At 63.6% G+C, this 56,753-nt stretch carries 49 protein-coding genes and 2 tRNA genes (2 of these 51 running past the window's edge); 22 read left to right on the top strand and 29 right to left on the bottom strand.

Going from position 1 to position 56,753, the window contains the following annotated elements; translation table 11 throughout:
* Positions 1-438, top strand: the end of a protein-coding gene (locus PSELUDRAFT_RS18400) for a feruloyl-CoA synthase (protein WP_088968201.1). The gene continues 1,443 nt to the left of window position 1, outside the view; only the last 438 of its 1,881 coding nucleotides appear in the window; the start codon falls outside the window, past its left edge; its stop codon occupies positions 436-438.
* A gap of 1,090 nt (positions 439-1,528) precedes the next feature.
* Here the strand turns inward: PSELUDRAFT_RS18400 and PSELUDRAFT_RS18405 are convergent.
* From PSELUDRAFT_RS18405 to PSELUDRAFT_RS18415, 3 genes are all read right to left on the bottom strand, one after another.
* A complete protein-coding gene (locus PSELUDRAFT_RS18405) occupies positions 1,529-2,182 on the bottom strand; it encodes a dihydrofolate reductase family protein (RefSeq protein WP_088968202.1) in 654 nt (217 codons plus the stop codon).
* A 351-nt stretch (positions 2,183-2,533) separates the two neighbouring features.
* Positions 2,534-2,962, bottom strand: a complete 429-nt coding sequence (locus PSELUDRAFT_RS18410) for a molybdopterin-binding protein (RefSeq protein WP_088968203.1) — start codon at positions 2,960-2,962, stop codon at positions 2,534-2,536.
* 163 nt (positions 2,963-3,125) lie between these two features.
* On the bottom strand, positions 3,126-4,058 hold the full coding sequence (locus PSELUDRAFT_RS18415) for a LysR family transcriptional regulator (protein WP_088968204.1): 933 nt from the start codon (positions 4,056-4,058) through the stop codon (positions 3,126-3,128).
* Positions 4,059-4,286: 228 nt separating this feature from the next.
* Here PSELUDRAFT_RS18415 and PSELUDRAFT_RS18420 point away from each other — a divergent pair, with 228 nt between their 5' ends.
* The 6 genes from PSELUDRAFT_RS18420 (at position 4,287) to PSELUDRAFT_RS18445 (ending at position 8,373) form a co-directional block, all read left to right on the top strand.
* On the top strand, positions 4,287-4,940 hold the full coding sequence (locus PSELUDRAFT_RS18420; protein WP_088968205.1) for a hydrolase: 654 nt from the start codon (positions 4,287-4,289) through the stop codon (positions 4,938-4,940).
* A 104-nt stretch (positions 4,941-5,044) separates the two neighbouring features.
* Positions 5,045-6,895: an amidohydrolase gene (locus tag PSELUDRAFT_RS18425; protein ID WP_088968206.1), complete on the top strand. Its 1,851-nt coding sequence runs from the start codon at positions 5,045-5,047 to the stop codon at positions 6,893-6,895.
* Between the two features lie 18 nt (positions 6,896-6,913).
* The gene (locus PSELUDRAFT_RS18430; protein WP_088968207.1) at positions 6,914-7,135 is read left to right on the top strand and encodes a DUF1427 family protein; all 222 of its coding nucleotides are present in this window, start codon (positions 6,914-6,916) and stop codon (positions 7,133-7,135) included.
* Positions 7,136-7,137: 2 nt separating this feature from the next.
* On the top strand, positions 7,138-7,293 hold the full coding sequence (locus tag PSELUDRAFT_RS18435) for a XapX domain-containing protein (RefSeq protein WP_088968208.1): 156 nt from the start codon (positions 7,138-7,140) through the stop codon (positions 7,291-7,293).
* Positions 7,290-7,688, top strand: coding sequence for a DoxX family protein (locus PSELUDRAFT_RS18440; protein ID WP_088968209.1), 399 nt, complete (start codon positions 7,290-7,292; stop codon positions 7,686-7,688). The genes PSELUDRAFT_RS18435 and PSELUDRAFT_RS18440 overlap by 4 nt, the downstream gene beginning before the upstream one ends.
* Complete coding sequence (locus PSELUDRAFT_RS18445; RefSeq protein ID WP_088968210.1) at positions 7,675-8,373, top strand: YoaK family protein; 699 nt, start codon at positions 7,675-7,677, stop codon at positions 8,371-8,373. Before PSELUDRAFT_RS18440 ends, PSELUDRAFT_RS18445 begins: the two co-directional genes overlap by 14 nt.
* 156 nt (positions 8,374-8,529) lie before the next feature.
* Here PSELUDRAFT_RS18445 and PSELUDRAFT_RS18450 read toward each other — a convergent pair whose 3' ends face one another.
* The 6 genes from PSELUDRAFT_RS18450 to PSELUDRAFT_RS18475 form a co-directional block, all read right to left on the bottom strand.
* Entirely contained in the window at positions 8,530-9,474 is a 945-nt protein-coding gene (locus PSELUDRAFT_RS18450; RefSeq protein ID WP_088968211.1) for an ornithine cyclodeaminase family protein, read from the bottom strand.
* Between the two features lie 364 nt (positions 9,475-9,838).
* Positions 9,839-10,783: an ornithine cyclodeaminase family protein gene (locus tag PSELUDRAFT_RS18455; protein WP_088968212.1), complete on the bottom strand. Its 945-nt coding sequence runs from the start codon at positions 10,781-10,783 to the stop codon at positions 9,839-9,841.
* The gene (locus tag PSELUDRAFT_RS18460) at positions 10,780-11,751 is read right to left on the bottom strand and encodes a threonine/serine dehydratase (protein ID WP_088968213.1); all 972 of its coding nucleotides are present in this window, start codon (positions 11,749-11,751) and stop codon (positions 10,780-10,782) included. Before PSELUDRAFT_RS18460 ends, PSELUDRAFT_RS18455 begins: the two co-directional genes overlap by 4 nt.
* A 286-nt stretch (positions 11,752-12,037) precedes the next feature.
* Complete coding sequence (locus tag PSELUDRAFT_RS18465; protein WP_231895261.1) at positions 12,038-13,078, bottom strand: adenosine deaminase; 1,041 nt, start codon at positions 13,076-13,078, stop codon at positions 12,038-12,040.
* Between the two features lie 108 nt (positions 13,079-13,186).
* Positions 13,187-13,277, bottom strand: a tRNA-Ser gene (locus PSELUDRAFT_RS18470).
* A 56-nt stretch (positions 13,278-13,333) separates the two neighbouring features.
* Positions 13,334-13,424 (bottom strand) — tRNA-Ser (locus PSELUDRAFT_RS18475).
* A 241-nt stretch (positions 13,425-13,665) separates the two neighbouring features.
* Between PSELUDRAFT_RS18475 and PSELUDRAFT_RS18480 the strand changes: the two genes are divergently transcribed.
* The 4 genes from PSELUDRAFT_RS18480 to serS all read left to right on the top strand — a co-directional run bounded on the left by PSELUDRAFT_RS18480 (position 13,666) and on the right by serS (position 18,833).
* Complete coding sequence (locus tag PSELUDRAFT_RS18480; RefSeq protein WP_088968214.1) at positions 13,666-15,258, top strand: NAD+ synthase; 1,593 nt, start codon at positions 13,666-13,668, stop codon at positions 15,256-15,258.
* A 121-nt stretch (positions 15,259-15,379) separates the two neighbouring features.
* Positions 15,380-15,985 carry an outer membrane lipoprotein chaperone LolA gene (lolA, locus tag PSELUDRAFT_RS18485; protein WP_088968215.1) on the top strand — a complete coding sequence of 202 codons (606 nt, stop codon included), beginning with the start codon at positions 15,380-15,382 and terminating at the stop codon, positions 15,983-15,985.
* A gap of 3 nt (positions 15,986-15,988) precedes the next feature.
* Positions 15,989-17,296, top strand: coding sequence for a replication-associated recombination protein A (locus PSELUDRAFT_RS18490; RefSeq protein WP_088968216.1), 1,308 nt, complete (start codon positions 15,989-15,991; stop codon positions 17,294-17,296).
* A 250-nt stretch (positions 17,297-17,546) separates the two neighbouring features.
* The gene (gene serS / locus PSELUDRAFT_RS18495) at positions 17,547-18,833 is read left to right on the top strand and encodes a serine--tRNA ligase (RefSeq protein WP_088968217.1); all 1,287 of its coding nucleotides are present in this window, start codon (positions 17,547-17,549) and stop codon (positions 18,831-18,833) included.
* Between the two features lie 98 nt (positions 18,834-18,931).
* On the opposite strand, the gene fdhA is transcribed toward serS, so the two are convergent.
* Together fdhA and PSELUDRAFT_RS18505 are read right to left on the bottom strand one after the other, a co-directional pair.
* Positions 18,932-20,128, bottom strand: a complete 1,197-nt coding sequence (gene fdhA / locus PSELUDRAFT_RS18500; protein WP_088968218.1) for a formaldehyde dehydrogenase, glutathione-independent — start codon at positions 20,126-20,128, stop codon at positions 18,932-18,934.
* Between the two features lie 281 nt (positions 20,129-20,409).
* A complete protein-coding gene (locus PSELUDRAFT_RS18505; protein WP_231895262.1) occupies positions 20,410-22,920 on the bottom strand; it encodes an EAL domain-containing protein in 2,511 nt (836 codons plus the stop codon).
* Between the two features lie 307 nt (positions 22,921-23,227).
* On the opposite strand from PSELUDRAFT_RS18505, the gene PSELUDRAFT_RS18510 reads away from it, so the two are divergent.
* The 4 genes from PSELUDRAFT_RS18510 to PSELUDRAFT_RS18525 all read left to right on the top strand — a co-directional run bounded on the left by PSELUDRAFT_RS18510 (position 23,228) and on the right by PSELUDRAFT_RS18525 (position 30,637).
* Entirely contained in the window at positions 23,228-23,968 is a 741-nt protein-coding gene (locus tag PSELUDRAFT_RS18510; protein ID WP_157725179.1) for a hypothetical protein, read from the top strand.
* A 278-nt stretch (positions 23,969-24,246) separates the two neighbouring features.
* Complete coding sequence (gene hrpA, locus PSELUDRAFT_RS18515) at positions 24,247-28,197, top strand: ATP-dependent RNA helicase HrpA (protein WP_088968220.1); 3,951 nt, start codon at positions 24,247-24,249, stop codon at positions 28,195-28,197.
* 78 nt (positions 28,198-28,275) lie between these two features.
* Positions 28,276-29,436, top strand: coding sequence for an HD-GYP domain-containing protein (locus PSELUDRAFT_RS18520; RefSeq protein ID WP_088968221.1), 1,161 nt, complete (start codon positions 28,276-28,278; stop codon positions 29,434-29,436).
* 37 nt (positions 29,437-29,473) lie between these two features.
* Positions 29,474-30,637 (top strand): HD-GYP domain-containing protein, encoded by a 1,164-nt coding sequence (locus PSELUDRAFT_RS18525; protein ID WP_088968222.1) that lies wholly within the window; start codon positions 29,474-29,476, stop codon positions 30,635-30,637.
* 75 nt (positions 30,638-30,712) lie between these two features.
* Here PSELUDRAFT_RS18525 and PSELUDRAFT_RS18530 read toward each other — a convergent pair whose 3' ends face one another.
* The 13 genes from PSELUDRAFT_RS18530 to PSELUDRAFT_RS18590 all read right to left on the bottom strand — a co-directional run bounded on the left by PSELUDRAFT_RS18530 (position 30,713) and on the right by PSELUDRAFT_RS18590 (position 42,767).
* On the bottom strand, positions 30,713-31,444 hold the full coding sequence (locus tag PSELUDRAFT_RS18530; protein WP_088968223.1) for a pseudouridine synthase: 732 nt from the start codon (positions 31,442-31,444) through the stop codon (positions 30,713-30,715).
* Between the two features lie 60 nt (positions 31,445-31,504).
* Positions 31,505-32,674: a flagellar hook-associated protein FlgL gene (gene flgL / locus PSELUDRAFT_RS18535; protein WP_088968224.1), complete on the bottom strand. Its 1,170-nt coding sequence runs from the start codon at positions 32,672-32,674 to the stop codon at positions 31,505-31,507.
* Between the two features lie 14 nt (positions 32,675-32,688).
* The gene (flgK, locus tag PSELUDRAFT_RS18540; RefSeq protein WP_088968225.1) at positions 32,689-34,674 is read right to left on the bottom strand and encodes a flagellar hook-associated protein FlgK; all 1,986 of its coding nucleotides are present in this window, start codon (positions 34,672-34,674) and stop codon (positions 32,689-32,691) included.
* 65 nt (positions 34,675-34,739) lie between these two features.
* The gene (gene flgJ / locus PSELUDRAFT_RS18545) at positions 34,740-35,657 is read right to left on the bottom strand and encodes a flagellar assembly peptidoglycan hydrolase FlgJ (protein WP_088968226.1); all 918 of its coding nucleotides are present in this window, start codon (positions 35,655-35,657) and stop codon (positions 34,740-34,742) included.
* A 99-nt stretch (positions 35,658-35,756) separates the two neighbouring features.
* Positions 35,757-36,854 (bottom strand): flagellar basal body P-ring protein FlgI, encoded by a 1,098-nt coding sequence (locus PSELUDRAFT_RS18550; RefSeq protein ID WP_088968227.1) that lies wholly within the window; start codon positions 36,852-36,854, stop codon positions 35,757-35,759.
* Positions 36,855-36,868: 14 nt separating this feature from the next.
* The gene (locus tag PSELUDRAFT_RS18555; RefSeq protein WP_088968228.1) at positions 36,869-37,549 is read right to left on the bottom strand and encodes a flagellar basal body L-ring protein FlgH; all 681 of its coding nucleotides are present in this window, start codon (positions 37,547-37,549) and stop codon (positions 36,869-36,871) included.
* Between the two features lie 42 nt (positions 37,550-37,591).
* Positions 37,592-38,371 carry a flagellar basal-body rod protein FlgG gene (gene flgG / locus PSELUDRAFT_RS18560; protein ID WP_088968229.1) on the bottom strand — a complete coding sequence of 260 codons (780 nt, stop codon included), beginning with the start codon at positions 38,369-38,371 and terminating at the stop codon, positions 37,592-37,594.
* Positions 38,372-38,396: 25 nt separating this feature from the next.
* The gene (locus PSELUDRAFT_RS18565) at positions 38,397-39,134 is read right to left on the bottom strand and encodes a flagellar basal body rod protein FlgF (protein WP_088968230.1); all 738 of its coding nucleotides are present in this window, start codon (positions 39,132-39,134) and stop codon (positions 38,397-38,399) included.
* Positions 39,135-39,160: 26 nt separating this feature from the next.
* Positions 39,161-40,462, bottom strand: coding sequence for a flagellar hook protein FlgE (gene flgE / locus PSELUDRAFT_RS18570; protein WP_088968231.1), 1,302 nt, complete (start codon positions 40,460-40,462; stop codon positions 39,161-39,163).
* A gap of 19 nt (positions 40,463-40,481) precedes the next feature.
* Positions 40,482-41,174 carry a flagellar hook assembly protein FlgD gene (locus PSELUDRAFT_RS18575; RefSeq protein WP_088968232.1) on the bottom strand — a complete coding sequence of 231 codons (693 nt, stop codon included), beginning with the start codon at positions 41,172-41,174 and terminating at the stop codon, positions 40,482-40,484.
* Between the two features lie 20 nt (positions 41,175-41,194).
* Entirely contained in the window at positions 41,195-41,605 is a 411-nt protein-coding gene (gene flgC, locus PSELUDRAFT_RS18580; protein ID WP_088968233.1) for a flagellar basal body rod protein FlgC, read from the bottom strand.
* A 2-nt stretch (positions 41,606-41,607) separates the two neighbouring features.
* On the bottom strand, positions 41,608-42,015 hold the full coding sequence (flgB, locus tag PSELUDRAFT_RS18585) for a flagellar basal body rod protein FlgB (protein WP_088968234.1): 408 nt from the start codon (positions 42,013-42,015) through the stop codon (positions 41,608-41,610).
* A gap of 332 nt (positions 42,016-42,347) precedes the next feature.
* Complete coding sequence (locus PSELUDRAFT_RS18590) at positions 42,348-42,767, bottom strand: OsmC family protein (protein ID WP_088968235.1); 420 nt, start codon at positions 42,765-42,767, stop codon at positions 42,348-42,350.
* Between the two features lie 105 nt (positions 42,768-42,872).
* Between PSELUDRAFT_RS18590 and tsaD the strand changes: the two genes are divergently transcribed.
* From tsaD to PSELUDRAFT_RS18605, 3 genes are all read left to right on the top strand, one after another.
* Positions 42,873-43,898, top strand: coding sequence for a tRNA (adenosine(37)-N6)-threonylcarbamoyltransferase complex transferase subunit TsaD (gene tsaD, locus PSELUDRAFT_RS18595; protein ID WP_088968236.1), 1,026 nt, complete (start codon positions 42,873-42,875; stop codon positions 43,896-43,898).
* 142 nt (positions 43,899-44,040) lie between these two features.
* Positions 44,041-45,960 carry an ATP-binding cassette domain-containing protein gene (locus PSELUDRAFT_RS18600; protein ID WP_088968237.1) on the top strand — a complete coding sequence of 640 codons (1,920 nt, stop codon included), beginning with the start codon at positions 44,041-44,043 and terminating at the stop codon, positions 45,958-45,960.
* Between the two features lie 80 nt (positions 45,961-46,040).
* On the top strand, positions 46,041-47,168 hold the full coding sequence (locus PSELUDRAFT_RS18605; protein ID WP_088968238.1) for a M14-type cytosolic carboxypeptidase: 1,128 nt from the start codon (positions 46,041-46,043) through the stop codon (positions 47,166-47,168).
* A gap of 67 nt (positions 47,169-47,235) precedes the next feature.
* On the opposite strand, the gene PSELUDRAFT_RS18610 is transcribed toward PSELUDRAFT_RS18605, so the two are convergent.
* The 3 genes from PSELUDRAFT_RS18610 to PSELUDRAFT_RS18620 form a co-directional block, all read right to left on the bottom strand.
* Positions 47,236-48,885 (bottom strand): hypothetical protein, encoded by a 1,650-nt coding sequence (locus PSELUDRAFT_RS18610; RefSeq protein ID WP_088968239.1) that lies wholly within the window; start codon positions 48,883-48,885, stop codon positions 47,236-47,238.
* A 141-nt stretch (positions 48,886-49,026) separates the two neighbouring features.
* On the bottom strand, positions 49,027-49,350 hold the full coding sequence (locus PSELUDRAFT_RS18615) for an H-NS family nucleoid-associated regulatory protein (RefSeq protein WP_088968240.1): 324 nt from the start codon (positions 49,348-49,350) through the stop codon (positions 49,027-49,029).
* Between the two features lie 91 nt (positions 49,351-49,441).
* Positions 49,442-50,431: a folate-binding protein YgfZ gene (locus PSELUDRAFT_RS18620; RefSeq protein ID WP_162291274.1), complete on the bottom strand. Its 990-nt coding sequence runs from the start codon at positions 50,429-50,431 to the stop codon at positions 49,442-49,444.
* 99 nt (positions 50,432-50,530) lie between these two features.
* Between PSELUDRAFT_RS18620 and PSELUDRAFT_RS18625 the strand changes: the two genes are divergently transcribed.
* Positions 50,531-51,403 carry a DMT family transporter gene (locus PSELUDRAFT_RS18625; protein ID WP_231895263.1) on the top strand — a complete coding sequence of 291 codons (873 nt, stop codon included), beginning with the start codon at positions 50,531-50,533 and terminating at the stop codon, positions 51,401-51,403.
* Between the two features lie 82 nt (positions 51,404-51,485).
* On the opposite strand, the gene PSELUDRAFT_RS18630 is transcribed toward PSELUDRAFT_RS18625, so the two are convergent.
* Positions 51,486-51,926 (bottom strand): hypothetical protein, encoded by a 441-nt coding sequence (locus PSELUDRAFT_RS18630; RefSeq protein ID WP_088968243.1) that lies wholly within the window; start codon positions 51,924-51,926, stop codon positions 51,486-51,488.
* Positions 51,927-51,961: 35 nt separating this feature from the next.
* Positions 51,962-52,858 (bottom strand): LysR family transcriptional regulator, encoded by an 897-nt coding sequence (locus tag PSELUDRAFT_RS18635; protein WP_088968244.1) that lies wholly within the window; start codon positions 52,856-52,858, stop codon positions 51,962-51,964.
* 313 nt (positions 52,859-53,171) lie between these two features.
* Here PSELUDRAFT_RS18635 and PSELUDRAFT_RS18640 point away from each other — a divergent pair, with 313 nt between their 5' ends.
* From PSELUDRAFT_RS18640 to acs, 3 genes are all read left to right on the top strand, one after another.
* Positions 53,172-53,480 (top strand): DUF485 domain-containing protein, encoded by a 309-nt coding sequence (locus PSELUDRAFT_RS18640; protein ID WP_088968245.1) that lies wholly within the window; start codon positions 53,172-53,174, stop codon positions 53,478-53,480.
* Entirely contained in the window at positions 53,477-55,156 is a 1,680-nt protein-coding gene (locus PSELUDRAFT_RS18645) for a cation acetate symporter (protein ID WP_088968246.1), read from the top strand. Before PSELUDRAFT_RS18640 ends, PSELUDRAFT_RS18645 begins: the two co-directional genes overlap by 4 nt.
* Positions 55,157-55,228: 72 nt before the next feature.
* Positions 55,229-56,753: the 5' portion of an acetate--CoA ligase gene (gene acs, locus PSELUDRAFT_RS18650; protein WP_088968247.1), read on the top strand. Its footprint extends 443 nt past the window's final position; the window shows 1,525 of its 1,968 coding nt (coding positions 1-1,525); it begins with the start codon at positions 55,229-55,231; its stop codon lies beyond the right edge, outside the window.

Here is a 56,753-nt window from a genome sequence, read left to right on the forward strand (position 1 = left end):
ACCTTCGTCAGCGTCGGCCCCTTGCGGGCCAGGGTGATCAGCGAAGGCGCGCCGTATGTGCTCGATGCCGTGGTTACCGGCCTGGACCGCGATGAAATCGGCCTGCTGCTGTTCCCCAGGCTGGAGCACTGCGCCAGCCTGGCAGGGCTGGCAGAACCAGCCGGCGCGGAAGCGATACTGTCACATGCCGCGGTGCGCGCCTGCTTTGCCGCACTGCTACGCAGCCTCAACCGGCAGGCCACCGGCTCCGCCAGCCGCATCAGCCGCCTGTGCCTGATGACGGAAGCACCAAGCATCGACCACGGAGAAATCACCGACAAGGGCTCGATCAACCAGCGCGCGGTGCTGAATCGGCGGTCGGCACTGGTAACGGCCATGTATGCCGGCAACAGCCCGCACCTGATCCTGGCGCCTGGGTGGACTGTCCCGGTACGGTAGATAAATTCCTGCCTCACGCCGACGCCCGTTCAAGGCCCCGGAACTGATGCCGCCCAGGTGACTGTTGCGGCGGCCGAACGGACAAAGCTTCACCGGCCACACCGACGGATTGCCCCAAGGTTGGCCGCAAGACAAAACACCCCGTCAGCAATGCTGGCGGGGTGTTTTTGTGTGGGAGGGCGCTATGGGAAAAGAGCTGCTCAGAACAGACTACTGAGTTATGCAGAAGTGGAAGTTGCTTCTACCTATGGTAGCCCATACACCATGGGAAAATGGATATTCAACATGGCAGTTGATAGGAGGTTGCATCATTTGGCAACTAGCTTCCCAGTAAATTCGCATTGAGCGCCATGATACTGAGAACAATGCTCTTCCGATACTGTAGCGGTCTTACCAGACTTATCTAATTTAATGGTAAGAGTGCATTGCGCCTCCGCGGGAAAAGCAGGTTTGTATGGACGAATTTTTAGGGATTGCCCGTCCGAAGTTCCGATTCCAGAAAATGCACCGCTGCACCCCGGAGTGCCAACGCTGATTTCAGCGGCCACTACTCTTTCGTTGTCCCCGATGGTAATGGTACGGAGCAACATATTCCAAGGCCGGTAGGCAACGTACTCACCCCATAAACGCTGCAATAATGGATCCGCCTGCGTTGATAAACAAAAGAGACCAACAAAACATCCAACGATTAGCTTACGCATAAATAGCACTGAGGTACCTAACATTGTTTTAGGGAGACAGTGCTGCCGCGCCGCATAGGGACTGCTGCATTACATCGCCTCCGAGCAAGGATGAGATGGAACCGCTTGGCTGCTGGTAATCATCGGAACTTACCGTATGCATTTACCGCATTTACTCACCTGAAAACCGGTACCGAATCTCTGCCACCGTTAACGCTCGATCAAGATACAGGGCCAGTTGAGCGAGCGCTTACGGCTTAAGCACAAAAGCTTACTGACAGAGAAAATATATGTCAATTGTATATATTATGTGATTCCACCACTTGCGTACCACTGCAGGGCGAAGCGCTACAGCCATCAAGGCAGCCCATTCATCAGCGCATCAGCCTGCAACAAGTGATCAGGCCCCGTTATACCCCCTTCCGCTGCAGCACGACATGCGTCGCCTTCTCAGATGCGACGAATTCAACGCACTCGTAGCCCAGCGCTCGCAAATCCAGCCCAGCGAACAGCGGCTCTCCCCGGCCGAGCAGCACCGGCGAGATGGCGATGTGCAGCTCATCAATGAGGCCCTCCCGCAGGTATTGCCGGATGGTGGCCGGCCCGCCGCCGATGCGCACGTCCATGCCGGCTGCTGCCTCGCGGGCACGGTCGAGTGCCTCGCGGATGCCACCGGTGATGAAGTGGAATACGGTGCCGCCTTCCATGTCGATGGCGGGCCGGGCATGGTGGGTCAGGACAAAGACGGGAACGTGATACGGCGGGTTGTCGCCCCACCAGCCTTTCCAGGCTGTATCCAGCCAGGCCCCGCGAATGGGACCGAACATATTGCGCCCCAGGATCCAGGCCCCGACATTGCGAAAGCCGCGGGCGGCGAAATCATCGTCCAGCCCGGTGCTGCCGTCGTCCTTGCCGAACAAGGCCTGCTGGAAGGTGCGGGTCGGGAGTAGCCACTGGTGCAGTTCCGTGCCGCCAACGCCCAGCGGGTTGTTGAGATCCTGATCCGGGCCAGCGCCATAGCCATCAAGCGAGATGGTGAAGCCCTCAACGCGAACTCGTGTCATCGTGTGCCTCCATTCGGGTGCCTGGCAGGTCAACAAGGGGCGCAGCAGCGCTGCTGCCGGGCACAAGCCGTGGTTTTCACCGCGACGCCTTGCCGCGCGGTGCCGGCATAACGCTTCGTGCGTCAGCTATCCATGCCGGGCAGCCGGGACACGGGGCGTCACCGTCTGGTCACACCATAGTCTCTACCCGCCATAGCCGCCAATCCGCTTTCCCGGCCCGCAAACGCCTTGCGGCCAACCCCAAAGCTTGGCCGCACGGCAAAACACCCCGCCAGCGTGGCTGGCAGGGTGTTTTTTGCATCGGGCGCTGAATGGAAAGGCCGGTTCAGCGCCGGTATTCCGTGCTGTCGCTCAGGCCTTGACGCCAACAATCACGTGGGAAGCCTTGAAGAAGGCACTGACCGGCTTGCCGGCAGCCAGGCCCAGGCCATCCGCGCTTTCCTGGGTGATGATGGCCACCAGCTTGTCGCCGCCGTTAAGGCTGATTTCCACTTCGGTATTGACCGCGCCCGGGCGCACGGCGGACACGGTGCCTTCCAGGCGGTTGCGGGTGGACAGCTTGATGCCGGAATCCGGCTTGGCCAGGATCACCCACGGCGCCTTGATGATGGCCAGCGCGTCGCAGCCTACCTTCAATGCCAGATTCTCGGTGCTCTGGCGGGTGATGACGGCGGTGATGATGTCGCCGCCCGGCAGGGTGATGTCCACCTCGTCGTTGATTGCGCCCTGCTTGATGGCGCTTACCTTGCCGGCGAACTGGTTACGGGCGCTGGTCAGCATATCTGCTCCTTGATGTCTGGCTGGTGTGTGGGCAAGGCGCTGGCTGCGCCTTGTCATAAATATCCGCGCAGTATAGGCCAGCCGGCCCGCCCTGCCTGTACCTCCTTCGGCGTAGTTGCCGGCGGAAGGTTGGCCGCATGCTTTCCCGTGCCGCCCGCGCTGGCTAGGCCAAAGGCGCCGCCGCCAGCATCTTGACGATCAGCTCGTCGTTGATGAAATCCCCCTGCGACAGCTTCTCCACCCACCACTGCACGCCCAGGCCGGCATCGCCGGTATTCCAGGCGGCAAAGAACTGCTTGTGCGCCCGCGGCTCCTTCACCTCCTTGACCTTGAGCTTGCCCAGGTCCACGCAGTGCTGCACCAGGCAGCTGGGCAGAAAGCCACAGCCCACCCCGGCCAGCACCGCCTGCAGCTTGGCCTCCAGATTGGGCACCAGCAGGAAGTCCTGGCCGATCTGCAGCTCCAGCGGGCGCGGCAGGCCATGCCGCGAGGTGTCCTGGATTTCCACCAGCCGGTACTGGCCGATCTCGGAGCGATCCAGCGGCTGCTCGGCATCGGCCAGCGGGTGGCCGGGCGCCACGGCAAAGGCGGACTGCACCTGCCCGATGGCGCAGCTGGAGAAGCCGGGCAGATTGGGTGCCCGATCCAGCGCGCCTATGGCCAGGTCCGCCCGGCCATCCAGCAGCGCATCCCACGGCCCGCCCGATACTTCGTGGCTGAACAGCAGCCGGGTTTGCGTGTTTTCGCCGTAGAAGGTGGCGATGTAGGGCAGCAGGATGCGGAACGGCAGGATCACGTCCACCGCGATGCGCAGCTCGCTCTCCCAGCCGGCCTCGATCTTCCTGGCGCGCCGCTCCAGCGCGATCGCCCCGCGCAGCAGCCGCCGTCCGTCCTCCAGCACCGCCCGCCCGGTGGGCGTCAGCTTTGCCTTGAGGCCGCTGCGGTCGAACAGGGTCACCCCCAGGTCGTCTTCCAGCTTGCCCACCATGTAGCTGATGGCGGAAGGCACCTTGAACAGCGCCTCCCCGGCGGCGGCAAAGGAGCCGTGCCGGTCGATGGCATCCAGCACTTCCAGCGCGTCCAGGCTCAGTTTCATCTCGCTCTCCCTCTCGATTAGCCAGCAGCGTAGCGCGCCGGCAAGCGGCTGACCATGGGGGTCGAAAACTTCGATCAGCCCGGTCGAAACTGTCCGCTTGTCCACTCCTGGCGGCAACACTAGATTTCAGCGGCAAGACACAGCGGCGGCATGAGGTGCCGGGCGCCGGTCTTTTTTTTGCAGCAGCTTTTGCCACGCCACCACCCACCACCACACCAGGAGTCAACCATGCCCGTTGCCAAACCCCAAGCCGGCCAGACCTTGCTCGACCCCAGCAACCACACCCTGATCATGATCGACCACCAGTCGCAAATGGCATTTGCTACCAAGTCGATCGACCCGGTACAGCTGCGCAACAACACCGCACTGGTGGCCAAGGCGGCCAGGGAGTTCAAGGTCTCCACCATTCTGACCACGGTGGCCGAGAAGTCCTTCTCCGGCCCGCTGTTCCCGGAAATCACCTCGGTGTTCCCGGACGTGGCTGCCATCGACCGCACCACCATGAATACCTGGGAAGATGGCCGCATCGCCGAGCGGGTGAACGCCATCGGCAAGGACAAGATCGTGCTGGCCGGCCTGTGGACCTCGGTGTGCATCGTCGGCCCGGCGCTGTCGGCGCTCGACCAGGGCTTTCAGGTCTACGTGATTGCCGATGCCTGCGGCGACGTGAGCAGCGAAGCGCACGAACGCGCGATGGAGCGCATGGTGCAGCTGGGCGCACGCCCGATGACCTCGCTGCAGTATCTGCTGGAGTTGCAGCGTGACTGGGCGCGGGGCGAAAGCTACAACGAAACGGTTGCCACCTCGATTGCGCACGGCGGCGGCTATGGCCTGGGCCTGATCTACGCCAAGACCATGTTCGGCGCCAGCGAAGGCCACTGAGTCCGCAGCCTTCCCGTTTACGGCACAAAGTCCTTGCGCGCGGCGCAAGGACTCTACCCCTCCCGGGCCGGCCACCACGGCCGGCTCCTTCTGGAGACACACCCATGAGTGCAGATCTGATCCTGTTCAACGGCCGCTTCCACACCGTGGACCGCGCCCGGCCCGAGGCCAGCGCCGTGGCAATCAAAGGCGACACGTTCCTGGCAGTGGGTGCAGAGAGCGATGTAATGCGGCACCGCTCGGATGCAACGCGGATGGTGGACCTGGGCGGCAGAACGGTGATTCCCGGCCTGAACGACTCGCACCTGCACCTGATCCGCGGCGGCCTCAACTACAACCTGGAGCTGCGCTGGGAAGGCGTGCCGTCGCTGGCCGACGCCCTGCGCATGCTGAAGGAACAGGCCGAACGCACCCCCAACCCGCAGTGGGTGCGCGTGGTGGGCGGCTGGACCGAGTTCCAGTTTGCCGAGCGGCGCATGCCCACCCTGGATGAAATCAACGCCGTGGCGCCCGATACGCCGGTGTTCATCCTGCACCTGTACGACCGCGCGCTGCTCAACCGCGCCGCGCTGCGTGCCGTGGGCTACACCAGGGACACCCCCAACCCGCCGGGTGGCGAGATCCAGCGCGACGCCGCCGGCAACCCCACCGGCATGCTGATCGCCCGCCCCAACGCCACCATCCTGTACGCCACCCTGGCCAGGGGGCCGAAGCTGCCGCTGGAATACCAGGTGAACTCCACGCGCCAGTTCATGCGCGAACTGAACCGCCTGGGCCTGACCAGCGCCATCGATGCCGGCGGCGGTTTCCAGAACTACCCGGAAGACTACGATGTGATCGCCGAGCTGGCGAAGAACAAGCAGCTGACCATACGCATCGCCTACAACCTGTTCACCCAGCGCAAGGGGCAGGAGCTGGAAGACTTCCAGCAGTGGAGCAAGCTGGTCACCCCCGGCCAGGGCGACGACTTCTACCGCCACAATGGCGCCGGCGAGATGCTGGTGTTTTCCGCCGCCGACTTCGAGGACTTTCTCGAACCGCGCCCCGAGCTGCCGCCGGACATGGAAGACGAGCTGGAAAAAGTGGTGCGCCACCTGGTGGCCAAACGCTGGCCGTTCCGCCTGCACGCCACCTACGACGAATCCATCAGCCGCATGCTGGACGTGTTCGAGAAGGTAAACCGCGATATTCCCTTCGATGGCCTGCACTGGCTGTTCGACCATGCCGAAACCATCTCGCCGCGCAATATCGAGCGGGTGCGCACACTGGGCGGCGGCATCGCCATCCAGCACCGCATGGCATTCCAGGGCGAATACTTCGTGGAACGCTACGGCGCGCAGGCCGCCAGCCATACCCCGCCGGTAGCCCGCATGCTGGAGATGGGCGTGCCGGTAGGCGCCGGCACCGACGCCACCCGCGTGGCCAGCTACAACCCGTGGACGGCGCTGTACTGGCTGGTTTCCGGCTGCACCGTGGGCGGGCTGCCGCTGTACGACGAGCAGAACCGGCTGTCGCGCGAAACCGCGCTGGAGCTGTGGACGGCGGGCAGCGCCTGGTTCTCCAGCGAACAGGGCAAGAAAGGCCGGATCAAGGCCGGCCAGCTGGCCGACCTGGCGGTGCTGTCGGCGGACTACTTCAGCGTCACACCGGAGGCAATCAAGGCCATCGAATCGGTACTCACCGTGGTGGGTGGCAACATCGTCTACGGCGCGGACGAGTTCACCCCGCTGGCGCCGCCGCCGCTGCAGGTGCTGCCGGACTGGGCGCCGGTGCGCAGCGTGCCCGGCCACTACCGCGCTGCGGCCAACCTTCAGCACGCCGCGCTGCCGCACCAGTGCCTGGGTGCCTGCGCCGTGCACGCGCATGCGCACGACAAGGCGCGCAAGTCCACGGTGCCGGTATCCGACTTTGCCGGCTTCTGGGGCGCCTTCGGCTGCAGCTGCTTTGCCTTCTGAGCCGGCACGGGAGCGAACATGAACCATCGAAAAATCCTGCTCGGCCTGGCGCTGTCGCTGCTGGTAGGCGCTGGCAGCCGGCTGGGCGGCATCCCGGCGCCATCGCCGCCGGCACTGTCCGGCGCGCTGCTGGTATTCATGATGAGCCTCGGCTACTACCTGGTGGACCGCTATCTGGCGTCACGCCCCGCGCAGGAGAAGAAGCATTGCGGCGGGCATGATCTGGCGAAAAAGGAATAGACATGACAACCCTGTTGAGCGGCGCCATGCTGGGCCTCGCGGTGGGCGGCCTGTGCCGCTGGCTGGATATTCCCTCGCCGGCGCCGCCGTCGCCCATCGGCGCACTGCTGGTGGTAGCCATGACGCTGGGCTATGTGCTGGCCGGGAGCGGGTCATGAACCGCCCCGCCCTTGCCACCCTGCCGCCGCCGGATGCCGGCCTGCTGTTCCTGCGCCTGGCTGGCAGCAGCCTGCTGCTGTACGTGCATGGCCTGCCCAAGCTGCTGCATTACGGCAGCGAGCTGCAGCACATCGACGACCCGCTGCAGCTGGGGCGCGGGCTGACGCTGCTGCTGGCGCTGTTTGCCGAAATCGTCTGCCCGCTGCTGATCGCCGCCGGCTGGCTGACGCGACTGGCCACCCTGCCCATCCTGTTCCTGCTGGTGGTTTCCATACTGCTGGTGCACCCGGAATGGGATGTGGCCAGCGGCCAGTTCGCCTGGCTGCTGATCATCGTGTTCGGCAGCATCGCACTGGCCGGCCCGGGGAGGTATTCGATCGATGGCCAGCGATAACGCCAGGCAAGGCGCTGCACGGCGCAACGGCTGGGTCGGCGTGGGGCTGGGCTTCATCGCCGGCTATGTGGACACGCTGGGCTTCATGGCGCTGTTCGGGCTGTTCACCGCCCACGTCACCGGCAACTTCGTGCTGATCGGCAGCGAGCTGGCACGGCCGGGCCATGGCGTGCTGATCAAGCTCCTTGCCTTCCCCGCCTTTGTGGCCGGAATCGCGCTGGCGCGGGCCATCGTGCGCCGGCATGAACTTGGGGAACAATCGCCACTGGCGTGGCTGTACGGCGTGCAGATGCTGCTGCTGAGCGGCTTCATGCTGGCGGGCGTGTCCGCGCTGCCGCTGGCCGACAGCCCGTCGGCCATGGCGATCATCGCCGGCATGTTCGGCGCCGCCGGCATGGGGGTGCAGAACGCCGCCAGCCGGCTGGCGCTGAGCGCGCTCACCCCCACCACGGTGATGACCGGCAATGTCACCCAGCTGGTGATCGACCTGCTGGACCTGGCCAGCCCCGGCCACGACCCGACGGTCGCGGCGCGCGTGCGCAAGTTCCTGGGGCCCATCGTGGCGTTTGCCGCCGGCGCCATCGGCGGGGGTTTCGGCTATGTACGGCTATCCTTCTGGGCCTTGCTGCTGCCCATCGTGCTGCTGCTGGTGCTGATGCTTGCGGCAAGGCGGCAGGCGGACTGATAGCACCCTGCCCCCGTAGGGCGGGTTGAACCGGAGGTTCATACCCGCGCACCCCGGCAAGCCCGCGCGGGTATGGCCTGCGGCCAACCTGCCCTACCCTAAGCCACGCCCGCCAACCTGCGGCCAACCTTCATTCAAAGGTTGGCCGCAGGTTTTTCATTCCGCCATCGCCAGCACGCTCTTGGCGATCTGCACGTCCTGTATCGCCAGCCCGGTCAGGTCGGCGATGGTGATGTCGCTGGCGCTCTGCCGCCCTTGCAGCTTGCCGGCCAGCACATTGCCCAGCTCGGCCACGTCGGCCTGGCTGATCAGCCCGGCCTCGAAAGCGTGCGAGAACTCGCCGAATTCCAGCGACTGCGACAGGCTGTCCGCCACCCGCACGTCGGCCAGCGCCACCAGGTTGCAGGACAGCTCCTGCTTGCCCTTGCGGTCCGCCCCCACCGCGGTGATATGGGTGCCCGGCATGATCCACTCCGCCTGCAGCAAGGGATGCGGCGATGGCGTGCAGGTGACGATCAGCCGGCAGGCGGCGGCCAGTTGCTGCGCGTCCTGGGTTGGCCGCATGTCGTAGCCCATGTCGCGGAAGTGCTCGCAAAAGGCATTCAGCCCGGCCTCGTGGCGGCCCCATACCCACACTTTGCGGCACGGCTGCACCTCGCCCAGCGCCTCCAGCTGCATGTGCGCCTGCTGGCCGGTGCCCAGGATGCCGATGGCCTCCACTTCCGCCGGGGCCATGGCCTCCGCCACCAGCCGGCCGGTCATGGCGGTGCGCTGCGCGGTGAGCCAGCCCTTGTCCAGCAACAGCGCCTGCGGTACGCCGGTGCGGGCGGAAAACACGATCAGCATGCCGTGATTGCTGGCCAGCCCTTGCTGCGGGTTCTGGTAGAAGCCGGACGACACCTTGACGGTGAATACCTTGTCGCCCTCCAGGTAGCCGGACTTGATCACGCAGTCGGCCTCCAGCGCATCGAACTTGATGTGCTGCGCCGGCGCCAGCTGCACCTTGCCGGCGGAATAGGCGATCAGCCCGTCGCGGATCATTGCCGCCGCCAGGTCCGGCTTGAAGGCATTGATGATTTGCTTGCTGGTATAGATTTCCACACGAGGCCCCTTGAACACCTGCTGCAGCCTTGCCGCTGCGGGCTGGCTGCAATGCTATTTGCAGGGTGTCTCGAAAAACGCTGCTTGCCAGGCGAGACAAGGCGCGAATGAAAAACGCCGACGCAGCATAGGGTGGCTATGTCAGGAGGCGTTTTTCGTGAGCAACGCAGTATCGCGACGAAAGCGGGGTTTTACGAGCTGCCCTGTTGCTACTGATGGTAGCCTTTCTGCATAGGCTTTGCTTCATTGTGAATTTATCATTGGCCTATCCAGAGCAGAACCGGCGCCAACGCAATCCTGCTTTAGCAATGACAAGGGCCAGGCCGGTATTAGCGGCCTGGCCCTTGTTCATCCCGCTCCCGGCTCAACCCAGCGCCAGCAACACGCTCTTGGCAATCTGCACGTCCTGTATCGCCAGCCCGGTCAGGTCGGCAATGGTGATGTCGTCGGGGCGGCCACGCCCCGGCTGCCGGCCAGCCAGCACCGTGCCCAGCTCGCGAACGCGGCCGACGTCGATCAGCCCGGCGGCAAAGGCATGCTGCAGCTCGCCGAATCCGGTGCACTGCTCGACAGAATCCGCCACCAGCACGTCGGCACGCACCACCAGTTCGGTGGCCAGCTCCTGTTTGCCCACCGCATCCGCCCCCAGCGCGGTGATGTGGGTGCCGGGGGCGATCCACTCCGCCTGCAGCAGCGGGCTGGTGGACGGCGTGCAACAGACGATGTACTGGCAATGCCGTGCCACCTCCCGCGCATCCAGGGTTGGCCGCATGTCGTAGCCCTGCTCGGCAAACGGCTTGATGAAACGCGCCAGCTCGGTCTCGCTCTTGCCCCACACCCATACCCTGCGGCAGGGTAGCGCCTCGTGCAGCGCCTCCAGCTGCAACCGTGCCTGCAGGCCGGTGCCCAGCACGCCGATGGCATCCACCCGCAGCGGCGCCATTACCTCGGCCACCAGCCGGCCGGTAAGCGCGGTGCGCAGGCCGGTCAGCACGCCCTCGTCCAGCAGCAGCGCCTGTGGTGCGCCGGTGCGGGCGGAAAAGGTCATGATCAGCCCCTGGTTGTTGGCCAGACCATGCTGCTGATTGTGATAAAAGCCGGCCGACACCTTCACCGCGAACAGATCGTCGCCGTCCAGGTAGCCGGACTTGATGCAGCAATCGCCCTGCCCGGCATCGAAGCCGAAGTGCTGCACCGGTGGCAGCTGCACCTGGCCGGCCGAATAGGCGATAAAGCCCTCGCGCAGCAGGCGCAGCGCCAGCGCCGGCCGGAAGGCTTGCAGAATCTCTGCCTTGCCCAGCACTTTCACTGGCTCTCTCCCGCCTGGATCGCCGCCAGGAAATCCTGCAGCTTGATATTGCGCCCACACAGCACCACCGCCACCTTGCGCCCCCGGTAGTGCGGGGCCAGCTGCAGCAGGCCTGCCAGCGCCACCCCGGCGGCGCCCTCCACTATCCAGTGCTCGTGTTCGGCCAGCAGGCGCATGGCGTGGCGGATGTCTCCCTCGCTCACCAGCGTGCGCAGGTCGATCAGCTGCCGGCACAGCTCGAAGGTCACCGCGCCCGGCTCCACGCCGCCGGCGGTGCCGTCGGACAGTGTATCCTGCTCGGCCACGTCGCAGATTTCCCCCGCCTGCAGGCAGCGGTACATGGCCGGCGCGTTCAGCGGCCAGCAGCCAACGATGTCTGCCTGCGGCAGCAGCTGCCGCAACGCCGTGCCAATGCCGGACACCAGCCCGCCGCCGCCCACCGCCACGCACACGGCGGCCAGGTCGGGGCACTGCTCGGCCAGCTCCACCCCTACCGTGCCCTGGCCGGCAATCACCTGCGGGTCGTTGTACGGCGAGATGTAGGTCAGCCCCTGCTGTTCCGCTGCGGCGCGTGCGGCCAACTCTGCCGCCAGCGCGTCGCCCGCCACCAGCTCCACGTGCACACCCAGCTTGCGGATGGCGTCCAGCTTCACGCTGGCGGCGTGCTCGCCGGCATACACCGTAACCGGCACGCCGACCGCGCGCCCGGCCAGCGCCACCGCCTGGCCGTGGTTGCCGGAAGAAGCGGTGATCACCCCGGCCTGGCGCGCAGCCGGCGGCAGCAGCCGGATCTTGTTGCTGGCGCCGCGGTATTTGAAGGAGCCGGTGTGCTGCTGATGCTCGGCCTTGAGGTAGACCTCGCAGCCGGTCAGCTGCGACAGCGCCGGGCTGTAATCCAGTGCGGTATAGCGGACTTGCGGGCGCAGCTGGCGGTGCGCATCGACAATGGCGTTGTAGAGTGCGGTCATCATCTCTCCCAGATGCTTGCCGGGCGGCGCTGCCGACGCGCAGCACAACAATGGATTTTTTGTACAGGATGGACTGCATTGTCCAACCCGATGCCTGAAAATCCATTAAGAACATTCCTATTTTTGCACTAGATAACAAAGTCGCCAGCGATCAAATGCCAACAGCCCGGCAGTGCCGGGCCGGGAGAAATGACAAAGCCCCTTCGCTGCGCGAAAGGGCTTTGTTGTGTAAGCAGGAAAGCGGCCGAAGCGGGCAAGTTCCTGCCACGCAGCAGCTAGCGCAGACTCACAGCGCCTGCTCGGCCTGCCACGCCGCCACAATGTGGCTGATGGCGCGCTGCCAGTCGGCCTTTTGTGCCGGCGCCAGCCAGCTGGCTTCAAAGCTGTTGCGCACCAGTTGCACGATCTCGTCGGCGCCCAGATCCAGCGCGCGGCGGCAGGCCAGCAGGTTGTCGGCCAGGTAGCCGCCAAAGTAGGCCGGGTCGTCGGAATTCACCATCGCCACCAGGCCGGCTTCCAGCATGCGGCGCAGCGGATGCTCGACCAGATCGGCAAACACTTTCAGCTTGATGTTGGACAGCGGGCACACCGTCAGCGGCATGCGCTCTGCGGCCAACCTTTGCACCAGCGCCGCATCTTCCAGGCTGCGCACGCCGTGGTCGATCCGGCATACCTGCAGCAGCTCCAGCGCCTCGCGCACGTAGGCGGCCGGGCCTTCCTCGCCGGCATGGGCGACGCAGGGCAACTCCAGCTCGCGGCAGCGGGCGAACAGGCGCTGGAACTTGGACGGCGGGTGGCCGGCCTCGCTGGAATCCAGCCCGAAGCCGTCGATGCCGGACAGATAGGGCATGGCCTGCTCCAGCACGGCAAAGCCGTCTTCCTCGCTGAGGTGGCGCAGAAAACTCATGATCAGCCGCGATGTCATGCCCCACTCCGCCTCGGCGGTTTCCAGCGCCCGGCTGATGCCGTGGTAGACGGAGGCAAAGGCGATGCCGCGCGCGGTGTGGGTCTGCGGGTCGAAGAAGATCTCGGTATGCACGATGCCGTCGGCGTGCGCGCGCTGCAGGTAGGCCCAGGTCAGGTCGTAGAAATCCTGCTCGCTCTGCAGCACGCCGGCGCCGGCGTAGTACAGGTCGAGGAAGGATTGCAGATTGCCGAAGTCGTAGGCGGCGCGCAGGCTGGCGATATCGGCATACGGCAGGGTGATGCCGTTGCGCGCGGCCAGCGCGAACATCAGCTCCGGCTCCAGCGTGCCTTCGATATGCAGGTGCAGCTCGGTCTTGGGCAGTTGCGCGATCAGTGCGTCGATGGGGTGCATGGCAGACATGGGTAGCTCCGGGCAGGTTGGCCGCAGGCGGCGGTGCGCTTTGAGCATGGTGCAAAGCGGCGGGCAGGAAAAGCAAAAAGCCCCGATTGCTCGGGGCTTTTCACATTCTGGCGGAGAGGGGGGGATTCGAACCCCCGTCAGGGTATTACCCTGAACACGCTTTCCAGGCGTGCGACTTAAACCACTCATCCACCTCTCCAGAATTCTATAAAACCGAATTTTTAAAGCCGGTTTGAAACCGGCTTTGAGGCAATCTGGCGGAGAGGGGGGGATTCGAACCCCCGTCAGGGTATTACCCTGAACACGCTTTCCAGGCGTGCGACTTAAACCACTCATCCACCTCTCCAGATGGCTTTGACAACGGCGCTAGGCGTTTCGTCGTCAGAGGCTGCGCATTCTAGGGGAGGCTCCCCATATTGGCAAGCTTTTTTGCAGAAAAATGCACATCGGGCAGCACCTTGCGGCCAACCCTGCGCCACACCGGCAACAGCCTTCGTGGCAAGCACTTGATCCGGCAGGCAAAGCCCAGGCTGGCGGCCGATCAGGTAGAATCCACCTGTTAACTTACAACAAGCTGTTTTCAAGCCATGCGTATCGCTCTTGCCCAGTTCAACCCGGTGGTGGGTGACATCCCCGGCAACACCCAGAAGATTCTCGACCTCGCCCATGCCGCCATGGCGCAGGGTGCCGACATACTGGTCACCCCGGAGCTGGCGCTCACCGGCTACAGCCCGGAAGACCTGCTGCTGCGCGACCAGTTCTATCGCGACATCGCCCGCGGCCTGGACGCGCTGGAGATGCTGGACGGCATCACTCTGGTGATCGGCCACCCGGTGAAGCTGGGCAACGAGCGCTTCAACGCCGCCACCGTGCTGCGCGACGGCCACCGACTGGGCCAGTATCACAAGATGCTGCTGCCGAATAACGAAGTATTCGATGAATGCCGCTACTTCACCCCCGGCGCCGCGCCGCTGGTATTCGAGCAGAACGGCGTGCAGGTGGGCGTGCTGATCTGCGAAGACGTGTGGTCGGTGGAGCCGGCGGCGGAAACCGCCGATGCCGGCGCGCAGGTGATCGTGTCGCTGAACGCCTCGCCGTTCCACCGCAACAAGATCGCCACCCGCCACGAAGTGCTGCGCTACCGCGTGGAAGAAACCGGCGTGCCGATGGCCTACGTCAACCTCACCGGCGGCCAGGACGAACTGGTGTTCGACGGCGGCTCCTTCGCCCTCAACCAGGCCGGCGACGTGGTGGCGCAGGCCGCCGCCTATGACGACGAGCTGCTGCTGCTGGACGTGATCGACGGCGACATCGCCGCTGCCCCGGTTGCCGCGCTGCCGGACGAGCTGGAAAGTATCTACCGCGCGCTGGTGGTGGGCGTGCGCGACTACATCGGCAAGAACCGCTTCCCCGGCGCCCTGCTCGGCCTGTCCGGCGGCATCGATTCCGCGCTGACACTGGCGGTGGCGGTAGACGCGCTGGGCGCCGACAAGGTGCACGCGGTGATGATGCCCTCGCGCTACACCGCCGACATCAGCGTGGAGGACAGCCGCGACATGATCGCCCGCCTGGGCGTGAAGTACGACGAAATCGAAATCTGGCCGATGTACGAAAGCTTCATGCAGGCACTGGCGCCCTCCTTTGCTGGCCTGGATGCCGACACCACCGAGGAAAACCTGCAGGCGCGCATCCGCGGCACCCTGCTGATGGCACTGTCCAACAAGAGCGGCAAGCTGGTGCTGACCACCGGCAACAAGTCGGAAATGACCACCGGCTACTGCACGCTGTACGGCGACATGGCCGGCGGCTTCGCGGTGCTGAAGGACGTGGCCAAGACCCTGGTGTTCGCGCTGTGCCGCTGGCGCAATACCGTGGGCGACGTGATTCCGGAGCGGATCATCACCCGCCCGCCGTCCGCCGAACTGCGCCCGGACCAGAAAGACCAGGACAGCCTGCCGCCGTACGAGGTGCTGGACGCCATCATGGAGCGCTACGTGGAAGGCAACCAGTCCGCCGCCGACATTGTGGCCGCCGGTTTTGCCGAAGCGGACGTGAACAAGGTGGTGCGGCTATTGAAGATCAACGAATACAAGCGCCGCCAGGCGCCGGTAGGCCCGCGCATCACCCACCGCGGCTTCGGCAAGGACTGGCGCTACCCGATCACCAACCGCTTCATGTAAGCGGCGGCGGCAAGGTTGGCCGCAGGCTTGCGGCCAACGTCACGCATTCGTTAACAAAAGTGCACGAACAGTCACCGGGAAGCATGGTCAGATTCGGGACCGTTTCACCGACAGGAACCTCATGAAAGCATTCGCCAGTCTCGCGCTGTGCTGCGCGCTGATCGCCCCGGCCAACGCCGCCGCCATCCCGCAGCTCAAGGCCTTTGTTGCCGGCACCAAGACCCTTTCCGCCAGCTTCAGCCAGACCGTGACCAGCAAGAACGGCCAGGAAAAAGCCAGCGGCCAGATGGAAATCCAGCGCCCCGGCAAGCTGCGCTGGACCTACACCCAGCCCTACGAGCAGCTGATCGTCGGCGACGGCAAGACACTGTGGGTGTACGACAAGGAGCTGGCGCAGATCACCAAGCGCAACCAGGGCAGCACCCTGGGCAGCAGCCCGGCGGCACTGCTGGCCGGCAGCAATGCCATCGAGCGTGACTACCTGCTGCGCGAGGTAGGCAGCCAGGGCCAGGTGGAATGGCTGGCCGCCACCCCGCGCAAGGCCGACAACACCTTCGAAGGCATCAAGATGGGCTTCACCGCCAACCAGCTGGTGGAGATGGAACTCACCGACAGCTTCGGCAACGTCACCCGCATCAGCTTCAGCAACATCAAGAAGAACCCGCCGCTGGCTGCCGGCCACTTCAGCTTCACCCCGCCCAAGGGCGTGGACGTGGTCAGCGAGTAAGCCATGGACCTGTTTGCGCGCGAGCCGGTAAAACCGCTGGCCGAAGCCATGCGGCCAACCTCGCTGGATGAAGTCATCGGCCAGCAGCACCTGATCGGCGCCGGCAAGCCGCTGCGGCTGGCGGTGGAAGCACAGGTGCCGCACTCCATGATCCTGTGGGGGCCGCCCGGCGTGGGCAAGACCACGCTGGCGCGCATCCTGGCGGGTGCCTTCGACGCCGAGTTCATCCCGCTGTCGGCGGTGCTGTCCGGGGTGAAGGAAATCCGCGAGGCAGTGGAGCGCGCCCATGCCACGCTGCAGCAGAGCGGGCGGCGCACCATCCTGTTCGTCGACGAGGTGCACCGCTTCAACAAGAGCCAGCAGGATGCCTTCCTGCCGTTCGTGGAATCCGGCCTGCTCACCTTCATCGGCGCCACAACCGAGAACCCCTCGTTCGAAGTCAACGCCGCGCTGCTGTCGCGCGCCCAGGTCTACGTGCTGAAATCGCTGGAGAGCGCCGACCTGCTGGCGCTGCTGCAGCGGGTGCAGGCCAGCGGCCGGCTGGACGGCATCAGCTTTGCCGACGGCGCCGCCGAGGCGCTGGCCGGCTACGCCGACGGCGACGCGCGCCGCTTCCTCAACCTGCTGGAGCAGACCATCACCGCCGCGCGCGCGCGCAAGATCGCCAGTGTGGCGGCCGACTTCCTGGCCGAGGTGCTCACCGTCAGCGCCCGCCGCTTCGACAAGGGCGGCGACAACTTCTACGACCAGATCTCCGCGCTGCACAAATCGGTGCGCGGCTCGCACCCGGACGCCGCGCTGTACTGGCTGACACGCATGCTGGACGGCGGCGCCGACCCGCGCTACCTGGCGCGACGCATCGTGCGCATGGCGTGGGAAGACATCGGCCTGGCCGACCCGCGCGCCATGCAGATCGCCAATGACGCCGCCGCCACCTACGAACGGCTGGGCAGCCCGGAAGGCGAACTGGCGCTGGCGCAGGCGGTGATCTACCTGGCGGTGGCGGCCAAGAGCAACGCCGGCTACATGGCCTACAACCAGGCCCGCGCCTTCGTGAAGCAGGACAAGAGCCGCGAAGTGCCGGTGCACCTGCGTAACGCCCCCACCAGGCTGATGCAGGAGCTGGGCTACGGCCACGACTACCGCTACGCCCACGACGAGCCGCACGGCTACGCCGCCGGCGAAACCTACTTCCCCGACGGCATGGACGAACCCGGCTGGTACCAGCCAGTGCCACGCGGCCTGGAGAGCAAGATCGCCGACAAACTGGCCTTCCTGCGCCAGCTGGACGAGGACGCCGGCAAGGAATGAAGCCGCTGCGCTAGCGCAGCGGCTGCACAGCGCAAAGCCGCATCGAACACCAGCACCACCACGGCACCCGACTCCCCGCCAAGGTTGGCCGCACGTGCGCGAAACGGGACAAACCCCGCCGCAAACCATTACACTTGCGTAGTTCGCGCCCTGATCGGCGCAGCCGGTGCTCAACCGGCGGCAAGACTTGCCCCGTTCGCCCACGGCGGGCGGCAGATATCACAAAATTCAAGAACACAGGATTTGACCCATGCTGGATATTCAACTGCTGCGCAGCAATATCGACGAAGTGGCCGCCCGTCTGGCCGGCCGTGGCTACACGCTGGACGTGGATGCCTTCAACACGCTGGAAGCCGAACGCAAATTCCTGCAGACCCGCATGCAGGATCTGCAGTCCAAGCGCAACACCGTTTCCAAGCAGATCGGCATCGCCAAGAAGAACGGCGAGGACGTGTCCGCCATCATGGCCGAGGTGGCCAACCTGGGCGACGAGCTGAAGGCTGCCGAGGAAGGCTTTGCCGGCGTGCAGCAGAAGCTGGACGGCTGGCTGATGTCCATCCCCAACCTGCCGCACGAATCGGTGCCGGTGGGCAAGGACGAGAACGACAACGTGGAAGTGCGCCGCTGGGGCAGCCCGCGCCAGTTCGAATTCGAGGTGAAAGACCACGTGGACGTGGGCGCACCGCTGGGCCTGGATTTCGACACCGGCGCCAAGCTGTCCGGCGCGCGCTTCACCGTGCTCAAGGGCGAGATCGCCCGCCTGCACCGCGCCCTGGCGCAGTTCATGCTGAACACCCACACCGGCGAGCACGGCTACACCGAGCACTACACCCCGTACATCGTCAACGACAGCGCACTGTTCGGTACCGGCCAGCTGCCCAAGTTTGCCGAAGACATGTTCAAGGTGACCCGCGGCGGCGAGGAAGGCACCGTTGACCAGTACCTGATCTCCACCTCGGAAATCACCCTCACCAACACCGTGTCCGACAGCATCCTGAAGGAAGAGGAGCTGCCGAAGAAGCTGACCGCGCACTCGCCCTGCTTCCGCTCCGAAGCCGGCAGCTACGGCCGCGACACCCGTGGCCTGATCCGCCAGCACCAGTTCGACAAGGTGGAGATGGTGCGCATCGAGAAGCCGGAAGACTCCTACGCCGCGCTGGAAGAAATGGTGGGCCACGCCGAGAACATCCTGAAGGCGCTGGGCCTGCCCTACCGCGTGATTACCCTGTGCACCGGCGACATGGGCTTTGGCTCCGCCAAGACCTACGACTTGGAAGTGTGGCTGCCGGCGCAGAATACCTACCGCGAGATTTCCAGCTGCTCCAACTGCGAATCCTTCCAGGCGCGCCGCATGCAGGCCCGCTACAAGGACGCGGGCGGCAAGAACCAGCTGGTGCACACCCTGAACGGCTCCGGCCTGGCAGTGGGCCGCACGCTGGTAGCGGTGCTGGAGAACTACCAGAACGCCGATGGCAGCGTGACCATTCCGGAAGCGCTGCGTCCGTACATGGGCGGCAAGGACAAGATCGGCGCTTAATACTTGCTCATAAGGTTGGCCGCATGCGGCCAACCTTAGCCGCGCAATGCAAAACGGGCCTCTGCATGCAGAGGCCCGTTGTCATGCTGCCTGCCGGTTTATGCCAGCTGCAGCGTGTTGTGCGGGTCGATCACGAATTTCTTCGGCGCGCCGCCATCGAAGGCGCGGTAGCCTTCCGGTGCCTGGTCCAGCGTGATGATTTCCACGTTGACGATGTCGGCAATCGGCAGGCGGTCCCACAGAATCGCCTGCATCAGGTTGCGGTTGTACTTCATCACCGGGGTCTGGCCGGTGTGGAAGCTGTGCGACTTGGCCCAGCCGAGGCCGAAGCGGATGCTCAGGCTGCCCTTCTTGGCTGCCGCGTCCACTGCGCCCGGGTCGTCGGTCACGTACAGGCCGGGGATGCCGATGCCGCCGGCTACCTTGGTGATTTCCATCAGCGAGTTCAGCACCGTGGCCGGCGCTTCCTCATGGCTGCCGGCACCGTGGCCGCGTGCCTCGAAGCCGACGCAATCCACCGCGCAATCCACTTCCGGCGAGCCCAGCAGGGCGGCGATCTGTTCGCCCAGGGTGGCGTCCAGCGACAGGTCCACGGTTTCGAAGCCTACCGCGCGGGCATGTGCCAGGCGGTCGGCGTTCATGTCGCCCACGATCACCACCGCGGCACCCAGCAGGCGCGCGGAGGCGGCAGCTGCCAGGCCCACCGGGCCGGCACCGGCCACGTACACGCTGGCGCCCGGCTTCACGCCGGCCATTACCGCGCCGTGGTAGCCGGTAGGCAGAATGTCGGACAGGCAGGTCAGGTCGCGGATCTTGGCCATGGCGCGATCCTTGTCCGGGAACTTCAGCAGGTTGAAGTCGGCGTACGGCACCATCACGTATTCGGACTGGCCGCCGATCCAGCCGCCCATGTCCACGTAGCCGTAGGCGCCACCGGCGCGCGCCGGGTTCACGTTCAGGCACACGCCGGTATGCTGGTCCTTGCAGGTGGTGCAGCGGCCGCAGGCCACGTTGAACGGCACCGACACCAGGTCGCCCACTTGCAGGGTTTCCACGTCATGGCCAACCTCGATCACCACGCCGGTGATTTCGTGGCCCAGCACCAGGCCGATCGGCGCGGTAGTCCGGCCGCGCACCATGTGCTGGTCGGAACCGCAGATATTGGTGGTAACCACCTTCAGAATCACACCGTGGCCGATTGCGCGTCCGCGCGGGTCCACCATGCGCGGATCATCGATCTCGCGCACTTCGACCTTACCAGGCCCCATATACACCACACCGCGATTGTTGCTCATTGCATGTCTCCGCTTTGTTCGATGGGTAGTGACTGACAGCGGCGGCCCTGGCTTGCAGGGTGGCGCCGGCACGGCACGGGCTGTGCCGCGTCCGCGAGACTACCTGCCCGACATGGGCAGCAAACGCGTGGAAAACGGTGTGGATCGGTCGTCAGGCGACATCCTTGCCACAGGCGACGCCGGCAGGTACAAAACCGCCGCCTCGGGCGGGGACAGTGCAACAAAAAGGCGACAATGGCGCCCGGCAAAAGCGGGCAAGCCCTTGTTTTTACAGCCGGCGGCTAGTGGTCCGCAGGGTCGAAGCGCTGTGCGTAGTGGCGGAACTCCGGGCCCGGCATCGGCTTGCCGTACAGATAGCCCTGCGCCATGTGGCAGCCCTGCTCGCGCAGGAAGTCGCGGTGCGCCGGCAGCTCCACGCCTTCGGCCACGATGGACAGGCCCAGGCTGCGGCCCATGGAGATCACTGCCGAGGCGATGGCGGCATCGTCCTTGTCCTCGTGCAGGTGGGCGATGAAGGAACGGTCGATCTTCAGCACCTGCACCGGCAGGCGCTTGAGGTAGGCCAGCGAGGAATAGCCGGTGCCGAAGTCGTCGATGGACAGGGTAATGCCCATGGCGCGCAGCCCTTCCAGCGCGCGGCCAACCTCCAGGTCGCTGTCCATCGCCGTGCTTTCGGTGATTTCCAGCTCCAGGCTGGCCGCAGGCAGGCCGGTTTCATCCAGCACCTGCTGTACCGTGTCGACGATATTGCCGAACTTGAGCTGGCGCCCGGACAGGTTCACCGCCACCCGGCCGGCAAAACCCAGCTCCTGCTGCAGCGCGTGGGTATAGCGGCAGGCTTCGCTCAGCACCCAGGCGCCCAGCGGCACGATCAGCGCCGACTCTTCCGCCACCGGAATGAACTCCACCGGCGACACCAGGCCCATTTCCGGGTGCTGCCAGCGCACTAGCGCCTCCATGCCCACCAGCTTGCCGCTGGCCAGATCGACCTTGGGCTGATACCACACCTGGAACTCGCTGCGCGTCAGCGCGCGGTGCAGGCCGTATTCCAGCTTCAGCCGCGCCATGGCGCTGGCGTTCATGTCGGCGGTGTAGAACTGGAAGGCGTTCTTGCCGCGGTTCTTGGCGCGGTACATGGCGGCATCGGCATTCACCAGCAGGCTGTCGGCGGTGCTGCCGTCCTCCGGGTACATGGCGATGCCCAGGCTGGCGGACACGAATACCTTGCTGCTGCCGCCCAGCACCACCTCGCCGGCAATGCCGTCCAGCACGTCCTGCGCCAGGCTGGCCACGCTGTTGGGCGAGCCGACATTGGGCAGCAGCAGAGTGAACTCGTCGCCGGCCAGCCGCGCCACGGTGCAGCCCATTGGCGCTTCGGTCTGCAGCCGCGAGGCGATCTTCACCAGCAGCTCGTCGCCGGCCTGGTGGCCCAGGGTGTCGTTGATCAGCTTGAAGCGGTCCAGATCGATGAACATCAACGCCATGCGCTGGTTATGTTCCCGCGCCTGCTCGATGGCGCTTTGCAGCTTCTCGCCGAACAGGGTGCGGTTGGGCAGGCCGGTCAACGCGTCGTGGTTGGCGAGGAAGTGCAGCCGCTCCTCCGCCTGTTTGCGCTGGGTGATGTCGGAGAACACCGCCACGTAATGGCGGATGCCGCCGTTACCGTCGGGAATGCCGGTGATGGTGAGGTGCTCGGTGTACAGCAGGCCACTCTTGCGCCGGTTCACCACCTCGCCCTGCCAGTAGCCGTCCAGCTTGAGCTGGCGCCACATATGCTCGTAGAAATCCGGCGACTGGCGGCCGGATTTCAGCACCGCCGGCGTCTTGCCCTGCACTTCCGCCAGGGTGTAGCCGGTAATGCGGGTAAACGCCGGGTTTACCGACTGGATCACACCGCTGTCGTCGGTGATCACAATGCCTTCCAGCGTGGATTCAAACACCTTGTCCGCCAGCTGCAGGCTCTGCCGCGAGCGCAGCAGCGCCTCGTCGCGCTCGCGCAACGCGGTGCGCAGCTCCACCAGGAACTCCTGCTCCATGGTGGCCAGAATGTCGGACATGCCGATGATGGCCAGCAAGCTGCCATTGTCCGCGCCCACGCCAAGGTGGCGGGTGCGCCCTTCCAGCAGCACGCGGCGGGCATTGAGCAGCGTCATCTGGTTCGGCACCGTGCGCAGCGGGTGGCTGGCAATCGCCGACACCTGCAGGCTGCTGTCGCCACCGGCGACAAAACGCACCACGTCGCGCTGGGTCAGAATGCCCCAGCTGCCGTCCGGGTAGCGCACGCCCAGCGCCTCCACCGACAGTTCGCTCATCCGGCTCATCGCCGTCACCACCAGCGCGTCAGACTCCACCACCACCAGCGGCTTGTGCAGCATATTGTCCAGCCGCTTCAGGCGCAGGAAGAACTCGGCATCCTGGTTGATGACGATATCGGTGGCCGACACCATGCCCAGCAGCTTGCCGGTGCGCGGGTCGGTCACGATCAGGTGGCGCACCTTGTTTTCGTGCATGCAGGCGGCGGCATCCTGTATCGAGGCATCGGCCGGGATGCTCAGCACCGGAGAGGTCATGAAGCCGCGCACCGCGCACTGCGCCACATCGGGGTGGAACAGGTCCAGCTTGACCACGTCGCTTTCGGTCCAGATTCCCAGCGGCCCGCCGCTGCCATCCACCACGACTATCGAGCCGCAGCGGGCATGGCACATGGCCTGCGCTGCCTCGCTTACCGGGGTATCCGGCGCGCAGGTCAGCACATTACGGGAAACGATCGATTCAACAGCGGTAAAGGTCACGCGTGCTCCAGACAGTACTTGCAGCCAAGTGCTTTATATTCATCGCATCCAGCTGAAAGACATTGATAAGAAACAAATTCTGTAAAAAAGAGTAAGTACATTATTCGATAGTCATCACATTTAATCAATCCACTACATATTCAATCAATTCCAATAACATCCATCATCCAGCAATAAATATCTGTTTCAAAACCACGCGGCGCAATGCGATGACGACAAACCGCGCCGACACCAGCCAGAGAATGCCGGCAAAACCCCTGCCGGTGAACGATAAATAAGTATCGTCACGCCTTGCCGGAGCCGGATCATGGACGTTTCACGCATCAACTCTGCCGGGTTCATGCCGCCTGGGCAGCTGGTCAGCACCGCCGCCAAGGCCAGGGCGGAGGAGAAGCAGGCGGTACAGCAGGAACGGGTTACCCTGAGCCAGACGCAGGATGAGCAGGCCCCGCTTACCTACGGCAAGCCAGGCGCCACCCCGGCCACGCCTGCCGACCCGGATGCAGCGGGCACGGCGGCAACGGCGGCCACACCCGCCACGCAAGGCCCGCAGGATCTGGCCGCCATGCTGGAAGAGTCCGACCGCAAGGTCAGCGAATTCATGCAGATGCTGGGCGGTATGCTGCAGAAGCAGGGGCTGGAGTGGAGCAAGGTCATCAGCGGTGAACAACACCTGAGCGCCGACCCGCAGACCATCAAGGCGGCGCAGGCGGCCATCGCCCCGGATGGCGAATTCGGCGTGAAGAACACCGCGCAGCGCATCCTCAGCTTTGCCCGCAGCATGATAGGCGACGACCCCAGCCGGCTAGATGCGGTGCGCCAGGCGGTGAGCAAGGGCTTTGACGACGCCAAGGCGGCGCTGGGCGGCGCACTGCCGGACATCAGCAAGCAGACCTACGACACGATCATGGCCGAGTTCGACCGCTGGTCCAAGGACGGCCTGCCGGCCAACGGGCCGATTACCCTGCCGGACAACAGCGGCAGCAATGATGGCAGCACCACCACCGCCGATGGCGGCACAAACAGCAGCGGCCAGGCGGCAGCCTGACGCGGCAGGCGCTATCCGCTTGCGGCCAACCCCTAAGAGCATGTTCACGATCTGCTGCGCTTCGGCGATACCGCGTTGAAAACGTCTTCGGAATGCTCATTGACTTCATGTCAACTCCGCTTCCTCAGCCGTTTTCGCCTTGTCTCGCCCTAGCTCGCTAGATCGTGAACACACTCTAAGGTTGGCCGCATCGTTTTGAGCCGTATCACCTTGCCTGGCGCGGCGAGGCGCTCTGCTATACTGCCGGCTTTGCCGAATTCACGTTCTTTGCCCGCCGCATGACCACCCCCACCCTGCCCGAACTCAAAGCCGCCCTGTCCACCTGCCTGATCCGCGACCGCTATGGCCTGAAGCGCAAGCTGGCCGACGCCGAGCAGCGCAGCAAGCGCCAGCAGCCGGCAGACCGCCTGCTGGCCGACATCGCCGCACAGATCGCCAAATCCGCCAGCCGCGCCGCGGTGCGCGCCCAGCATCTGCCCAGGCCGAGCTTCGACGACGCGCTGCCGGTCAACCAGAAGCTGGACGACATCAAGGCGGCGATTGCCGCCAACCAGGTGGTGATCATCTGCGGCGAAACCGGCTCCGGCAAAACCACGCAGCTGCCCAAAATCTGCCTGGAGCTGGGCCGCGGCGTGTACGGGCTGATTGGCCACACCCAGCCGCGCCGGCTTGCCGCCCGTTCGGTAGCCACCCGCATCGCGCAGGAGCTGGGCAGCGAGCTGGGCAACCACGTCGGTTTCAAGGTGCGCTTCACCGACAAGCTGTCGGAGCGCAGCGTCATCAAACTGATGACCGACGGCATCCTGCTGGCGGAAACGCAGACCGACCGCCACCTGGAAGCCTACGACACCATCATCATCGACGAGGCGCACGAGCGCAGCCTCAACATCGACTTCCTGCTGGGCTACCTGAAGCAGTTGCTGCCTCGCCGGCCGGACCTGAAAGTGATCATCACCTCGGCCACCATCGACGCCGACCGCTTCGCCCGCCACTTCAATAACGCGCCGGTGATCGAGGTTTCCGGCCGTACCTACCCGGTGGAAGTGCGCTACCGCCCGCTGAAGCAGCGCGACGAAGACGAGCGCGAAATGGAGATGGAAGACGCCATCGTCGAGGCGGTGGAGGAAATCTCGCGTCACGGCCCCGGCGACATGCTGGTCTTCCTGCCCGGCGAGCGCGAGATCCGCGACACCGCCGACAAGCTGCGCCGCAGCGGCATCCGCCACTACGAGGTGCTGCCGCTGTTCGCGCGGCTGTCCAACGAGGACCAACAGAAGATCTTCAAGCCCTCCGGCGGCCGCCGCATCGTGCTGGCCACCAACGTGGCGGAAACCTCGCTCACCGTGCCCGGCATCAAGTACGTGATCGACACCGGCCTCGCGCGCATCAAGCGCTACAGCCCGCGCGCCAAGGTGGAACAGCTGCAGGTGGAGAAGATCTCGCAGGCCGCCGCGCGCCAGCGTGCCGGCCGCTGTGGCCGGGTGGAAGCCGGTGTCTGCGTGCGGCTGTACGACGAGGCCGACTTCAACGCCCGTGGCGCGTTTACCGACCCGGAAATCGTGCGCAGCAGCCTGGCGGCGGTGATCCTGCGCATGGCGGCGCTGCGCCTGGGCCAGGTGGACCAGTTCCCCTTCATCGAACCGCCGTCCAGCCGACTGATCGCCGACGGCTACCAGGCGCTGCAGGAGCTGGGCGCGGTGGACGAGGCGCTGCAGCTCACCCAGGTGGGCAAGGAGCTGGCGCGCATTCCGGTGGACCCGAAGGTTGGCCGCATGCTGCTGGCCGGCCGCGAGCACCACTGCGTGCGCGAGGTGCTGATCATCGCCGCCGCGCTGTCGGTGCAGGACCCGCGCGAGCGGCCGTTCGAGGCACGCGAGGCCGCCGACCGCGCCCATGCCCGCTTCAGCGACGAAAAATCCGATTTCCTGTCCTTCCTGCATCTGTGGGACTTCTTTGCCGACGCGCTGAGCAACAAGCAGAGCAACCGCCAGCTGGTGAACCTGTGTCACCAGCACTTCCTGTCGCACCTGCGCATGCGCGAATGGCGCGAGCTGCACGCGCAGCTGGCGGAGATTGCCGCCGACATGAACCTGATCGAGCGCGAGGCGGCGCATGCACCGGCAGCCGCAACCGGCGGCGAAGCCACGCCGAAGAAGCGCGCACAGGCCGAAGCACTGGCCTACGAGAAGCTGCACAAGGCGCTGCTCACCGGCCTGATCGGCAATCTCGGCATGAAGTCGCAGGAAGGCGACGACTACAACGGCGCGCGCGGCGGCAGCTTTTTGATGTTCCCCGGCTCCGGCCTGAAAAAGGCTCGCCCGAAGTGGCTGATGGCCGCCGAGCTGGTGGAAACCACCAAGCTGTACGCCCGCTGCGTGGCGCGCGTGGAGCCGGACTGGGTGGAGGACGTGGCGCCGCACCTGGTGAAACTGCATCACTTCGACCCGCACTGGGAAAAGTCGCGCGGCGAGGTGGTGGCCAGCGAACGCGTGACCCTGTTCAGCCTGACGCTGATCGCCCGCCGCCCGGTAAGCTACGGCCGCATCGCACCGGAGGAGGCGCGCGAGCTATTCATCCGCGGCGCGCTGGTGGCCATGGAATACGTCAGCAATGCGCCGTTCTTCCAGCGCAACCAGCAGCTGATCCGCGAGGTGGAGCAACTGGAGCACAAGGCACGCCGCCAGGACGTGCTGGTGGATGAAGAGGCGCTGTTCGCCTTCTACGCCGAGCGCATTCCGGCCGACGTGGTGGATGCCGCCAGCTTTGAAGCCTGGCGCAAGGACGCGGAAGCGGCCAACCCCAAGCTGCTGTTCCTCACCCGCGAGGAACTGATGCGCCACACCGCCGAAAATGTGTCGGAAACCCAGTTCCCGGAATACCGCGAGCTGGCCGGCAGCCGCTGCCGCCTGCGCTACCGTTTCGAGCCGAACCACCCGCTGGACGGCGTCACCATCGACCTGCCGCTGGCGGCGCTGAACACGCTGGAGCCGGCCGAGTTCGAATGGCTGGTGCCGGGCATGATCCGCGACAAGCTGCAGGCCATGATCAAGAGCCTGCCCAAGCAGATTCGCCGCAGCTGCGTGCCGGTGCCGGACTTCGTTACCCGCTTCCTGCTGACCAACCCGGATCAGTTCAAGCCGATCGCCCCGCAACTGGCGCACTTCATCCTGCGCGAGACCGGCGGCGTGAAGGTGGACCCGCTGGAGTTCGATACCGTGGAGCTGCCGCCGCACCTGCAGTTCAACTTCCGCATCATCGACGACGGCAAACAGGAGATCGGCATGGGCCGCGACCTGATCGCGCTGCAGAAGCAGTTCGGCCAGGCGGCGCAGCTCACCTTCCGCGACACCAGCGCCGAATTCGAACGCGATCATGTGGAAGCCTGGGACTTCGGCGAACTGCCGCAGGCGATCCAGTTCGCCCGTGGCCGCCAGCAGCTCACCGGCTTTCCGGCGCTGACGCTGGAAAACGACGGCAAGGGCGAACACGTGGCGATCCGCCTGTTCGATACCGAGGGTGCGGCCAACCATGCGCACCGCCAGGGCGTGGTGCGCCTGCTGCAGTACCAGTTGAAGGAACACATGAAGCAGCTGGGCAAGGGCCTGCCAGGCATGACCCAGCTGGGCCTGCAGCTGCGCACGGTGTGCAATGTGGACGAGCTGCTGCAGGATGCGATTGCCGCCATCTGCGACCGCGCCTTCATCGGCGACGACGAGCTGCCGCGCAATGAAAAAGCCTTCAACGAGCAGAAATCGCGCGCACGCACCCGCCTGCCGGCGGTGACGCAGGCAGTGACCAGCTACCTGAACCAGATCGCCGCCGAATACCAGGCGCTGGCGCCCAGGCTGCAAAAGCACAAGCTGGGCTTCGAGCTTAACCAGCAGCTGGGCCGCCTGGTGTACAAGGGCTTTCTTGCCGTGACACCGTGGCCACAACTGCCGCAGCTGCCGCGCTATATGAAGGCGATGAGCCTGCGCATGGACAAGCAGCCCACCAACGCCCAGCGCGATGGCCAGCGTGGCGCGGAGATTCGCGATGTCTGGGCGAAATGGGAGGCGCGCATGGCGGAAGAAACCGCACGCGGCCAACCTTCGGCCGAACTGCAGGCGTACCGCTGGCATATCGAGGAATTACGCGTGAGTTTATTCGCCCAGGAGCTCAAGACTCCGTATCCGGTGTCGATGAAACGGCTAGTGAAGCTATGGGACGAATTGCCGCGCAATTATTAATACAGTACGGCACGGTCCCCACGCGCATTTGTGCCAGAATCAGAATAGTATTGCTGCACTCGCTTACATATCGATGCCATGGCTAAACCGGACAACGCGCCAGTACTGAACCAGGCCTTCAGGGTGGGAGAAGCCCTGCAGGAGAACGTGTATACACGTAATGGCCTGCTGTTGCTGAAAAAAGGCCACTACGTGCTGAGCGAGAGCCAGCGCGAACGGCTGGTGCGCATGGGCGTTACCGTGCCGGGCGGCCACATGGCGCCGGTGGAAAGCGATCTGGCGCGCATCGGCGATTTCAGCCCGTTCGAGGAAGTCCAGCATGCCGCGCGGCACCTGGATTACCTGCTGGGCGCCGGCCTGAGTTCGCAGGGCTTCGAGCAGCGGGTGCGCGCGCTGGCCAACCGGCTGGCCGCGTTTACCCAGCGGGCGCCGGACGGCATGCTGGCCGCGGTGCTGCTGGTGCCGGTGAACAAATACGCCGCCGCGCACAGCGTGCACGTGGTCATCATCCTGACCATGCTGGCGGGCAAGCTGGACCTGCCGCCGGAGGTGAAGAACAGCCTGCTGTGCGCCGCGCTGACCATGAACCTGTCGATTGCCTCGCTGATGGACAATCTGCACCACCAGCGCAAACCGCTGAGCGACGAACAGAAGCAACAGATCGAGGCGCATCCGCTGTTGTCATCCGCCATGCTGCGCGAACTGAACGTGCATGACGAGCTGTGGCACCAGCTGGTGCAGACCCACCACGAACAATGGAACGGCAGCGGCTACCCCTACGGCCTCGGCCGCGAGCACATCGAGACGCTGTCGCACCTGCTGCACCTGGCCGATGTCACCGCCGCCAAACTGGCACCGCGCGGCTACCGGGCGGCGCTGAAACCCAACAAGGCGCTGGCCAGCGTATTCCTGGAGGCGGACAAATCCTTCGACCACCACCTGACCTCGCTGCTGGTAAAGGAGCTGGGCATCTACCCGCCAGGCTGCTTCGTGCGGCTGGCCAACCAGGAAATGGGCGTGGTACTGCAACGCCGCAACCGCGCCAACGCCCCCTGCGTGGCCGCGCTGCGCAGCAACGACGGCGCCTCCTACAGCAAGCCGCAGCTACGCGAAGCCAGCAAGAGCCAATACAAGATCATGCACGCCCTGGATCAACAACAGATCGGCATCCGGCCGCAGTACCTGGCCAGCCTGTGGAAACGCCAGCGCATCACGCCGCTGCTGCCGCACGATCAGTAATGCCGACCATCCAGCCGTGCCATAAGGCAACACCGACATGAGCAAGCCCGCCAACCCGCTGACAGCCAACATGATCAACATCGGCAAGATTCCCGCCGATGTGTTCGCCAAGAACGGCATGCTGTTCATCAAGCAGGGTCACTATGTACTGACCCAGGAGCAGAAACAGCGCCTGGTGGAACATGGCCACCTGACCAGCCACGACCGCGCCGCGCTGGTGGAAAAAGAGCTGCGCGAGCGCCGTGAGAAGCAGGAGCAGGAACGCCGCGAGCAGGCCAACCGCAACAGCAACCCGATACTGGAAATGGATCGGCTGTCGCACAAGGTATCCGGCCTGCTGAACCGCTTTTTCGAGTTCCGCCATTTCGAGCTGGAAATCAGCCACGTGGCGGACAGCCTGATCCGCCTCGCCCAGCAGCATCCGGACGGCCTGATCGCCGCCTGTCTGCTGGCGCCGGCACGCGACTACGGCAGCACCCACAGCCTGCATACTGCCGCCGTGCTGGCCATCCTCGGCAAGCGGCTGAACCTGCCGCGTGCCGAACACCACGTACTGCTGTGCGCGGCGCTGACCATGAACATCTCCGCCACCATGCTGCACACCGAGCTGGATCGGCAGCAGGAGCCGATGAACGAGGAACAGCGCTCGGAGATGTATGCCCACCCGCTGCTCACCTCCGCCATCCTGCGCGATCTGAAAGTGGAGGACGAACGCTGGCACCTGCTGGTGCAGCAGCATCACGAAGACTGGAACGGCGGCGGCTACCCGTATGGCCTGAGCAAGGAGCAGATCGACCCGGGTGCGCACCTGATTCACCTCACCGACGTGCTGACCGCGCTGATGACCACCCATGCGCACCGCCCCGGCCACCTGCCGTCAGTGGCGCTGGGCAAGCTGTACCGTGGCGACTTCAGCGCCTTCGACTCGCGCTTCGTGGCACTGCTGATCAAGGAAATCGGCATCTACCCGCCTGGCAGCTTCGTGCGCCTGGTCAACGGCGAAATCGCGGTGGTGGTGCAGCGCCCGCCGGAAGGCCGCGGCAACACGCCGCGCGTAGCGGCGGTGCGCGCCGGCAGCGGCGACATGTACGGCGAACCGCTACCGCGCAATACCGCGCTCAGCGAGTACGCCATCAGCGGCCCGGTATCGCAGAAGGAAGCCGGCATCCGCCCTGCCTTCCTGGTGAAGCTGTGGGGCTGAAAGACTCTCTGACGCCAGCAACGAAAAAACCTGCCGCCGGCAGGTTTTTTCAATGCTCAAGGTTGGCCGCAAGCCTCAGCCGAAGCGCTCGTCCTCGGCCAGGTAGCGCCACTGCCCGGTAGGCAGATCGCCCAGCATGATGCTGCCGATACGGATGCGCTTGAGGCCCACCACGCGCAGGCCCACCAGTTCGCACATGCGGCGGATCTGGCGCTTCTTGCCCTCGCGCAGGATGAAGCGCAGCTGATCCTGGTTCTGCCACCACACCTTGGCCGGCAGCAGTGCCTCGCCATCCAGCGACAGGCCGTGATTCAGCAGTCGCAGGCCGTCGGCGTTCAATTCGCCTTCCACCCGCACCAGGTATTCCTTTTCCACCTCGGAATTCTCGCCGATGATTTCCTTGGCCACACGGCCATCCTGGGTCAGTACCAGCAGGCCCACCGAATCGATGTCCAGGCGGCCGGCCGGCGCCAGCCCTTTCAGATGGTCTCGCGAGAAGCGGTGATTGCTGCGGTCGCCGCTCCAGTGGGTTTCCGGGCGGATCAGCACCGCGGCCGGCTGGTAGCCATCCTCGGCCTGGCCGGAGACATAGCCCACCGGCTTGTTGAGCAGGATGGTGACGCGCTGCGACTGTGCCGCCAGCGCCTGCTTGTCCACCACGATATGGTCGTCCGGGCCGACTTTCTGCCCCAGCACGGCTACCGCGCCGTTGACCTTCACCCAGCCCTTTTCGATATAGACATCCGCTTCGCGACGCGAGCAGACGCCCATTTCCGCCAGGCGTTTGGACAAACGCACCGTCTCCATATATCTCCCACTGCCATGCCGACAAAGGGCGGCATCATACCATTAACCGGCGAGCCGGGCTTACAGGTAGTTGAACAGCGACAGCTTGCTGATGCCGGAGAAGGTCTGCTGCGATGCCTGCAGCGAAGTCACCGCCGCCTGGTAATCGGAAATGGCCTTCACATAGGCATCCTGCCCCAGGCCCACCAGTTGCTCCAGCCGTGTCGAGTAATTGATTGACTGCGCACCGCCGATATCCTTCACCGTCTGGGCGGCATTCATGCGCGAGCCGATGACGGTATTCACCGACACCACCTGTTCGAAGCCGGCATCCAGCCCGCTCAATACAGCCTCCATACCTTTGGAATAGTAAGCGGCGCCGCTGCTGCCAGTCTGCTGGATTATTGGTTGCCAATCCGGGCGGTTGGCAAAGTCCTGATACGGCTGGAACTGATTCGGTACCGGTGCCTGCTGTGACTGGTACAGCATGCGATCAAACGCCGCCGTGCTGGCCGGGTCATTGGGGCCGGTGCGCAGCAGCTGATCGAGACGGGAGATGGCCTGGAACAGCTGGTTGCCATTGGTAAAGGTATCCGGGTCCACTGTCACCGCAGGCAAGGCATTCGGTACCGCCGGCGGGCTGGCGGGAACGGCCGCCAGCGGGGTAGTCAGATTCGGCACCACGCTGGTCGAACCGCCCACCATATTGCCGGGCTCGGTCAATGCCAGGGTACGCGAAGTGCCAATGGCCACCTCCTGGCGCTGGGTATTGCCCTGGTAGGTAATCTTGATGGCCGGGTCCCACTGCACGTCGAAAGGCTTGCTGCCAGTCGCGGTACCGCCAAAAATATAATTGCCTTCCGCACTGGTGGCGTTCAACAGCCCGACAAGGTTCTTCGTATCCTCAACCAGCTGGCTGCGCATTGCGGCCCTGTCGGTTGTCGACAGCGTGGGCTTGCCTGCCTGCACCGCCAGTTCACGAATACTCGTTATCGCGTCCGACACGCTCTGCAGCGTACTGTCGGAAATGGACAGCTGGTCATACGCCAGCGACGCATTGCTCACAAAGCGGTCATTACGGTTGGCAGTCGCAGTGACTTCAACCGCCTGCGATGCCGCAGCCGGATCATCGGCGGCGTTGATAACGCGCTGCTGGCTGGATATCTGCTGATACAGCTGCTGCAGGGTGTCCTGCTTTTGCTGCATGTAGAACACACCCAAACTGAATTGGGAAGTCGTCGAGATTCTCATGACAAGTCCTCAGGTCAGGAGATGGCGTCAAGAAGGGTCTTGAACGTATCCTGGGCCATTTGAATCACCTTGCTGGAAGCCTGGTAGGCCTGCTGGAATTTCACCAGGTTCGATGCCTCTTCATCCAGGCTCACCCCGGACAGACTCTGTTTCTTGGCATTGATTTCCACGTTGAGGTTCTGCTGCGCCGACAGCTGGGTATTGGTAATACTGCCGCGGGTACCGACATAGCTCACCGTCTGCGCAAAGAACACCTCCATCGTCGAGGTGCGGGTAAAGCCCGGGTCGGTGATCTTGGGGTACAACGACGTGCTGCTGGTCTTGGTACTGGCCAGAATCGGTTGCGACTGCATCTGGTTCATGGCCAGCATATTGTTGTTGTCCATGCCGTTCACGCCATCCGTTGCCGGATTCCTGGCCTGAATCGTCAGGGTCTGGGTGCCACTCAGCGGCATGTTCTCCGCCTTGAACGCCAGCTTGACCGTTTGATTGGTCGGCGAGGTCATCTCGAACTCCCACACGCCCTGCTGGGTCGTGGACTTGGTCACCGCGGTACACGTAAAACCGGGAACGGTTACCGTGGGGGTGCCGAACACCGGATTGGTGGTCGCATTGAACGGAATCTGGATCGAACCGGCATTGGGCAAGCCGGTAGACGGCGCCGGCAGCACATCCACCAGTCGTGCGTTGGCCTCCTTGCCCACGAACGGCGTGGCATTGTCCTGGTGCAGATAGGCTTCTTGCCACACCCCGGTAATCTGCGGCTGTACCAGCGAGCCATCCGGGTTGGTTCCCGCCACTGCCACCACACCGGAAGACATGGCCAGCTGCGCCGGGTTACCCACCTTTACCGCCATATGCGCCACCGCCAGTTGCATGGCCAGCGCTTCCTGCGTGATGGAAGTCGCCTGCTCGGCCTGTGTACGCTCGGCACTCAAGTCCTGGAACAGACCACCGGCCTGTGCCACATAGGGGCCGGTATTCGCTACCGGGTCCAGATAGTTCTGGGTTGGCGCCGGCTCGTAACTACCGGTCAGATCCACCCCCAGCTCATGTTGGCGGTTGACTGCATCGGTAAACTCGACCGCCAGGTTGCCCAGGTCGATCTGTACCCGCGGAATATCCTGCCCCAGCAGTTGCAGATTGCCCTGCAACTCTCCACCGCGCAGATCGCTATAGACGATAGGCACCGATTGCCCATTGACCTGGTTGCCGATATCCACCGCATTGAAAAACACGTTGATGGAACTCTGGGTAGACTGGGTGGCCAGCGAACCCGCCTGGGTCCCCACCACCAGCGACGAGCCATTGTCGAGGATGACGTTGTAGTTGCCATCATTGGACTGCACCACGCTGACGTTGATCAGCTTGCTCAGGTCCTGAACCATCTTGTCCCGCTGATCCAGCAGGTCATTCGGGGTGTTGGCCGCACTACCATTGCCGCTCAGAATGGTGATCTGCTTGTTGATATTGGCGATATTGCCGGCCAGGGTGTTGATCTGCTGCACATTAGCCTGCACCGTGCTGCGCAGGCTCTGCCGCATCTCTTCGATCTGGGTGTTGGTGGTCTGGAAGCGGTCCACCAGTGCCTGCCCCTGGCTCAGCACCACCTGGCGGGTGGCAATCGAGGTAGGGTTGGCCGCAGCGGTCTGCATGGCGGTAAAGAAATCCTGCACCGAGGCCATGATGCCGGTCTTGCTGTCGGTGAGCATGTTGTCGATGGTGCCCAGCGAGTTCTTCTGCGCCTGCAGTGAACTGATGTTGGCATTGGAGGTACGCAGCTGGTCTTCCGTGAACTGGTCGAACATGCGGCTGACGCTGGAAATGCTGACCCCCTGCCCCAGGTAGCCAAAACCGCTGTACAGCGGCAGATTGGCCTGCTGGGAAACCACCTGGCGCGAGTAGCCCTCAGTATTCACGTTACTGATATTGTGGCTGGTGGTATCCAGGTTCACCCTGGATGCCGCAAGCCCGGAAGCGCCCAAGCTCAACAGGTTCATCGTTCTCTCCTTACTTCTTTATATCGGCAGCTTCAGGCAGATTTGAAGTCTTCAGATGTGAAGTCTTAAAGCGCCGCCACGTACTTGGCGACAGACTGCAGCTTGGCGGCATAGGCCGGGTCGGTGGCATAGCCACCCTGCTGCAGCGCCTGTGCGTAAGCGCCGAAATCCGACCCCTGATTCAGGGCCTGCCGGTAGCGCGGGTTGTTTTCGATCAACTGCGCGTAGTCATCAAATGCCTGGGCATAGGACTGGTATGCCCGGAAATTATCCACCTGCTTCTTCGCCTTGCCGGCCTGGTATTCGGTGGTCAGCGCGGCAACGGTGCCGCCCTGCCAGCTGCCGCCGGCCTTGATACCGAACAGGTTGAAACTGTTCTGGCCATCCGGCTGGCGCAGCATGCGCTGGCCCCAGCCGGTTTCCAGCGCGGCGTGGGCCACCAGCACGTCCGGGCTTACCCCTAGCTTGGCCGCGGCACGCTGTGCCGACGGCAGCAGCGCCGCCACGAAAGCCTGTTTGTCCGCCGGCAGGTTGGCCGCAGCATCCGCGGTGCTCGCCGTAGTTGCCGTGCTCGCCGCGCTGCTGGCCGGCAAACCGTATGCCTGCTGCAGGCGCGCGCTGGACACCGGCACCGGCAACGATGAACTTGCCGGCGGCAGAACTTGCTGCTCGTCGGACAGATTTGCCGCCCGCAACAATTGCTTGCTCAGCATGTCGCTCAGCCCCATCCCGCCGTTCTGCTCCATGCCCTGCACCAGCTGCTCGTCGTACATGCCGCGGTAGGTGGACATCTCCGACGAATCGTCCTCCCCGCCCAGCGGGTTTTCGCGCATGGCGGACATCAGCTGGTTGAGCAGCAGGGCCTCGAACTGGCCGGCAACGGCCTTCATCGCCGTCTTCGGGTCCTTGCGCGACAGATCGGCTAAGGCATCGGTGGCGGACGGGTCCATTACCAGGCGATTGGACGAGGCAGACAGGGACATGCGGCAAACTCCGGAATCAATACCCCCTTACAGCAAGAATCGGGCCAATTGTAAAAGGCACCCGCAGGTGCCTTTTACAATTGGCCCGAAACCCGGCAATCAGATGATTTGCAGATCGGCCTTCAGCGAGCCGGCGGACTTCATCGCCTGCAGGATGGAAACCAGGTCCTGCGGCGTGGCGCCCAGGGTATTCAGCGCATTGACCACCTGCGACAGGTTGGCGCTGCGCGGCAGGTTGAGTACCTTGCCGCCATCGGCCTTGACGGCAATATTTGCCTGGTTGGTGGTAACGGTATTGCCGCCACTGAGCGGCGGCGGCTGGCTCACGTTAGGCGTGTTGTTCACGGTAACCGACAGGTTGCCGTGGGCTATCGCGCACGGGTCCAGCTTTACCGCCTTGTTCATCACGATGGAGCCGGTGCGGGCATTGATGATCACCAGCGGGTTCTCTTCGCCCGGCTCCACCGAGATGTTCTCCAGCCGCGACAGGAACTGGATGCGGCTGTCGCTATCCATCGGCGCGTGCACTTCCACCGTGGCGCCGTCCAGCGCGCGGGCGGTGCCGCTGCCCACTTCGCGGTTGATGGCCTGCACCACGTGGTTGGCGGTGGTGAAATCCGACTCCAGCAGATTGAGCATCACCACCTCGCTGCCGACAAAGGCATTGGGCACTTCGCGCTCCACCGAGCCGCCGGACGGGATGCGGCCAACGCTCAGCTGGTTGACCTGCGCCTTGCTGCCGCCGGCAGAGGCGCCGGCACCGCCGACCACCACATTACCCTGCGCCAGCGCGTAGATCTGGCCATCCGCCCCTTTCAGCGGCGACATCAGCAGCGTGCCGCCCTTCAGGCTCTTGGCGTCGCCAATCGAGGACACGGTGATATCCAAAGGTTGGCCGCGGCGCGCAAACGGCGGCATCACCGCCGTCAGCGACACTGCCGCCACGTTCTTCGGGTCCAGCTTGGTCCCTACCGGCACCTGCACCCCCAGCTGGTTCAGCATATTGGTCAGCGACTGGGTGGTGAACGGCGAGGAGTTGGACTTGTCGCCACTGCCATCCAGACCCACCACCAGGCCATAGCCCAGCAAGGGGTTGGAACGCACCCCGGCCACCGCCGCCAGCTCCTTCAGCCGCTGCGCAGCACCGGCATCCATGCACAGCACGGCCAGCAGCAATGCCAGCATCAATCGTTTCATGGTCATTGCTCGCATCAGAACGGCATCACCGACAGGAAAATCTTCTGCAGCCAACCGGTGTCGTTGTACAGACGGTTGCGCCCCTGGTTGAGCTCTTCGACCCGCGCATCCGCCAGGCGGGTGGAATCGATGGTGCGATCCTGCTTGATATCGCGCGGGTTGACCACGCCGGACAGGCGCACGAACTCATGCTCGCTGTTGATCTTGATCTGCTTCTCGCCGCTCACCAGCAGGTTGCCGTTGGGGTAGACATCGATCACCGTCACGGTGATGGTGGCCTGGAACTGGTTGCTGGTGGTATTGCTGGTCTTGCCAGACTCGCTGCCGGAACCACTGCCGCTAAGGCTGGTACCGGCCAGTTTCTTCTCCAGCGCGCCCGGCACGAAGGGCAGCGACAGGCCTGCGCCGATCGAGCCGTTGACGTTGCTGGAGCGGCTGCCGGTGGAGTCTTCCTTGTTGGAGGAGGTGGTGTTTTCGCTGATGGTCACCGTGAGGATGTCCCCCACCCGCAATGGCACCTTGTCCTCGAAGAAGGGCTGGAAGCTGCCAGCCTGGAAGATGGCGCCCTGCGACGGCACCGGCATCGCCGGCGGCTGTGGCCGCAGCGACATCGGTTGCTGGGTGATCGGTTGCGATTGCGTGCTGCATGCGGTCAGCAACACAGTAACGATCAACATCGGCAGCAGTTTTTTCATGATCTTGCCTTAACTGGAACTCAAGCCGCTTGCAGCCGGTTCTTACATCTGCGTCAGACGCTGCAGCATTTCATCCGAGGTCTTGATCGAACGCGAGTTCATTTCATAGGCGCGCTGCGCCTGAATCATGCCCACCAGCTCCTCCGCCACGTTGACGTTGGATTCCTCCAGGAAGCCGGACTTGATGGTGCCGAAGTTCTGCAGCCCGCCGGTACCGGCAATCGGCGCACCGGATGCGGTGGTTTCGCGGTAAAGGTTGCCGCCCAGCGATTCGAGGCCGGCCGGGTTGATGAAATCCGCCAGCTGCAGCTGGCCGATATCGGCGCGAGCGGAACTGCCCGCCGGAATGTAGGACACGGTGCCGTCTTCCGCCACCTGGAAGCCGGTGCCGTCCGGCACGGTCAGCTCCGGCTGCAGCGGGTAGCCTTCCGAGGTTTCCAGACGGCCGGTGGCGCCGCGCTGGAATTCGCCATCGCGGGTGTAGCCGGTTTCGCCATCCGGCAGCGTTACCTTGAAGAAGCCGCGGCCATTGATGGCCAGGTCGAATACGTTGCCGGAAGTGGACAGGCTGCCCTGGGTATGCGAGCGCGCGGTTGCCGTGGGCGCGGAGCCCAGGCCGATATGCAGGCCGGTAGGCAGCTCCTCGCCGGTTTGCAGTCGCGAACCCGGCTCGCGCAGGGTCTGGTACATCAGGTCCTGAAACACCGCACTGCTGCGCTTGAACGCCTTGGTCCCCACGTTGGCCAGGTTGTTGGAGATCACATCCAGGCGAAACTGGCTGGACTCCATACCGGTCTTGCCGATGTAAAGCGAACGCATCATGGTGGTGTTTTCCTAATTCTTGTCGTTAACCGTTCAGCGTCAGGATCTCGGTCGCCTGACGCGCATCCTGGTCCGCGGTCTGCATCATGCGGACATTCAGCTCGTACTGTTTGGAATGGTTGATCATCTCGACCAGACCATCCACGGCGTTCACATTACTGGCTTCCAGAAAACCGCTGCGCACGTGCACTGCCGGGTCGGCATCGGCATCCTGGCCGTCGTTCTGACGGAACAGGCCATCGTCGCCCTTGTACACGCTGCCGGCCGGCGGGTTCACCAGCTTGATGGTGCCCACTTCCTGCAGGGCACCGCCGCTGCCCGGATCAGCAAATACCGTGCCATCTTCGCGCACCACCACCTTGCTACCTTCCGGAATCTGCAGCGGGCCGGTCTGACCGTTGATCACCAGGCCGGAACGGGTACGCATGGTGCCGCTGGCGTCCAGCTCGAAGCCGCCGCCGCGGGTATAGGCTTCACTGCCGTCCGGCAACTGAACGGCAAAAAAACCCGGTGTGGACAGTGCAAAATCGAAATCATTGCCGGTCTGCTGCAATGCGCCCTGCGACAAGTTGTGCCCCACGGTGTTGTCCACCTGGTAGACGCGGGTCGGTGCGCCATCGCCCACCACCGGCAGCGCGCGGAACGCCACCAGGTCGGCCTTGAAGCCGGTGGTGTGAACGTTGGCCAGGTTGTTGGCCGTGGTCGCCTGCTGCAGGTCGACATGCTTGGCGCCGTTCATCGCCAGGTACAGCATCTTGTCCATTCAGTTCACACCTTCAATGCGACGTATTAACGCAGGTTCAGCAGGGTCTGCAGGATCGAGTCTTCGGTCTTGATGGTCTGCGCATTGGCCTGGTAGAAGCGCTGGGCGGTAATCATGTTCACCAGCTCGGCGGTGGTATCCACGTTGGAATCTTCCAGCGCGCCCGACTGCAGCGCACCCAAGCCGGTGGAGTCCGGGCTGCCCACCGTCTTGGCGCCGGCATCGCTGGTATACAGCCAACGGTTGTTGCCCACCGGGCGCAGGCCTTCCGGGTTGACGAAGTTGTAGATTTTGACGTGGCCGATGTTCTTCACGTAGCCGTTGGAGAAACGCGCCGTCACCAGGCCATCGCTGCCAACACCCACGCTGGCCAGGTTACCCAGCGGGAAGCCATCATTGCTGACACTGGTTACCGCAAACTGGCCGGCATACTGGGTAGTGCCATCCAGATGCACCACTACCGGATTAGCCAAAGGAAGCCCAGTCTGGGCGGCGGTGAGCTGGAAAGTCACCGGCGTGTTCTGCAGCTGGCCCAGGCTATCAAAGCTGATCTGGGTTGGCGTATTACCTACAGCAGGTGCAGCCGTGCCATCGTCATTGGTAATCGTCCCGCCATCGACCTGGCGGAATACATCCCAGGTATTGGGTTGCGTGGCAGGCGGGGTAGCCGGCCGCTTCACAAAATAGATTGTCAGCGAGTGCGCAGAGCCCAGGTTGTCAAAAAACTTAGTGGTATTGGTGTAGGAGTAGGAGCCGCGCACCGCCGGGTCCGGCACATCGTAGCCACCGTTTGCCTGGGTGGCAATTGGCGGTGTCGAGGTGGAGCTGGCATCCAGGTTGAAGTTCCAGTTCACATTGCTGGTTGCCTTGGCGACACCTTGGGCAAGGTTCTGGATATTCAACGGCCCTTCCGCGCCGATTTCATTACCGAAGTCATCCAGCTGATAGCCCGTCAGGAAATAACCGTTGTTCTCGAAGTAGCCGTCCTTGTTCAGCTTGAACTGGCCATTACGGGTGTAGGCCGCTACACCGAGACCGCTTTCCGCAGAGTTCACCTGGAAGAAACCCGGGCCGGATATCGCCAGGTCCAGCGGGTTCTGCGTGGTGGTAACGTTACCCTGGAAAAAGTTCTGCACTACGTTGACGGTCTGCACACCGATACCCACCTGGGTGTTGCTGATCGCCGTCAGGCTGTTGGCGTAGAGATCGGCAAACTCGGCGCGCGACTGTTTGAAGCCGACGGTGTTGGCGTTGGCCACGTTGTTACCGATAACATCCAGTTCCTTGCTGGCAGCGCTCAGACCGCTCAAACCCTGCTGAAAACCCATGATTGTCTCCTCGCCCTGCTTATTCGGTAATCAGTTGCACATCCGACATGCTGACGCGCTGTCCGGATGAAAGCAGCAACTGCGGTTTGCCGGTGTCGAATGCCACTGCACTTACCAGGTAGCCCTGCAACGGGGTGGCTGTCACCGCGGTGCCGGAGCTGCTGGCAGTGACATTCACACTGTAACTGCCATCAGCCAGCAGATTGCCGTTCTTGTCCTTGCCATCCCAGGTGTAGCTGACCATGCCGGCAGAACCTGCCGCCGGCAGGCTCAGGCTACGGACGATGTTGCCGCTGCTGTCGGTAATATCCACCGAGATCTTGTCCGCCGGGCCTGCCAGTTTCAGCATGCCGGCCGCGCTGCTCTGCTGCAGATTGATGTCATTGCCGGCCGCCAGCACCTTCTTGCCCAGCACATTGGTGGCCGCCATCGACTGGCTGGACGCCTGCGAATCCATCATCGACTGCAGCGTGGCATTGAGCTTTTCCAGACCGGACACCATGCTGATCTGCGACATCTGCGAGGTCATCTGGCTGTTGTCCATCGGGTTCAGCGGATCCTGCGCCTGGATCTGCGTGGTGAGCAGCTTCAGGAAGCGGTTCTGGATTTCCTCGGCCGAGGTCAGGTTGGCCTGGGTCGAAGACGAGCTGCTGGTACCGTTGATCTGGTCCAGTTGTGACTGGGTAAAACCCGAGTTGGCAATAGTGGTCATGACGCCCTCCCTACTTCAACTTACTGGCCCAGCTGCAGGGTTTTCTGCAGCAGGGTCTTGGCGGTATTCACGATTTCCACGTTGGTCTGGTAGGAGCGGGAGGCGGAGATCATGTCCGCCATCTCTTCCACCAGGTTCACGTTGGACATCTTCACGTAGCCGTTTTCATCTGCCAGCGGGTGGCCCGGCTGATACTTCATGCGAAAAGGCGTGGTGTCTTCCACCACGGCGGTGGCACGCACCCCGGCCACCTGCGGCATGTCGGCGACAACCGGCGTGGCGGTGAACATGATGTGCCGGGCGCGGTACGGCTGACCGGTGGAGCTGGTGGAGCTTTCCGCGTTGGCGATATTGCTGGCCACCAGGTTCAGGCGCATGGATTGCGCAGTGAGCGCGGAGCCGGCAATGTTGAAAACGTTGGACAGGGACATGATTATTGACCGCCTTTGATGGCATCCATCAGGTTGCTGATGCGCTTGCTGAGGAATGTCAGCGTGCTTTGGTACTTGAGCGCGTTGTCGGTAAAGGCCGAACGCTCGATATCCATATCCACCGAGTTGCCGTCGATACTGCGCTGCACGGCGCTGCGGTACTGCAGCTGGCCGCCGCTGCCCGGCAGTGCCTGGCCGGCGAGATGGCGGCCATCGGTCTGCGTCATCTGCAGCGAGCCGCCCTGCCCCGAGGTCTGTGCCTGCAGTGCCTCGGCAAAATCGAAATCGACAGCCTTGTAGCCCGGGGTGTCGGCGTTGGCGATGTTGCTGGCAATGACTTCCGCGCGCTTGGCTCGCAGATCGAGCGAATGCTGCAGAAAGTCGAGTTGCTCGGACATCTTGTTCAACATGACACATCACCCCCGGTGGAATGCCGCAACTAAAGCACGATCCGTGCCAACAATTTTTTGCAATTGGGGTCAAGAAAATCAGGCTTCTGCCGATGGCTGCCGGCGGCGGCAACAGCGGCAACGGCAAGTTTTGCCGCCTGCCGCCCATGAAAAACGCCACCGTTTGCCGGTGGCGTTGCAGACCCCGCGCGCCGCGAGGCTCCCTTGCAAGGCAAGGGCGGAGAGATGGGGAAGAAAACAGCAAGGCTGCCGCTGCCAGAGCCAGGCAGGGGCGGCCCGTCAGCCGGATCCGGTAGTATCAGGCATACCGTAGCGGCTTGCGGCCAACCGCATCAAGCGTCGTCGCGAATCTCGAAGTCGTGCGTGATATCGGCAGTCTTGCCCAGCATGATGGACGCCGAGCAATACTTGTCTGCCGACAGCGAGATGGCACGCTCCACCACTTCCGGCTTCAGGCCGCGGCCAACCACCACGAAGTGGAAATGAATGCGGGTGAACACTTTGGGATCAACCTCGGCGCGGTCGGCCTCCATCTCCACCCAGCAGTCACGCACGTCCTGGCGCGATTTCTTCAGGATGTTGATCACGTCGTAGCTGGTGCAGCCGGCGGTACCCAGCAGCAGCAGTTCCATCGGGCGCGGGCCCAGGTTGCGGCCGCCGCCTTCCGGCGCGCCATCCATCACCACCGCGTGGCCGCTGCCGGTTTCGCCCATGAAACACACGCCATCCACCCACTTCAGTCTTGCCTTCATTGTTGTTCTCCGCGTGAAACAAGGCGCCTAGCCTAACATCGCCGATTTGGGCCGACAAAGAATCACCGGTAAAATGGAAAGATTGATTTGTTTTGAAGCCAGATAATGCTTGTTCTCGGTATTGAATCGTCCTGCGACGAAACCGGCGTCGCGCTCTACGACACCGAACGCGGCCTGGTGGCCGACCAGCTGCACAGCCAGATGGCCATGCACGCCGAGTACGGCGGCGTGGTGCCGGAGCTGGCCAGCCGCGACCACATCCGCCGCATCCGCCCACTCACCGACGCCTGCCTCGCCGAGGCCGGCATTACCCTGCAGGACATCGACGCCATCGCCTTCACCCAGGGCCCCGGCCTGGGCGGTGCGCTGCTGGTGGGCGCCAGCTTCGCCAACGCGCTGGCCTTTGGCCTGGGCAAGCCGGTGATTCCGGTGCACCACCTGGAGGGCCACCTGCTGTCGCCGCTGCTGGCCGAACCGCGGCCGGAGTTCCCCTTCCTGGCGCTGCTGGTCTCCGGCGGCCACACCCAGATCATGGCGGTGCGCGGCGTGGGCCAGTACGAAATCCTCGGCGAGACACTGGACGATGCCGCCGGTGAAGCCTTCGACAAAACCGCCAAGCTGCTCGGCCTGCCCTACCCCGGCGGCCCGCTACTGTCGAAGCTGGCGGAAGAAGGCGATCCGACGCGCTTCACCCTGCCGCGGCCGATGCTGCGCTCCGGCGACCTGGACATGAGCTTCTCCGGCCTCAAGACCGCGGTCTTGACGCTGAGCAAGCAGGTGCAGGCAGAACACGGCAGCATTGACGAGCAGGCGCGCAAGGACATCTGCCGCGCCTTCCAGGAAGCAATCGTCGAAGTATTGGTGACCAAGTGCCAGCAGGCGCTGAAGCAGACCGGCATGAAGCAGCTGGTGGTGGCCGGCGGCGTGGGCGCCAACAAGCAGCTGCGCGCGGCGCTGGATGCGGCAGCCAAACGCCGCAAGTTCGCGGTGTACTACCCGCCACTGAAGCTGTGCACCGACAACGGCGCCATGATCGCCTTCGCCGGCGCCATGCGCCTGCAGCACGCGCAGCCGGCCGGCGGTTTTACGGTCAAACCGCGCTGGGATTTGTCCAGCCTGCCGGCGGTGTGATGATTCGCCACACAAGCATACTGAGCGCACGAAAGCCTCCGCTTCGTACACCCGACATCCGCAGCAATGCGCAACCCGCAGCTGCACAGCCAGCACACTTTTTGCGTGCGCAGCCCTGTGCCGCCGTGGCAAAACGATAACCATGATCCAGCTAAAGAACCTCACCCTGCGCCGCGGCCTGAAAGAATTGCTGCTTGCGGCCAACCTCACCATCAACCCCGGCAACAAGGTCGGCATGGTCGGCGCCAACGGCGCCGGCAAGTCCAGCCTGTTCGCGCTGCTGCGCGGTGAACTGCATGCCGAAAGCGGCGATGCCATCGTGCCGGCACACTGGACCATGGCGCACGTGGCACAGGAAACCCCGGCGCTGCAGCGCAGCGCGCTGGACTACGTGCTGGATGGCGATGCCGAGCTGCGCAGCCTGGAACAACAGTTGGCCGCAGCCGAACAACATGGCGACGGCCACGCCATCGGCCACCTGCACGAGGAACTGGCGCGCGTTGACGGCTACGCCGCGCCGTCGCGCGCCGCGCGGCTGCTCACCGGCCTGGGCTTCAGCGAGGACGCGCAGCAGCGCCCGGTGGCGGAGTTCTCCGGCGGCTGGCGCATGCGTCTCAACCTGGCGCAGGCACTGATGTGCCGCTCCGACCTGCTGCTGCTGGACGAACCCACCAACCACCTGGACCTGGAAACGGTGCTGTGGCTGGAGGACTGGCTCAAGGCCTACCCCGGCACCCTGCTGGTGATCTCGCACGACCGCGACTTCCTCGACAGCGTGACCAGCCACATCGTGGAAGTGGCGGCGCAGAGCCTGACGCTCTACACCGGCAACTACAGCCAGTTCGAGGTGATGCGCGCCGAGAAGCTGTCGCGGCAGCAGGGCGCCTTCGAGAAGCAGCAGCGCGAAATCGCCCACCTGGAATCGTTCATCACCCGCTTCAAGGCCAAGGCCAGCAAGGCGCGCCAGGCGCAGAGCCGCGTCAAGGCGCTGGAAAAGCTGGAGCGCATCGCCCCGGCCCACATCGCCTCGCCGTTCGACTTCCATTTCGATACCCCGGACAACCTGCCCAACCCGCTGCTGCGGCTGGATGGCATCAACGTCGGCTACGGCACCACGCCCATCCTGCAGCGCATCAACCTGTCGGTGATGGCCGGCAGCCGCATCGGCCTGCTGGGTGTGAACGGCGCCGGCAAATCCACGCTGGTGAAGCTGCTGGCCGCCGAACTGGCGCCGCAGGGCGGCGAGCTGATCCGCGCGCAGATGCTGAAAATCGGCTACTTCGCCCAGCACCAGCTGGATACGCTGCGCCCGGACGAATCGCCGCTGTGGCATATGCAGAAGCTGGCGCCGGAAGTGCGCGAGCAGGAACTGCGCAACTTCCTTGGCGGCTTCAACTTCCGCGGCGACAACGTCACCGACCCGGTGGGGCCGATGTCCGGCGGCGAAAAATCGCGGCTGGCGCTGGCACTGATCGTGTGGCAGAAGCCCAACCTGCTGCTGCTGGATGAACCGACCAACCACCTGGACCTGGAAATGCGCCACGCGCTGACCATGGCGCTGCAGGACTTTGCCGGCGCGCTGGTGGTGGTATCGCACGACCGCGCACTGCTGGAAGCCACCACCGACGATTTCTGGCTGGTGGCGGACGGCGGCGTGCAAGCCTTCGACGGCGACCTGGAAGACTATCGCCAGTGGCGCCTGGCGCAGCTGGCACAACAGGGCCAGGACGCGCGCCCGTCCGGCGGCGACGCGCAGAACGTTGGCCGCAAGGAACAGAAGCGGCAGGAGGCCGAAGCGCGGCAGAAGCTGTCGGCAGCGAAAAAACCGCTACTGAACAAGCTCGCCAAGCTGGAAAAGAGCATGGCAGCGCTGACGCAGGAAAAGACGCAGCTGGAAGCCTTTTTGTCATCCGAGGATGCCTACAATGACGCCAACCGCCAGCAGCTGGGCGACAGCGTGAAGCGCCAGGGCGAAGTGAGCAGCCAGCTGGAGGAAATCGAGCTGGACTGGCTGTCGCTGCAGGAAGAGCTGGAACAACTGGAACAGCAGTACGCGCTGTAACGCAATAGCCTTGCGGCCAACCATGACGGCGACGGCAAGGCGGTCTACAATGCCGACCTTGATCAGGAAGGATGCACCCAATGAAAATCAGCTGTAATTTCGATGCCGGCAGTATCGAGGTAGTTTCCGCCACCGGTTTTGACGACATCCAGCTGCGTATCCGCAAGGACAACGCCTCGGACTTCGCGCAGTGGTTCTACTTCCGCCTGCAGGGCGCTGCCTACGAAACTTGCACGCTGCGCTTCCTGAATCTGGACGAAACCGCCTACCCATCCAGCTGGGAAGGCTACCAGGCCGTGGCCTCCTACGACCGCATGAACTGGTTCCGCGTCCCCACCCGCGTGGAAGGCAAGCAGCTGGTCATCGAGCATGCGCCGCTGGCGGACAGCATCTACTACGCCTACTTCGAGCCCTACTCGCACGAGCAGCACCTGAACCTGATCGGCATGGCGCAAAGCTCCGGCCTGTGCCAGGTATCCGACCTGGGCTTCACCGTGCAGCAGCGCGACATCAACCTGCTGACCATCGGCCACCAGGTGGAATCCGATCTCAAGATCTGGATCACCGCGCGCCAGCACCCGGGCGAAACCATGGCCGAGTGGTTCACCGAGGGCCTGATCACCCGCCTGCTGGACCCGCAGGACCCGACCTCGCGCGCGCTGCTGGACCGCGCCACCTTCTACATCGTGCCGAACATGAACCCGGACGGCTCGGTGCTGGGCAACCTGCGCACCAACGCCGCCGGTGCCAACCTGAACCGCGAATGGCTGACCCCGAGCGAGGAAGCCAGCCCGGAAGTATTCCACGTGCGCAACAAGATGCTGGAAACCGGCGTGGACCTGTTCCTGGACATCCATGGCGACGAGACCATCCCCTACATCTTCGTAGCCGGCACCGAGGGCGTACCGAGCTACGACGAGCGCATGGCGAAGCTGGAAGACAAGTTCAAGCACCTGCTGCGCCTGGCGTCGCCCGACTTCCAGGACGAGTACGGCTACGACAAGGATGCGCCGGGTGCGGCCAACCTGAGCATGGCCACCGCCTGGGTGGGCGAGCAGTTCAAGTGCCTGGCCTATACCCTGGAAATGCCGTTCAAGGACAACGACAACCTGCCGGACGACGACTACGGCTGGAACGGCCAGCGCAGCCTGCGCCTGGGCGAAGCTGCACTGTCCGCCATCTACGGCATCCTGCAGGAACTGCGCTAAGCGAAGTCTGCACAAAGAAAAACGCCGGCCAAGCCGGCGTTTTTTTGTGGCTGCGCAAGCAACTGCGTCAAGCAGCCTTGATCAGCTCGATCTCCACCTGGCACCAGTCGACGCCCTTCTCCAGCACCCTGCCCAGGCGAATCTGGAAGTTCTTGCCGCGGGCACGCATTTCCAGCTCGCGCCCGGCATTGTAGGAGCTGACCGACAGCAGCAGCGTGTTCAGCTTCTTGTCCTCGCGCAGCAATGGCACGAACAGGGCGATCTCGCCACGGTTCCAGATCATGTCCGCCGGCAGCACCGCATCCGGCGGCACACCATCGTTGCGATGCAGCGACGCTGCCACCGGGCGGCTGGTCAACACGTGAATGCCCAGGTAGACGCGATCCGGCTCCGGCCGCTGCAAACGGCGGATCAGGCCGATGGACCAGCCCTCTTCACCCATTTCGCGGAAAGACATCAGCGCGCCGAGCGACACCCATTCGTTGCCATGGGCCGGCAGGTTGACCCCGATGCCACTAGCACTCTTGTTGTCCAGCTCCCAGAATGGAAAGGGCGATGGCGCCTGCACCTGGGAATAAGCGTATTTCTCCCGCCGCCGGCTGCTGACAAAGCCGTAGACGCGGAAGCCCTCTTCCGCCGCGGAATCGGAGTTTGACCAGTTGGCCGCAGTCCCCTCGTCCAGCTCCCGCACCAGGCGGTGAATCACCGTCAGCCGGTGCGCCACTTCCACGCGCTGGGATTCGGTGCGTACGCGCTCCGCCCGCTGGTAGACATACGGCCGCTCCGCCCATTCGCGCGTGAGATAACGCAGCAGCGTGGTTTCGCTGGCGGTCATCATCAGGCCCTTGAGTTCCACGGGAATCACACCGGACTCGCATACCACGCCCCAGCGGTCTATCTGCTCGGTCACTTCCGCGGTATTCCAGTAGCGCAGATTGCCGGGCGGTATTTCCTGACGCACCCGGCCTGGGGGCTGCCCCTTGTCCAGATCCACCACAAAGCTGGGGTAGTTGCCTGCGCTGCGCTGCAAGGTGGCGCGGTTGGAGACCAGCAGCGCCATCTGGTAGGCCAGCGATACCTGGCGGGCGGACAGGTTGCCGCTGGACAGCACCGCCACCATCAGCAGCGACAGGTAAAGGTCATGCACCGTGGTGGCCGGGGAATCGCCGAACAGCACCACCGGCTTGGCATCCATTTCCAGTTTTTCGGCACAGGCAAACAGCTGGTTCACCGATTCCCAGAACACCGTGCCGGGCTGCTCATGACGGTAGTAATGCCACAGCGCCTGTTCCGACAGGTAATGCAGGGTGCGGGCAATCGCCAGTCGCAGCCGGCTGCCCAGCGTCTGCATCTCGGCGTCGGCCAGCACCAGGAAGCGCCGGTAGGCTGCCACGATCTGCCGGTCATAGTTGGTGATGCGCGCACGCAGTTGCTCTTCCAGCAACTTGGGCAAACGGCCGTTGAGCAGGTATTGCGCGCCCAGCTGCTGGTGCTGCTGGATATTGAGCTCATCCAGCTTCAGCAAGGCACCCAGTGTGTCCACCGACAGGCTCTCACCATGCTGGTTGTACTGCGCCAGCAGGTCGATCACTTTCTGGTGGGCGCCGGCTCCGAACTCCTGTAGCAGTTGGGCATACCATGCCGCCGCCGCCTCTGCGTCATCCAGTGGCTCGCTTTTCTTCTTGTTACCAAACGACAGGAAATCGATCTTAACCATTTAGCATGATCCCGAATATCGAGGCGGAATAAGCCGGGTCGGCTGTTTATTGTCTATCAGTATAGTGTAAGGCCCTGCGCCGGGGAGGCTAAAAGCAAAACGCCATGCATAAGCATGGCGTTTTGCTGAGCAGCGTCAATATTACTTGATCAGCAGATCGTCGAGCGCACGACCGGAATCCAGCCAGGTCACTACCCACAGCGGTTTACGGCCACGGCCGGTCCAGGACAGGGAAGCATCATCCGGATGACGGTACTTGGCATCCACCGGCTTACGGGTGCCGCTGGCAGGGGATTTAACGGACTTGGTCGCCAGCTCCTGAATATCCAGGCCATGGGTGCGGATCAGGTCCATTACCTGCTTGGCCGCTTTTGCTTTTTCTTCGCTTTCGCGGCGGCGGATTTCAGCATCAACATCGGTACGCAGTTGCAACAGGCCTGCAAAGTCGAGAGTAGACAGATCCATTTTATTACCCTTTGGCAATCGAGTTTTCAGACTCTCGGAAATTAGCCATAAAACAAAGCAGAGTCAAGCACATTATCTGCAATATTAACAATCAGATGACATCGCCCAGTTGATAAGGCAGGGGCAATTGCTGCAATTGCGCGGCCGGGTTATTCGCCAGTTGCGGATTTTCCTGCCAGGCAGCCTCCTGGATAACCAGCAGACATTCGCTTTGGCCATCCGTTTTCGGCACTGCCAGCATCACGCGCCCTATCGTCTGATCGCCCGTACTCGCCGCCACCAGGGTATCGCCTTCTTTTACCGCGGCAGCAGAAACCAGCGCCCGATACAGCCGGCGTTTGACCTTGCCAAGATATTGGGTGCGGGCAACGATTTCCTGGCCGGGGTAACACCCTTTTTTGAAATTGATGCCGCCCAATAGATCGAGGTTGGCCATCTGTGGCACAAACTCTTCGTAAGTGGCCAGCGATACCCATGGCAGGCCGGCCTGCACGAATACCAGGTCCCAGGCGGTGCTGCCAACCGCGGCAAGGGCAGGCTGCCACTGCGCCAGCAAAGCCGCCGGCGCATCACTCAGCACGATGCTGGCCTGCGGGCTGATGGCAGCAGCCAGATCATTGCCGTCCGCCGCCTCGCGTTGCGGAATTGCCCCGCTGCAGGCAGTTGGCCGTATCACCGCCAAAGCGGCAATGCTGTCATCCACGTTTTCGATTTTTACCTTGGCGCGCAAAACGAACATCGATAAACGCTTGCGGAAGGTTTCGGCGATATCGCGGCGCAGCAACAAATGGAAAATACCCCCACTGCCGAATAGCAGAAAGCTGGCCTGCATCCGGCCCTTGGCCGTGGAATAACTCCCCCAGCTCACGCCATGCTCGGCAATGGCCGCAACGTCGCAGGAAAACTGCCCCTGCAGGAATGCCGTGGCATCGTCACCGCTAATACGCAGTACGGAAAACTTGCTGAGCCAGCTAAAAGCCCTGCCCTCGTCAACTGCGGCCAACTGTTTGGCATAGTCTGGCAGATTAAGTTCACCCGCCTCATTCACGCTAGCCTGATTCTGAGCCAGCCAGGCCGTCATTATTTGCTGCTGCATTTTTCAACCTCTTGCTTTGCCGCCATTGCGGCCTGAAATGATACGCCAACCGAGTGCTTGACCATTAACTGTACAGTAGCGATAGTGGCAGGTTCTGCAACACCAGCCTCTCCCAGATTAATGAAGCAGCACCCGTTATTCCCGGCGTTTCTTGCCATTCTGTTGTGGTCCACCATCGCCAGTCTCGGCGCCTTTACCCAGCGACTACCCCCGTTTCTTGTGACCGCCGTTGCCCTGGCACTGGGCGGCCTGCTGTCCATACACCGTTTTCGCGAATGGCGCGTACCGGGCCGGGTATTGCTGGTTGGCGTCGCCGGTATTTTCGGCTACCACTGCCTGTTGTTTACTGCCTATCGCACTGCACCGCCACTGGAAGCCAACCTGCTCAATTACCTGTGGCCATTGCTGCTGGTGCTGCTAAGCCCGCTGTTCCGCCTGGGTCGCCTGCATTGGCTGCACATCGTGGCGTCCATTGCCGGCTTCGGCGGTGCCGTGCTGATTGTCACCCAGGGCCATCTGCAATTGCCGCCAACGCTGCCCAGCGGTTATTTCTTCGCCCTTGCCGCCGCCTTCACCTGGGCTTGCTACAGCCTGCTGCTGCGCCGCATGCCCGGCTTTCCCAGCAGCGCGGTGGGCGGCTTCTGCCTGATTTCGGCGGCACTGGCCGGTATTTGCCATGCACTGTTCGAGCCGTCGATCGTACCCAATGCAAAGGAATGGCTGGCCCTGGTCATCATCGGCCTCGGCCCGCTGGGGCTGTCGTTCTTCCTGTGGGACAAGGCGATGAAGCAGGCCGATCCGCGCCAGGTCGGCACGCTGTCCTACCTCACACCGCTGTTGTCGACCATGCTGCTGTCCCTGTCCGGCCTCGGCAAAATGACGGCCATCAGCTGGCTGGCCGGCGGACTGATCCTCGGCGGCGCCACCATCGGCGCCGTGGCATCGCGACGGCCATGAACAAACGCATGGAGCCGGCACAAGGCCGGCTCCATCTATTTTAGAGAGTCGCACGCCAGACAAACAGCGCCTGGCAGCAGGGTTATTTGTCCGGCTGGCGATAACTGCGCTGCGCCCCGCGCACCGCCTGCAAAGGCGCATTGGACAGCCGCGTGGAGGCAAAGTGGTTGATCTGCCGGCTGGCGCGGCTGGCGATCAGACAACCAGACAGGCTGGCGTCCATCGGCAGCATGCAGTGGCCGAACGGCTTGGGCAGCGTGGTCAGATATTCCTGCCAGCACTTCTGCTGCCGCCCCAGCCAGCGCTCGTTCAGCACTTGCAGATCATTGTGCAGGTCAGCCGATGCGCGCAGCAGGGAGGCGCCGGATGCCAGCGAGTTTTCCAGCTGCTGCGCCAGCTGCTGGCGATGAGTGGGCAACAGCGGCTGCCGCCACAGCTGCTGCAGGTAGTCCGAGTGAGCCTCCAGCCAGCGCTGCTGGGCGGCTTGGAACACATCCAGGTACTGCTGCAACACGTTGGGCATGAAGCCTCCGTTGCGAAGCCGCCTGTCGGCAGCGGCTATTCAAAGTTGGGAATGGCGATACCCCATACCGGCGCCAGTTCGCCGATCAGCACCTGCAGCACCGGGTCGCTGGCCTTGTCGGCGGCGAACACGAACTGCAGCTCCGCGGTCTTGACCAGCTCCGGCCACACCTCCAGCTCGCCGGCCTGCTCCGCCGCCAGGGCATCAGCCTCCGGCAGCAGGGCAACGCCGACACCGGATTTGACCAGTTCCATGGCGGTAAGGAAAGTGTCGCTTTCCGAAACTTTCTTCGGCGAGATATTCAGCTCGCGCCACAGCTCGCTGACGATTTTGGACAAGCTGGAAAACTGTGACACGCCCACCCAGCACAGCTTGCCCAGTTCCCGCGGGTTGCCGTCCGGCACCCGCGCCAGCCAGCCCTTGGGCAGCACCACGCGCATGCGCATATTGTCCAGCAGCACGGTATGCACGTTCACGTACGGGTTCTTGCCAAGGTAGAAGCCGCCGTCCAGTTCCTTCTTGCGCACCGCGTTGATCACATCGCCGGTCACCCCCTGCTGCAGACACACTTCCAGCAGCGGGAAGCGCTCGGTAAGCCGCGCCACCCAGGGGCCGATGCGCAGCACCGCCGGCATCAGCGTGATGCCGATCTGCGCCTTGCCGGTAAGCTGGCCCTTGAGGCTGCGTGCGTGGTTGAGCAGGTTCTTGGCGGAAGCCAGTATCTCCTGCGCCTGCGGCAGCAGCTCCTGCCCGGCACGGGTCAGCACCACGCCGCCGGCGGTGCGCTCGAACAGCGGCATGCCGACTTCTTCTTCCACCGCCTTGATCTGTGCCGTAACCGCCGGCTGTGACAAGTGCAACACCTCAGCGGCCTGCGTCAGGTGGCCCAGTTGCGCCACGGTGACAAAGGTTCTCAGCTGATAGATTTCCATCCCGCGCCCACCCTCCCGAGTGCGGCCAGCCTGCTTGGGCGGCCTGCCAGTTATCGGCCCCCATTCTCTACAAGCACCCGCGCGACGACAAGGGCACCCGCGCAGTTTTCTGGATAAAAATCACTTATGTCATGTATCAACAAAGCAAATGCTCGGTTGCAACATTCTGACAAATAAAGATTTTTTTTCGATAACACGCCCAACCTTATCCGCCGCATCAGAAAAAACGATTAGCCCCTATTGCCAGTGCGCCTTAATTTCCCAGCACGCGGATACGGCCCCCCGTCTGTCCGCGACGACAAAGGAGGAAACAATGAACGAGGACATCCTGCAACGGGTGCAAGCCAATCCGAAGTTCAAAGAACTGGTGCACAAGAAGACCAGCTTTGGATGGCTGCTCAGCATCATCATGCTGGCAATCTACTACGGTTTCATTCTGGTACTTGCCTTCTCGCCCGCCACGCTGGGCGCTTCCCTCTCCGGCGGCACGACTACCGTCGGCATCCCCATCGGTGTTGCCATCATCGTGTCGGCTTTCGTGCTGACCGGCATCTATGTGCGCAAGGCCAACACCGAGTTCGACGAACTCACCCAGCAGATCGTTGAGGAGGCAAAAAAATGAGCAAATGGCTGAAAAATACAGCAATTGCCACGTTGGCCGCATTGCCGAGCCTGGCCATGGCTGCCGGCGCCATTGAGGGTGAGGTGCAGAAGCAGGCTACCAACTGGACTGCCATCATCCTGTTCGTCATCTTCGTGGGCATCACCCTGTTCATTACCTACTGGGCGGCGCGCCGTACCCAGTCCGCTTCCGACTTCTACACCGGCGGCGGCGGTATCACCGGTTTCCAGAACGGCCTCGCGATTGCCGGCGACTACATGTCCGCCGCGTCCTTCCTGGGTATTTCCGCCATGGTGTTCGAAAAGGGCTATGACGGCCTGATCTACTCCATGGGCTTTCTGGTGGGCTGGCCGATCATCCTGTTCCTGGTGGCCGAACGCCTGCGCAACCTGGGCAAGTTCACCTTTGCCGACGTGGCTTCCTACCGCCTGCAGCAAGGCCCGGTGCGCACCTTCGCCGCTACCGGCACCCTGGTGGTGGTGGCGCTGTACCTGATCGCACAGATGGTGGGCGCCGGCAAGCTGATCCAGCTGCTGTTCGGCCTGGACTACAGCGTGGCCGTGGTACTGGTAGGCGTGCTGATGGTGATGTACGTGATGTTCGGCGGCATGCTGGCCACCACCTGGGTACAGATCATCAAGGCGGTGATCCTGCTGGCAGGCGCCACCTTCATGGCCGTCATGGTGCTGGCTTCGGTGGGCTTCAGCCCGGAAGTGATGTTCCAGAAAGCGGTAGCCATCCATGCCAAGCACGCTGCCATCATGGCGCCGGGCAAAGCTGATCCGGTTGACTCCATCTCGCTGGGTCTGGCGCTGATGTTCGGTACCGCTGGCCTGCCGCACATCCTGATGCGCTTCTTCACCGTGTCCAACGCCAAGGAAGCCCGCAAGTCGGTATTCTTCGCCACCGGTTTCATCGGCTACTTCTATATCCTGACCTTCGTGATCGGCTTTGGCGCCATCATGCTGGTGCTGAACCAGCCGGGCCTGATGGAAACCATCACCAAGAACGGCAAGCCGCTCACCCAGCTGATCGGCGGTAACAATATGGCGGCCATCCACCTGGCTCACGTGGTAGGCGGCAACGTGTTCTACGGCTTCATCTCCGCGGTGGCCTTCGCTACCATCCTGGCGGTGGTTGCCGGTCTGGCACTGTCCGGCGCTTCCGCCGTGTCGCACGACCTGTACGCCTCGGTGATCAAGAAGGGCAAGGCCAACGAGAAGGATGAAATGCGCGTATCCAAGATCACCACCCTGTGCCTTGGCATTCTCGCCATCGTGCTGGGCCTGGTGTTCGAGAAGCAGAACATTGCCTTCATGGTAGGCCTGGCATTCTCCATCGCCGCTTCCGCAAACTTCCCGGTACTGTTCATGTCCATGTTCTGGAAAGGCCTGAGCACCCGTGGCGCGGTAATCGGCGGCTTTGTCGGCCTGATCTCCGCCGTGCTGCTGATCGTGCTTGGCCCGACCGTGTGGGTGGATGTGATGAAGCACGAACATGCCATCTTCCCGTACAAGAACCCGGCCATCTTCTCGATGCCCCTGGCCTTCTTCTTCACCTGGCTGTTCTCGGTACTGGATACCTCCAAGTCCGCAGCTGAAGAAAAAGAGAAATTCGATGCACAGTTTGTGCGCTCCATGACCGGCATCGGTGCCTCCGGCGCGTCCAAACACTAAGCAAGTCCAAAGCAAGCTGGCCGCACCGTTCGCGGTGCGGCCAACCAAAGTAAAGAAACAAAGGAGCCATGTATGTCTACCCTCGAATCCATCCTCAAGGAAACCCGCAGCTTCCCGCCAGCCGACGAGTTCCGCCGCAAGGCCGCCATCTCCGGCATGGACGCCTACAACGCGCTGTGCGAGCAGGCTGACGATCATTACCTGTCCTTCTGGGGTGACCTGGCTCGTGAACTGATTACCTGGAAAAAACCGTTCAGCCGCGTGCTGGACGACAGCAATGCGCCGTTCTTCAAGTGGTTCGACGACGGCATGCTGAACGTGTCCTACAACTGCCTGGACCGCCACCTGGCGGAAAACGGCAACAAGATCGCCCTGATTTTCGAAGCCGACGACGGCGACGTTACCCGTGTGACCTACGCCGAACTGCACCGCCGAGTGTGCCAGTTCGCCAACGGCCTGAAGAGCCTGGGCATCACCAAGGGTGATCGCGTGGTGATCTACATGCCGATGGTGATCGAAGCCATCGTCGCCATGCAGGCCTGCGCCCGTATCGGCGCCATCCACTCCGTGGTGTTCGGCGGCTTCTCCGCCGGTGCCGTGCGCGACCGCATCCAGGATGCCGGCGCCAAGCTGGTGATTACCGCCAACGAAGGCCTGCGCGGCGGCAAGACCGTCCCGCTGAAGGCAACCGTGGACGAAGCGCTGGCGCTGGAAGGTTGTGAATCCGTGCAGCACGTGGTGGTGTACCAGCGCACCAATGGCGGCGCGCAGTGGACCGAAGGCCGCGACGTGTGGTGGCACAAGCTGATCGAAGCCCAGGCCGAAACCTGCGAACCGGAATGGATGCTGGCGGACGACCCGCTGTTCATCCTCTACACCTCCGGCTCCACCGGCAAACCCAAGGGTATCCAGCACAGCAGCGCCGGCTACCTGTTGGGTGCCATCAACAGCTTCCGCTGGGCCTTCGACTACAAACCGAATGACGTGTACTGGTGCACCGCCGACGTGGGCTGGATCACCGGTCACTCCTATATCTGTTACGGCCCGCTGGGCATCGGCGCCACCCAGGTGGTGTTCGAAGGCGTACCGACCTACCCGGATGCCAGCCGCTTCTGGCGCATGATCGAAAAGCACAAGGTATCGATCTTCTACACCGCCCCTACCGCCATCCGCTCGCTGATCAAGCTCGGCTCCGACCTGCCCAAGCAGTTCGACCTGTCCAGCCTGCGCCTGCTGGGCACCGTGGGCGAGCCGATCAACCCGGAAGCCTGGATGTGGTACTACGAGGTGGTAGGCGGCGGCCGCTGCCCTATCGTGGACACCTGGTGGCAGACCGAAACCGGCTCCGCCATGATTGCGCCGATGCCGGGCGCGGTGCCGACCAAGCCGGGCTCCTGCACCCTGCCGCTGCCGGGCATCATCGCCGACATCGTGGACGAATCCGGCGCCCAGGTTGAGCCGGGCCGTGGTGGCTTCCTGGTGATCAAGAAGCCGTTCCCGTCGCTGGTGCGCACCATCTGGAACGACCCGGAACGCTTCAAGAAGACTTACTTCCCGGACGAATTCAACGGCCAGTACTACCTGGCTGGCGACTCCG

Source organism: Vogesella sp. LIG4, assembly GCF_900090205.1.
Lineage (GTDB): Bacteria > Pseudomonadota > Gammaproteobacteria > Burkholderiales > Chromobacteriaceae > Vogesella.

What these genes read in the sequence shown, in the direction of transcription:
- PSELUDRAFT_RS18635 (WP_088968244.1), bottom strand. Translation starts at nt 52,858, where the DNA reads ATGGAAATCTATCAGCTGAGAACCTTTGTCACCGTGGCGCAACTGGGC.
- PSELUDRAFT_RS18510 (WP_157725179.1), top strand. Translation starts at nt 23,228, where the DNA reads ATGGACGTTTCACGCATCAACTCTGCCGGGTTCATGCCGCCTGGGCAG.
- PSELUDRAFT_RS18600 (WP_088968237.1), top strand. Translation starts at nt 44,041, where the DNA reads ATGATCCAGCTAAAGAACCTCACCCTGCGCCGCGGCCTGAAAGAATTG.
- PSELUDRAFT_RS18630 (WP_088968243.1), bottom strand. Translation starts at nt 51,926, where the DNA reads ATGCCCAACGTGTTGCAGCAGTACCTGGATGTGTTCCAAGCCGCCCAG.
- PSELUDRAFT_RS18435 (WP_088968208.1), top strand. Translation starts at nt 7,138, where the DNA reads ATGACAACCCTGTTGAGCGGCGCCATGCTGGGCCTCGCGGTGGGCGGC.
- flgG (WP_088968229.1), bottom strand. Translation starts at nt 38,371, where the DNA reads ATGATGCGTTCGCTTTACATCGGCAAGACCGGTATGGAGTCCAGCCAG.
- PSELUDRAFT_RS18410 (WP_088968203.1), bottom strand. Translation starts at nt 2,962, where the DNA reads ATGCTGACCAGCGCCCGTAACCAGTTCGCCGGCAAGGTAAGCGCCATC.
- PSELUDRAFT_RS18590 (WP_088968235.1), bottom strand. Translation starts at nt 42,767, where the DNA reads ATGAAGGCAAGACTGAAGTGGGTGGATGGCGTGTGTTTCATGGGCGAA.
- PSELUDRAFT_RS18615 (WP_088968240.1), bottom strand. Translation starts at nt 49,350, where the DNA reads ATGGATCTGTCTACTCTCGACTTTGCAGGCCTGTTGCAACTGCGTACC.
- PSELUDRAFT_RS18440 (WP_088968209.1), top strand. Translation starts at nt 7,290, where the DNA reads ATGAACCGCCCCGCCCTTGCCACCCTGCCGCCGCCGGATGCCGGCCTG.
- fdhA (WP_088968218.1), bottom strand. Translation starts at nt 20,128, where the DNA reads ATGAGCAACAATCGCGGTGTGGTGTATATGGGGCCTGGTAAGGTCGAA.
- PSELUDRAFT_RS18605 (WP_088968238.1), top strand. Translation starts at nt 46,041, where the DNA reads ATGAAAATCAGCTGTAATTTCGATGCCGGCAGTATCGAGGTAGTTTCC.
- PSELUDRAFT_RS18460 (WP_088968213.1), bottom strand. Translation starts at nt 11,751, where the DNA reads ATGACCGCACTCTACAACGCCATTGTCGATGCGCACCGCCAGCTGCGC.
- PSELUDRAFT_RS18480 (WP_088968214.1), top strand. Translation starts at nt 13,666, where the DNA reads ATGCGTATCGCTCTTGCCCAGTTCAACCCGGTGGTGGGTGACATCCCC.
- PSELUDRAFT_RS18465 (WP_231895261.1), bottom strand. Translation starts at nt 13,078, where the DNA reads ATGTCTGCCATGCACCCCATCGACGCACTGATCGCGCAACTGCCCAAG.
- PSELUDRAFT_RS18620 (WP_162291274.1), bottom strand. Translation starts at nt 50,431, where the DNA reads ATGACGGCCTGGCTGGCTCAGAATCAGGCTAGCGTGAATGAGGCGGGT.
- PSELUDRAFT_RS18525 (WP_088968222.1), top strand. Translation starts at nt 29,474, where the DNA reads ATGAGCAAGCCCGCCAACCCGCTGACAGCCAACATGATCAACATCGGC.
- PSELUDRAFT_RS18575 (WP_088968232.1), bottom strand. Translation starts at nt 41,174, where the DNA reads ATGACCACTATTGCCAACTCGGGTTTTACCCAGTCACAACTGGACCAG.
- hrpA (WP_088968220.1), top strand. Translation starts at nt 24,247, where the DNA reads ATGACCACCCCCACCCTGCCCGAACTCAAAGCCGCCCTGTCCACCTGC.
- PSELUDRAFT_RS18640 (WP_088968245.1), top strand. Translation starts at nt 53,172, where the DNA reads ATGAACGAGGACATCCTGCAACGGGTGCAAGCCAATCCGAAGTTCAAA.
- PSELUDRAFT_RS18610 (WP_088968239.1), bottom strand. Translation starts at nt 48,885, where the DNA reads ATGGTTAAGATCGATTTCCTGTCGTTTGGTAACAAGAAGAAAAGCGAG.
- flgB (WP_088968234.1), bottom strand. Translation starts at nt 42,015, where the DNA reads ATGTTGAACAAGATGTCCGAGCAACTCGACTTTCTGCAGCATTCGCTC.
- PSELUDRAFT_RS18565 (WP_088968230.1), bottom strand. Translation starts at nt 39,134, where the DNA reads ATGGACAAGATGCTGTACCTGGCGATGAACGGCGCCAAGCATGTCGAC.
- flgK (WP_088968225.1), bottom strand. Translation starts at nt 34,674, where the DNA reads ATGAACCTGTTGAGCTTGGGCGCTTCCGGGCTTGCGGCATCCAGGGTG.
- PSELUDRAFT_RS18445 (WP_088968210.1), top strand. Translation starts at nt 7,675, where the DNA reads ATGGCCAGCGATAACGCCAGGCAAGGCGCTGCACGGCGCAACGGCTGG.
- PSELUDRAFT_RS18415 (WP_088968204.1), bottom strand. Translation starts at nt 4,058, where the DNA reads ATGAAACTGAGCCTGGACGCGCTGGAAGTGCTGGATGCCATCGACCGG.
- lolA (WP_088968215.1), top strand. Translation starts at nt 15,380, where the DNA reads ATGAAAGCATTCGCCAGTCTCGCGCTGTGCTGCGCGCTGATCGCCCCG.
- flgC (WP_088968233.1), bottom strand. Translation starts at nt 41,605, where the DNA reads ATGTCCCTGTCCAACGTTTTCAACATTGCCGGCTCCGCGCTCACTGCG.
- flgE (WP_088968231.1), bottom strand. Translation starts at nt 40,462, where the DNA reads ATGGGTTTTCAGCAGGGTTTGAGCGGTCTGAGCGCTGCCAGCAAGGAA.
- PSELUDRAFT_RS18430 (WP_088968207.1), top strand. Translation starts at nt 6,914, where the DNA reads ATGAACCATCGAAAAATCCTGCTCGGCCTGGCGCTGTCGCTGCTGGTA.
- flgJ (WP_088968226.1), bottom strand. Translation starts at nt 35,657, where the DNA reads ATGTCCCTGTCTGCCTCGTCCAATCGCCTGGTAATGGACCCGTCCGCC.
- PSELUDRAFT_RS18520 (WP_088968221.1), top strand. Translation starts at nt 28,276, where the DNA reads ATGGCTAAACCGGACAACGCGCCAGTACTGAACCAGGCCTTCAGGGTG.
- serS (WP_088968217.1), top strand. Translation starts at nt 17,547, where the DNA reads ATGCTGGATATTCAACTGCTGCGCAGCAATATCGACGAAGTGGCCGCC.
- tsaD (WP_088968236.1), top strand. Translation starts at nt 42,873, where the DNA reads ATGCTTGTTCTCGGTATTGAATCGTCCTGCGACGAAACCGGCGTCGCG.
- PSELUDRAFT_RS18405 (WP_088968202.1), bottom strand. Translation starts at nt 2,182, where the DNA reads ATGACACGAGTTCGCGTTGAGGGCTTCACCATCTCGCTTGATGGCTAT.
- PSELUDRAFT_RS18530 (WP_088968223.1), bottom strand. Translation starts at nt 31,444, where the DNA reads ATGGAGACGGTGCGTTTGTCCAAACGCCTGGCGGAAATGGGCGTCTGC.
- PSELUDRAFT_RS18555 (WP_088968228.1), bottom strand. Translation starts at nt 37,549, where the DNA reads ATGAAAAAACTGCTGCCGATGTTGATCGTTACTGTGTTGCTGACCGCA.
- PSELUDRAFT_RS18490 (WP_088968216.1), top strand. Translation starts at nt 15,989, where the DNA reads ATGGACCTGTTTGCGCGCGAGCCGGTAAAACCGCTGGCCGAAGCCATG.
- flgL (WP_088968224.1), bottom strand. Translation starts at nt 32,674, where the DNA reads ATGAGAATCTCGACGACTTCCCAATTCAGTTTGGGTGTGTTCTACATG.
- PSELUDRAFT_RS18420 (WP_088968205.1), top strand. Translation starts at nt 4,287, where the DNA reads ATGCCCGTTGCCAAACCCCAAGCCGGCCAGACCTTGCTCGACCCCAGC.
- PSELUDRAFT_RS18550 (WP_088968227.1), bottom strand. Translation starts at nt 36,854, where the DNA reads ATGAAACGATTGATGCTGGCATTGCTGCTGGCCGTGCTGTGCATGGAT.
- PSELUDRAFT_RS18425 (WP_088968206.1), top strand. Translation starts at nt 5,045, where the DNA reads ATGAGTGCAGATCTGATCCTGTTCAACGGCCGCTTCCACACCGTGGAC.
- PSELUDRAFT_RS18645 (WP_088968246.1), top strand. Translation starts at nt 53,477, where the DNA reads ATGAGCAAATGGCTGAAAAATACAGCAATTGCCACGTTGGCCGCATTG.